This is a genomic window from Micromonospora sp. NPDC049171 (genome assembly GCF_040648275.1).
Taxonomy (GTDB): domain Bacteria; phylum Actinomycetota; class Actinomycetes; order Mycobacteriales; family Micromonosporaceae; genus Micromonospora.
In genome coordinates this window covers 1-57671 of record NZ_JBEZDJ010000006.1, presented here as the reverse complement: position 1 = coordinate 57671, position 57671 = coordinate 1, and the positions used below count along the sequence as shown (strand labels likewise).

Here is a 57671-nt window from a genome sequence, read left to right as displayed (position 1 = left end):
CACCGCGACGCGGTCGCCCGGGAACGCGCCGCGCGCGAGGCGGAGCTTCAGGAGGTACGCGGGGCGGCCAAGCGGCTCGGCGCGGAGCTGGAGCGGCTGACCAGCCAGGTGCACCGCGACGAGGTGGCCCGCGCGGAGCAGCGGCTGCGCATCGAGCAGTTGGAGGCGAAGGCCGCCGAGGACTTCGGGTTGGACGTGGAGACGCTTGTCGCCGAGTACGGCCCGGCGCAGCCCGTCCCGCCGACCCCCGTCGACGTCGCGGCGGCCGAGCGCGACGGGCTGCCGGTGCCCGAGCCGGTGCGCTACGAGCGGCCGGTGCAGGAGAAGCGGGCCGCCAAGGCGGAACGCGAGTTGGCGCTGCTCGGCAAGGTCAACCCGCTCGCGCTGGAGGAGTTCGCCGCGCTGGAGGAGCGCTTCAAGTTCCTCTCCGAGCAGTTGGAAGATCTCAAGGCCACCCGGCGGGACCTGCTCACCGTGGTCAAGGACGTGGACGAGCGGATCCTGGAGGTCTTCGCCAGCGCCTTCGCCGACACCGCCCGGGAGTTCGAGCAGGTGTTCACCGTGCTCTTCCCCGGCGGCGAGGGCCGGCTGATCCTCACCGAACCGGACGACCTGCTCACCACCGGCGTCGAGGTGGAGGCCCGCCCGCCGGGCAAGAAGATCAAGCGGCTGTCGCTGCTCTCCGGTGGCGAGCGGTCGCTGACCGCGGTGGCCATGCTGGTGGCGATCTTCCGCGCCCGACCCAGCCCGTTCTACATCATGGACGAGGTGGAGGCGGCCCTGGACGACGTGAACCTGGGCCGGCTGATCACCCTGCTGGCACAGTTGCGGGAGAAGAGTCAGCTGATCGTCATCACGCACCAGAAGCGGACGATGGAGATCGCCGACGCCCTCTACGGAGTGACCATGCGCAGCGGGGTCACCCAGGTGATCAGCCAACGGCTCAACCGGGCCGACGAGGACGACAGGCGGCACGGCCGCGGCGAGGAGAACGGGTAGTGGCTCGGGAACGCGCGACGGCGCTCCTGCTGGACTTCGACGGCGTACTGCGCCGGTGGGACCCGGCGGTGGCCGCCGTTGTCGAGCGGGAGTACGGCCTCTCCGAGGGGGTGCTCGGTGAGATCGCCATGCAGTGGGGGCGGCTCCAGCCGGTGCTCACCGGCCAGGTCAGCCACGCCGAGTGGATGAGCAGCGTGGCGGACGCCCTGACCGAATCGGTGGGCAGCCCGGAACGGGCCCGCGCCGCCGTCGAGCAGTGGCAGGGCTATCGGGGCGAGGTCGACCAGGAGGTGCTGGCGTTCGTCCGGGAGGTCCGCGCGGCGGGCGTCCGGGTCGGGCTGGGCACCAACGCCACCGACCTGCTCGACGCCGACCTGGCCGCGCTCGGCCTGGTCGACGAGCTGGACGTGGTGGTCAACTCGTCCGCGATCGGCGTGCACAAGCCCGCCCCGGAATACTTCCAGGCGGCCTGCGTCGCGCTGGCCACCCCGCCGGCCCGGGTCCTCTTCGTCGACGACGAGGACTGGGCCGTGCGGGGCGCCCGCTCCGCCGGGCTGTCGGCGCACCGGTGGGGCGGCCACGCCGACCTGCGCTACCTGCGGGCGGCCCTGGACTACTGAGCGCCTGTCACTCGCCGGTGACGCCGTCGATGCGTTCCCGGATCAGGTCGGCGTGGCCGTTGTGCCGGGCGTACTCCTCGATCATGTGTACGTACACCCAGCGCAGGTTGAAGGTGCGTTTCTTCGCGCCGACCTCGACGAACGTCTCATCGAGCGGGTGGCCGGCGGCGGCCTCGCGGGCCAGCGCCACCTCCCGGTGGAAGGTGGCGAAGTCGGTCTCGGCGTCGGCGTCGCTGACGTCGTGGTCGGCGTCCGGATTCTCCGCGGTGAAGTACGGGTAGTCGACCGGCTCGCCGGCGAAGTTCTCCCGGAACCACCAGGCCTCGACCTCGGCCAGGTGCCGGACCAGACCGAGCAGCGTCAGCCCGGACGGCTCCACGCTCGGCGTGCGCAACTGCTCCTCGGTCAGGCCGGCGCACTTGAGCAGGAGGGTCTGCCGGTGGTAGTCGAGCCAGCCGTCGAGCATGGTGCGCTCGTCGCCGACGTACGGTTCGGGGGTCCGGGTGATCTCCGGCGCGATCCAGGTCATGCCGCGCATCCTGCCCGGCGCCCCGGACAGATTGCGAAGGATTATTACGGCATCAGCGGGTCAGTCCCCGGTGACGCCGTCGATGCGTTCCCGGATGAGGTCGGCGTGGCCGTTGTGCCGGGCGTACTCCTCGATCATGTGCACGTACACCCAGCGCAGGTTGAAGGTGGGGGTGCCGTCCCTGCGGGTCAGCGTGAACGTCTCGTCCAGTGACCGGCCGGCGGTCGCCGCCCGGGCCGCGTCGACCTCGGCGCGGAATGCGGCGAAGGCGGCCTCCGGGTCGGCGTCGGCCGCGGCGTGGAAGTCGGCGTCGTTGTCGGTGTCGAAGTCGTAGAGGTCGGGCAGGTCCTGGCCGGCGAAACGCTGGCGGAACCAGGAACGCTCGACCTCGGTCATGTGCAGGACCAACCCGAGCAGGCTCAGGCCGGACGGCTCGACACTCGCCGTGCGCAGCTGCTCGGCGGTCAGGCCGGTGCACTTGTGCAGCAGGGTGTCGCGGTGGTAGTCGAGCCAGCCCTCCAGCATGGTGCGCTCGTCACCGACGAGGGGCTCGTGGGTGCGATCGATCTCCGGTGCGTTCCATGTCGTCATCGGGCCATCCTGGGGCTCGGGTACGACAGTCGCGACAGGGTTTCAGGGCACCACGACGACGGGCCAGCGGCCGGTGCGGACCAGCCGGGTGGCGACCGAGCCGACCAGCCGGTGGCCGGCCTGCTCGGACGCCCCGACCACCACCATGTCGGCCTGGAACTCGTCGGCCGCCGCGCACAACTCGCCGTACGCGTCGCCGCGCCGGGACAGGAACGTCACCGGAATGCCCCACTGCTCGGCGCCCCGCCGGCACTCGCGGCGCAGCTCGTCGGCCACCTCGTCCTGGGAACGCTGGACCGCGCTGGCGTCCATCCCGGGCACCAGGGAGGTGAACCCGCTCGCCGCGCTGACGAAGACCACCACCAGGGCGGCGCCCTGCCGGCGGGCCAGCCCGGCCGCGTAGGCACCGGCCCGCTCGGAGGTGCGGGTGCCGTCCACGCCCACCATGATCACCCGCGGGCCGTCGGTGCCGCGTTCGAAGGGCAGCGGGCGGCTCCGGGGGCCGTACTCCTCGCGATCCGGTGCTCCCACGCTCATCGTGCTACCTCACCTCTGCTCGCCGGTGCGGACCACGGCTGCGCCAGCGCTGGCGGCGACTGTCGATTCCCGCTCGACCTCGTCGGAAACCGGGTTGCCGTTGTGCTGCCGCAGCGGCACCTCCCTGATGAAGCTCACCGCGATCAGGGCGATCAGCGCGAAGGGGGCGGCGGCCAGGAAGATGTCGCCGGCGCCGTGGCCGTACGCGCTCTCCACCACCGCCCGCAGCGGGCCGGGCAGGGTGTGCACGTCGGGCAGGGTGCCGCCGCCGCCCGAGCTGGACGCGGGGATGCCGAGCTGGGCCAGCCCGTCGGCGGTGTAGTCCTTGACCTTGTGGGCGAGCACCGCGCCGAGCGCGGAGACGCCGATCGCGCCGCCCAGGCTGCGGAAGAACGCCACCACCGAGCTGGCCGCGCCGAGCTCGTGTGGGCCGACGGTGTTCTGCACGGCGAGGACGAGGTTCTGCATGGTCAGGCCCAGCCCGACACCGATCAGCGCCATGTACACGCTGAGCAGCGTGAAGCTGGTGTCCGCGCGGAGTGTGCCCATCAGCGCGAAGCCGACGGTGAGCAGCGCGGAGCCGATCACCAGGAACCGCTTCCACCGACCGATCCGGGTGATGATCCGCCCGCCCACGGTGGAGGCGACAAGCAGGCCGAGGATCATCGGCAGGGTCATCAGGCCGGACATGGTCGGGCTCTGCCCGCGGCTGATCTGGAAGTACTGGCCCAGGAAGATCGACGCGCCGAACATGCCCACGCCGACCGCGATGCTGGCGATGACGGCGAGGGTGATGGTGCGGTTGCGGAACAGCCGCGGTGGGATCATCGGCTCGGCGGCTCGGGTCTCCACCCGGATGGCGAGGGCGCCGAGGACCAGGGCGCCGAGCACCATGGCGGCGGTCTGCCAGGAGGCCCAGGCGAACTGGTCACCGGCGAGGGAGACCCAGATCAGCAGCACGGAGACGGCCGCGGTGATCAGGGTGGCGCCCCACCAGTCGATCTGCGCCTTCCGCTTGACCACCGGCAGGTGCAGGGTCTTCTGGAGCATGATCAGCGCCACGACGGCGAACGGCACGCCGACGTAGAAGCACCAGCGCCAGCCGAGCCAGGAGGTGTCGACGATCACGCCGCCGATCAGCGGGCCGCCGATGGTGCCGACGGCCATCACGGCGCCGAGGTAGCCGCTGTAGCGACCACGCTCACGAGGCGCGATCATCGTGGCCATGATCACCTGGGCCAGCGCGGTGAGGCCGCCGGCGCCGACGCCCTGGAGCACCCGGCAGGCGATCAGCTCTCCGGTGCCCTGCGCGAGACCGGCCAGCACCGAGCCCAGCACGTAGATCAGCAGGGCGATCTGGACCAGAGTCTTCTTACTGGTCAGGTCGGCCATCTTGCCCCAGATCGGGGTGGTCGCGGTGGTCGCGAGCAGGGCCGAGGTGACGACCCAGGTGTACGCGGACTGGCCGCCGTGCAGTTCGGTGATGATCCGCGGCAGCGCGTTCGAGATGACCGTGGAGGAGAGGATCGCGACGAACAGGCCCAGCAGCAGGCCGGAGAGCGCCTCCAGGATCTGCCGGTGGGTCATGGTCACGGCGGTCGCCTGGGGAGGCGCTGTCGCCTGGCTCATCGTTGGTGCCTCCGAGCGGAGTCGAGGTGGAACGGCGGCGGGCTGGTACGTACGGGCCGCCTGAGAGTTGCCTGAAGCAACCGTATGCCTTGGTTGCCTGAAGCAACAACATGTCGGACCGACGCCACATTCCCCGTCGCGGGCGGTCAGCTACTGCCAGGAGTCGTTGAACCGGCCGAGCAGCCGGGCGAACTCCTCGACGTCCCGGCTCGGCCAGCCGTCCAGGGCACGCAGGAACTCGCCCAACCGGGCCGCGCGGGCCACGTCGAACCGGCGCTGCCCCTCGTCGGTGAGGCTGATCTGCGCGGCCCGCCGGTCACTCGGGTCCGGGTCGCGGTGGACCAGGCCGAGCACCTCCAACGCGTTGATCTGCCGGCTCAGCGTGCCCTTGCCCACGCCCAGTCGCGCCGCCAACTCGGTCAACCGGATCGACCCGCTGCGCCGCAACCAGAGCAGCAACCCGTAGGTGTTCGGCTCCAGGTTCGGGTGCACCTCGCGGGCGATCTCCCACGAGACCGCCCGGCCACGACGCAGCAGAGCGGTCAACTCGTGCTCGACCGCCCGGATCGGCTCCGGCAGGTGCTCGTCCACGGCGTAGAGACTACGGCGCGGCCGACTCGCCGCCACCGGAGAGTCGACGCCGCATCACCGGGCGTAGGTGACCGTCCTTCGTGGTGCCCTCGATGACCACGTCGGCCCCGCGCCCCTGATGGGTCAGTGTGGCGACCGCGTTGCCGAAGTAGGGGCCGGCAAGCTTGCGCCAGCGCACCCCCGGCCGGCGTACGCCCGCCGAACGGGCCAGCGCCCGGGTGGCCCCGGCCGGACCGGGCGACCAGCCCAGCCGCATCAGCGGACGGATGCCCGCCGGCACCTGGTTGTGGATCGGCGAACAGGTGAGCTGGTGCACCGGAGTGACCACCGCCGGGTCGGCGAACCGGGCCCGTGCCACGTACGAGTGGTGCACGTCACCGGAGAGCACGCTTATCGACGCCGGTGGCGCGTACGCCGGGCCGGCGCCGACCCGCGCGCCGGACTGCCGCGGCGTGCCGGTGCCGATGCGGGCGAACGTCTCCGCGAGCGCCTCGAAGGAACGCCGGAACGCCGCCCAGTGCTCCAGGTCCAGAGCGCGGCGCACCTTCTCCGCCCCGCGTGCCACCCAGGGCCGGCGCGAGTCCGCCAGCTTCTCGTTCCACGCCTCGATGTGGTGGATGCCCTGCGGCATCAGCCAGGGCAGCGAGGCGCCGACCACCAGGTGGTCGTAGACCCCGTGCGCCTGGTCGAGGAACCAGGACCACTCGCCGGGCGGCAACATGGCCCGACTGCCCGACTCGAGCACCCGGCTGCACCGGTTGTCCAACATGACCAACCGGGTACGGCCCAGGTCCAGTGCGTAACTCCACTGGTACTGCACGGCGCGCCAGCGCTCGGTGTCGTGCGCCAGGTCGGACTCCTGGTCGACCCGGTGCCCGAACTCGCGCAGCACACCTGTGGCGTCCTCGGCGGCGGCGACCTTCGCGAAGACCGGGTCGGCGGCGATCTCGTCCGGGGACAGGTTGCCCAGGTGCTGGTAGACCCAGTACGAGGCGAGCCCGCTGCCGATCCGTTCCGGCCACCACGGCTGCTCGCGCACCTCGGCTCGCCACGCCGCCGAGGTGTTCCAGTCGTCGATGATCTCGTGGTCGTCGAAGATCATCACGCTCGGCACGGTGGAGAGCAGCCAACGGATCTCCGGGTCGCGCCAGGATTCCAGGTAGAGCTTGGTGTACTCGTCGAAGCTCACCACCTGGTCGGCCGGGGCCCCCTTCGGCCGTCGCCGCCGCCGACGCAGCAGCCGGCGCACCGTGGGCGAGGTGACGTCGGCGTACACCTGGTCACCGAGCAGCACCAGCAGGTCGGGCAGCGGGTGCGACTCCGGGTCGGCCATCAACCGCCGGGCGTACGCGTCCAGCGCGTCCGGCGGCAGCTTCCGGGTGGTGGCGTGCTGGGTGGTCTCCCGGCACGAGCCGAAGATCAGACTGACCGGCTGGTCCCGGTCGTCGGCGGCCCGGGTGCGGATCACGCTCGGCGGGAAGCCGCTGCTCGGCACCGGCCAGACGAGCTCGTCGTCGACGAGTACCTCGTAGGTGGTCTCGCTGTCCGGGTCGAGCCCCTCCACCACCACCAACGCGTAGTGATGGTCGTACGCCGAGAAGGTGGGGGCGGTGCCGGTCGCGCCGGCCGCGGTGCGGACGGTGACCACGGCGGGCGCCGCCGTCTCCACCCAGATGGTCGCCCGGGTGTCGACGACTCGCCGCAGGAGTGGGCCGATGAGGAGGTGGGCGGCGGACATGCGGCCGAGCCTACCGCCGGTTCCCGGCACCGACCGGGTGCGGTGGCTGCGGAGGCGAGCACCGCCCAACCGAGCGGTGGCGGAGACCGCGAACGCCGCTCTGGGTGCGGTGGCTGGGACGCCGTCGCCGCCATCTGACAGGATTCCGGCATGGCCGAATATCTCGTCCTCGCTCTGGTCCTGCTCGGTGTGCTGATCGCCGGCACAGTCGGGCTGGTCGTGCCGCGATTGCGGCGGCGGCCCGAGCCCCCGCTTCCGCGCACCGAGGTCGACACCCGCGCCGAGGAGGATCTCGCCGGCCCGCCGGTGGCGGCACCGGAGTCCGATCTGTCCGCCGGCGTCCTGGTCGAGCCGCCGCCGGTCATCGAGGCGCCCGCACCGGTGGAGGTGCCCGAGCCGACCGCCGGCCGACTGGTCCGGCTCCGCTCGCGGCTGTCCCGCTCGCAGAACGTCTTCGGCAAGGGCCTGCTCGGCCTGCTCGCCCGCGACCACCTCGACGAGGACGTCTGGGAGGAGATCGAGGACAGCCTGATCACCGCGGACGTCGGCGTCGACGCCACCCGCGACATCGTCGACCGGCTCCGCGAGCGCACCCGGGTGCTCGGCACCCGCTCGGCCTCCGAGCTGCGCGCGCTGCTCGCCGCCGAGTTGGTCAACGCGCTCGACCCGAGCCTGGACCGGTCGCTGCGGACCGCCCCGAAGGACGGCGTACCGGCCGTGGTCCTGGTCGTCGGCGTCAACGGCGCCGGCAAGACCACCACCTGCGGCAAGATCGCCCGGGTGCTGGTGGCCGACGGCCGTACCGTGCTGCTCGGCGCTGCGGACACCTTCCGGGCCGCCGCCGCCGACCAGCTGGAGACCTGGGGCTCGCGTGTCGGCGCGGAGACCGTCCGGGGGCCCGAGGCCGCCGACCCGGCGAGCGTCGCCTTCGACGCGGTCAAGCGCGGCATCGACACCGGCGTGGACACCGTGCTCATCGACACCGCCGGCCGCCTGCAGAACAAGGTCGGCCTGATGGACGAGCTGGGCAAGGTCAAGCGCGTGGTGGAGAAGCAGGGCCCGATCGACGAGACACTGCTCATCCTGGACGCCACGACCGGCCAGAACGGCCTGGAGCAGGCCCGGGTCTTCACCGACGTGGTCAACGTGACAGGTGTGGTGCTGACCAAGCTCGACGGGACCGCCAAGGGCGGCATCGTGATCGCGGTGCAGCGCAAGCTCGGCATCCCCGTGAAGCTCGTCGGCCTCGGCGAAGGCAAGGACGACCTGGCCCCGTTCGACCCGGCGCAGTTCGTGGACGCGTTGCTGGGGACCGAGGCCACCGGACGGGACGCGTAGTCTCGGGTGACCACCGACGATCGCGCGTACGCGGGCTGGCGCGAGCCCGGCCACCCCTCGCAGCGCCTCGGGAGACCGTACGTGACTTCGCAGGAGATCCCGCTGCACGGCGGCAACGTCAGCACCGTCGTCCGCGTCGGTGACACGGTCCGCCGCAACGCCGGGCCGTGGACACCGTCCGTGCACGCCCTGCTGCGGCATCTGGAGTACGTGGGCTTCACCGGCGCGCCCCGGGCGCTCGGAATGGACGAGCGCAACCGTGAGGTGTTGTCATACCTGGAGGGGGAGTGCGGGGAATATCCGCTCGCCCCGCACTGGGTGACCGACGAGGCGCTGGTCACCGTCGCCACGATGCTGCGGATGTTCCACGACGCGCAGTACGGGTTCACCCCGCCCCCGCAGGCGGTCTGGCGCTCGTTCGGGCCCCCACCACCGGACACCGAGGTGATCTGCCACCACGACGCCGCGCCGCACAACGTGATCTGGCGGCCGGACGGCACCCTCGGGCTGATCGACTTCGACCTCGCCTCGCCCGGCGCGCGGATCTACGACGTGGCGTACGCGGCCTGGACCTGGGTGCCGATCTTCGCGGACCGGGACTCGATCACGCTGGGCTGGAAGCACCCGGACCGGCCACGCCGGCTCCGGCTCTTCGCCGACGCGTACGGGCTGATCCCCCGGGACCGGCACCGGCTGATCCGGACCATCCGCAAACGGATCGTGGACCACGTCGAGGGGATCCGCCGGATGGCCGCCGCCGGTGAGCCGGCGTTCGTCCGGATCGTGCACAAGGGCCACCTGCGCCGGCCGATGCGCGATCTGCGGCTGCTCGACTACGAGCGGCACGCCCTGGAAAACGCCCTCCGCTGAGCGCGGACCGGTCGATGCTCGGTCGGTCCCGTCGATCGGACCGGTCGATGCGCCTGGCCGGTCAGCCATCGACGTACGCCGTCCGAACGATCCACCATTGTCCATGTCGATGACTGTGCGGACTTCGTGACACGTACGAAACAACCCGTCACGAATTGGAAACCCGCACGGGACCCTGGGTGAAACAGCCGGCCGCGAAGCTTCCGCGCAACCGGCCTACGGGCGACGCTGCCCCGGAAAGCCGCGAAGGAGGACTTCACCTTTAGGAGGCCAGCGTGCCTGAAGCACCGACGATCGACGGCGCCAATACCACGTGGCTGCTGGTTTCGACCGCGCTCGTGCTGCTCATGACCCCCGGACTGGCGCTGTTCTACGGCGGCCTCAACCGGGCCAAGGGCGTACTCAACATGATGATGATGAGCTTCTCCGCTATCGGGCTCATCTCTATTCTGTGGTGGTTCTACGGTTTCAGCGTCGCCTTCGGGACCGACGTGAACGGCTTCTGGGGTGACCCGGGCGCGTACCTCGGCACCAAGACCTTCCTCGCCGAGACCGACCTGTGGGGTGCCACGGCGGAGAACCCCAGCGGCATCGGGGTTCCGCTCTACGTGTTCATGGCCTTCCAGATGGTCTTCGCGGTGATCACCGTCGCGCTGATCAGTGGTGCCATCGCCGACCGGGCCAAGTTCGCCGGCTGGCTGCTGTTCGCCTTCGGTTGGGCCACGCTCGTCTACTTCCCGGTCGCGCACTGGGTGTGGGGCGGCGGCATCATCGGCGGTGACATCCACGCACTGGACTTCGCCGGTGGCACCGCGGTGCACATCAACGCCGGTGCGGCGGCCCTGGCCGTGGCACTGGTGCTCGGCAAGCGGCTCGGTTGGCCGCGCGAGGGCATGAAGCCGCACAACATCCCGCTTGTCGCGCTCGGTGCGGGTCTGCTGTGGTTCGGCTGGTTCGGCTTCAACGCCGGCTCGGAGCTGACCGTCGACTCGGTCGCCGGTCTCGCCTTCATCAACACCCAGCTCGCCACGGCGGCGGCGGTGCTCGGCTGGATCGCGGTCGAGTGGGTCAAGGACCGCAAGCCGACGATGGTCGGTGCCTCGTCCGGCGCCGTCGCCGGCCTGGTCGCCATCACCCCAGCCTGTGGCTTCATCGCACCGTGGGCGTCCGTCCTGCTCGGCATCGTCGCCGGTGTGGTGTGCGCGCTCGCCGTCAGCCTCAAGTACAAGCTGGGCTACGACGACTCGCTCGACGTGGTCGGCGTGCACTTCGTCGGTGGTTGGATCGGCTCGCTCTGGCTGGGCCTCTTCGCCACCAACTCGGTGAACGCCGCGATCACCGACGTGGTGGGTGGCTCCGACGGCCTCTTCTACGGCGGTGGCGCCACCCAGCTCGGGCGGCAGGCCCTCGCCGGCCTGATCGTGACCGCCTGGTCGTTCGGCATCGCCTGGGTGCTCGCCTTCGTTATCGAGAAGACGATCGGGTTCCGGGTGAAGGCCGAGGCCGAGGTCGAGGGCATCGACATCGGCGAGCACGCCGAGAGCAGCTACGACCTGTCCCCGGCCGGTGGCGGCACGGGCAGCGCGTTCGCGATGGCCGGCATCGGCACCCCCGGTGGCGGCACGACGAGTGGCGCCAAGCCGGAGGCGGAGCCCGCCGAGCCGGTAAGCGAAAAGGTCGCCGGTTAACGTTCCAGGGATGGAGGGGTTGGACATGAAACTGGTGACCGCGGTCATCAAGCCGTACCAGCTGGACGCGGTGAAGGAGGCCCTGCACGCCCTCGGCGTGGCCGGGCTGACCGTCAGCGAGGTTCAGGGGTACGGGCGGCAGAAGGGGCACACCGAGGTCTACCGGGGTGCCGAGTACACGGTCGAGTTCCTGCCCAAGATCCGGGTCGAGGTGCTCACCGACGAGATCGACGTGGACAAGGTGCTGGACGCCATCGTTGGGGCAGCCCGTACGGGCAAGATCGGTGACGGCAAGGTCTGGGTCACCGGTGTCGAAGAGGTCGTCCGGGTGCGTACCGGCGAACGCGGCCTCGACGCACTCTGATCTGGAGACCACGACTGACATGACCTCGTTGATCAAGAAGAACGCGTCAGGAAACACCGCTGGCGGTGACGCGAACCTCTTGGTCAACGAGGTCGTCGGCGTACCCGGGGGGATCGGGGAGGCGGCTCGGCTGGCCCGGGCCGCCGCGTACGACACCTTCCTGCGGGGGTTGCTGCCTCCGCGGGAGGGGGTCGCGCTGCTGGCCGTCGGGGGGCTGGGTCGGCGGCAGTGTGCTCCGTACAGCGATCTCGACCTGGTGCTGGTGCACGCCGGTGTGCCGGGCACCGACGAGTTGGCCGCCTCGATCTGGTATCCGATCTGGGACGCGGGGCTGCGGCTGGACCATTCGGTACGAACGGTCGCCGAGGCGCTCTCCGTCGCCCAGGACGACGTCAAGGTCGCCCTCGGGCTGCTCGACGCCCGGCTGGTCGTGGGTGACCAGGCTCTGGCCGACGCGCTGAGCCGCACCGCCGCCGATCACTGGCGGCGTACCGCCGTCCGTCACCTGACCGGCCTGCGGGAGATCACCACCGCGCGCTGGCAGGCCCACGGTGAGTTGGCGTTCCTGCTGGAGGGCGACCTCAAGGAGGCCGCCGGGGGACTGCGCGACGTGGGTCTGCTGCGGGCGATCTCCGCCGCCGGCATCACCGACGCGCTGCGTCCCGCCGTGCGCGCCGCCCACCTCCGCCTGCTGGACACCCGCGACGCTCTGCACCAGCAGGTCGGTCGCCGGGTCGACAGGTTGGTCGCCCAGGAACGCGCCGGGGTGGCCGCCCTGCTCGACCTGCGACAACTCCAGCCCGGCGCGTCTGACGCCGCGCGGCGGCCTGGAGCCGTCGTGGACGACGGCGACGCCCTGCTGCGCCGGGTCGCCGGTGACGCCCGCACGGTCAGCCACGCCCTGGACGACGCGTTCCGCGCCGCCGACCGGTTGCGCTCCGACCGGTCCCGAGGCGGCAACGGTCGCCCGACGCGTCGCCCGGTGGCCCGCGACGTGGTCGAGCACGACGGCGAGTTGGTGCTGGCCCGGACGGCGATCGGGGCACGCCCCGACCCGAGCCTGTCGCTGCGGATGGCGGCCGCGGCGGCCACGACCCGCCTCCCGATCGCCCGGGCCACCTGCGAGTGGCTGGCGGCCTACTGCCCGCCACTGCCCGCGCCCTGGCCGGCCGAGGCCCGGGCCGCGCTGATCACCCTGCTGGGCGCCGGGCCGGGTCTGGTGCCCGCCTGGGAGACCTGCGACAGGTACGGCCTGGTCGACGGCTGGCTGCCCGAGTGGACCCGGCTGCGCAGCCTGCCCCAGCACAATCCGGTGCACCGATACACCCTCGACCGGCATCTCGTGCAGGCCGCGCACGAGGCCAGCCGGCACGCCCGCGAGGTGGACCGCCCCGACCTGCTGCTCCTCGGTGCTCTCCTGCACGACATCGGCAAGGGCCTCCCCGGTGATCACAGCACCGTCGGTGTGCCACTGGCCCAGGCGGTGGCGACCCGGATCGGTCTGCCACCCAGCGAGGTCGAGTTGATCGGCACGCTTGTCCGTCTGCACCTGCTGCTGCCCGACGTGGCCACCCGCCGAGACCTGGCCGACCCGGTCACCATCGCCTCGGTGGCCGAAGCGGTCGGCGACACCGGCACCCTCGACCTGCTGCACGCGCTGGTCCGGGCCGACGCGGCGGCGACCGGGCCGGCTGCCTGGTCGGACTGGAAGGGCCGGCTCGTCGCCGAACTGGTCGCCCGGGTCCGTACCGCACTGGACACCGGCGTGCTGCCCGAGCCTCCGGCACCGGACCCGGAGCTGCTGGCCGGGCCGCTGCCGGTCGTCCACCTGACCGGGGACCGGGTGTCGGTCGCCGCGGCCGACCGGCGGGGCCTGCTCGCCACCGTCGCCGGCTGCCTGGCCCTGCACCGGCTGGAAGTGATCTCCGCGGACGCGTCGGTGGTCGACGGCCGTGCCCTGGTCGAGTGCCGGGTGCAACCCCGCTACGGCCTCCCGCCGGATCCGGTGCCACTCCGCGCCGACCTGCGCCGGGCGGTGGGCGGTGACGTGTCGGTCACCCAGCGACTGCGCGGCCGTGCGCTCGCCGCCCGGGGCAGCGGTGCCGCGCCCCGGGTGGTCTGGCACCGCGAGGCGGCCACCGACGCCGTGCTGCTGGAACTCCGCGCGGCCGACGCGGCCGGCCTGCTCTACCGGGTCACCTGCGCGCTCGACGAGGCGGGTGCCCTGGTCCGCGCGGCACGCATCTCCACTCTCGGCGCCGACGTGGTGGACGCCTTCTACCTGGTCGGCGGCTGGCCCGACGACGACACCCGAGCGCGCCTGGAGGCCGCGGTCCTCGCCGCCGTCTGATCCCACCGTCGCCGCGGCGCTGCGGTTGCGGTCCGCTGCGGCTCGTACCGCTTCGGTCCCGTCCGGTCGCTGTCCGTCGGAAGCTCCGACGGCGTGCTGCGCAGTCCGCTTGGCCGGAGCCTGCGCCAGCCCTCTCCAACTGAGCGTGATGACGGTGCGGCATCAAGATGCCGCACAGTCATCACGCTCGTGGCGGTATCCGCCTCCGACTGCGCGGTCTCGGAGCCTCGCAACCCCCCATCGCCAGGGTGAGCGCCGCGTGGTCCGGCGGTGAGGGCAAGCGGGTACGTCCGGGGGCGTAGGGACGGTGCCGCTCGTGGACGCACGTCGGGAGGGCTTGGCGCGGGCAGAATGACGGCCATGCGGTGGGACGGGCAGTGGGGGCGACAGGCGGCGGCGGATGCCGTGCTTGCCCTGGGGTTGCTCGGGTTCGGGCAACTCGCCACCGATCTGGCCGGGGACAACCAGCCGGGGTCGAGGCCGGTGGACGGGGTCTGCCGGGTGCTGATCGGGGTCGCCGCGCTCGCCCTGCTGGCCCGGCGGCGCGCCCCGGTCACCACCCTTGCCCTGGTCACCGCGGCCACCGCGACGTACCTGGTGCTCGGCTATCCGTACGGGCCTATCCTGCTCGCCTTCCTGGTCGCGGTGTACACGGTGGCGGTGCGGCTGCCGGTGCGTCCGGCGGCGCTCGCCGCGGGCGGCGCGTTCGTGGTGCTGCTGACGCATGTCTTCTGGTCCCGGGGTCCGGCCCCGGGCTGGACCGGAGTGCTCCCGGCGTCGGCCTGGGTGGCCGTACCGTTCGCGGTGGGGGTCGTGGTGCGGGTCAACCGCGAGGTGGCGGCGCGCAGCCGGGCCGAGGAGGCCCGCGCTCGTGCCGAGGAGACCCGGCGGCGGACCGACGAGGAGCGGTTGCGTATCGCGCAGGAGGTGCACGACGTGGTGGGGCACGGGTTGGCCGCGATCAGCATGCAGGCGGAGATCGCCCTGCATCTGCTGCCGAAACGGCCCGAGCAGGCGGAGACCGCGCTGACCGCGATCAGCCGGACCAGCCGTGAGGCGTTGGACGAACTCCGGGTCACCCTGGGCGCGGTCCGCAACGGTGCGGAGCGCGACCCGGTGCCCGGCCTGGCCCGGCTCCCGGCACTGCGCGACCGGCTCGCCGGCGCCGGGCTCGCCGTGCGGGTCCGGGTGGTCGGTGACCCCCGGGAGTTGCCCGCCGCGCTGGACCTGGCCGCCTACCGGGTGGTACAGGAGGCGCTGACGAACGTGCTGCGCCACGCGGGGGTGGCGAGTGCGGAGGTGACGGTGGACTACCGCGCCGACGAGGTGACCGTCGAGGTCGTTGATGAGGGGACCGGCGCCGGGGCGGCGCCGGCCGCCGACCAGGGCGGGCACGGTCTGGCCGGGATGCGGGAGCGGGTCGCCGCGCTGGGCGGGCGGTTGACCACCGGGCCGCACGCCGGTGGCGGCTTCCGGGTGTACGCCCGGCTGCCCGTGGAGCCGACCACGTGATCCGGGTGCTGATCGCCGACGACCAGGACCTGGTCCGCCTCGGTCTGTGCGCACTCGTGGAGAGCGAGGACGACCTGGCGTTGGCCGGCGAGGCCACCGACGGGCTGCGGGCGGTCGAGCTGGCGCGCCGGGAGCGACCGGACGTGGTGCTGATGGACATCCGGATGCCGGGCATCGACGGCATCGAGGCGACCCGGCGGATCGTCGCGGACCCCGACCTGACCGGTACGCGGGTGGTGGTGCTGACCACCTTCGAGTTGGACGAGTACGTCTTCGACGCGCTGCGGCACGGCGCGAGCGGGTTCCTCACCAAGGACACCCGGCCGACCGAGCTGCTGCGTGCGATCCGGTTGGTCGCCGAGGGGGAGGCGCTGTTGTCGCCGTCGGTGACCCGTCGGGTGGTGCGGGAGTTCGCCACCCGGCCGTCGCGGGTGCTTCGTCCGCACCCCCGACTGGACGCGCTGACCGACCGGGAGCGCCAGGTCGTGGGCCTGGTCGGTGACGGGCTGAACAACGAGGAGATCGCCACCCGGCTGGTGGTCAGCCCGGCAACCGCGCGGACCCACGTCAGCCGGGCGATGGGCAAGCTGGGAGCCCGGGACCGGGCCCAGCTCGTCGTCTTCGCGTACCAGTCGGGGTTGGTGTCGGAGTGACGGCCCGGCGGGCCGGGCCGGGCGACAGCGGCCCTGGGGCCGGGCGGTTACCCTTGCGGTGGCCGGACTCCGCAGTGCCGGCCGCGTTGTGCCCGCCGGAACACTGACAAACGGGATGTTCGCGTGTTTGACACCTTGAGTGACCGCCTGTCCGGGATCTTCACCAAGCTCCGCGGCAAGGGGCGGCTCACCGACGCCGACATCGACGCCACCGCGCGCGAGATCCGCCTCGCACTGCTGGAGGCGGACGTCGCGCTGCCGGTGGTCAAGGGCTTCATCGCGAACGTCAAGGAGCGGGCTCGCAGCTCCGAGGTCTCCGAGGCGCTCAACCCGGCCCAGCAGATCATCAAGATCGTCAACGAAGAGCTGATCACCGTGCTCGGCGGTGAGGGTCGGCGACTCCAGTTTGCCAAGCAGCCGCCGACGGTGATCATGCTGGCCGGCCTCCAGGGTTCCGGTAAGACCACCCTGGCCGGCAAGCTGGCCCGCTGGCTCAAGGCCCAGGGCCACCAGCCGCTGCTGGTCGCCGCCGACCTCCAGCGCCCCAACGCCGTCGGGCAGCTCCAGGTGCTCGGTGGCCGGGCCGGTGTCGAGGTGTACGCCCCGGAGCCCGGCAACGGCACCGGTGACCCGGTGCAGGTGGCCCGCGCCTCCATCGAGCACGCGAAGCGCGCTGCCCGCGACATCGTCATCGTCGACACCGCCGGCCGGCTCGGCATCGACGCCGAGATGATGCAGCAGGCCGCCGACATCCGTGATGCCGTCTCGCCGGACGAGGTCATCTTCGTCATCGACGCGATGGTCGGTCAGGATGCCGTGCGCACCGCCGAGGCGTTCCGCGACGGCGTCGGCATCACCGGTGTGGTGCTCTCCAAGCTCGACGGCGACGCCCGTGGTGGTGCCGCGCTCTCCGTGCGCGAGGTGACCGGGCAGCCGATCCTGTTCGCCTCCACCGGTGAGAAGTTGGAGGACTTCGACGTCTTCCACCCCGACCGGATGGCCAGCCGGATCCTCGGCATGGGCGACGTCCTCACTCTGATCGAGCAGGCCGAGCAGGCCTTCGACTCCGATCAGAAGGAGAAGATGACCGCCAAGCTGATGGGCGGCGAGCAGTTCACCCTCGACGACTTCCTCGACCAGCTCATCGCGGTGCGGCGGATGGGCCCGATCGCCAACGTGCTGGCCATGATGCCGGGCATGGGGCAGATGAAGGACCAGCTCGCCGAGCTGGACGACAGCCACTTCGACCGGGTCACCGCGATCATCCGGTCGATGACCCCGGGCGAGCGCACCAACCCGAAGATCATCAACGGCTCCCGCCGGGCGCGTATCGCCAACGGCTCCGGGGTCACCGTGATGGACGTCAACCAGTTGCTCAACCGCTTCGCCGACGCGCAGAAGATGATGAAGCAGATGGGCGGCATGATGGGCCTGCCCGGCGGTGGCCGGCGCAAGGCGACCAAGAGCCCGAAGAACAAGCGCAAGGGCACCAAGGGTGGCGGTCGTCCGCGTACCGGCGCCGGTGCCGGGATGCCCGCCGGCTTCCCGGGCGGCATGCCGCAGCTCCCGCCGGGAATGGACCCGAACGACCTCGCCGGTGGCCAGGGCCTGCCGCCCGGCTTCAAGCTCCCGAAGATCGACTTCAACAAGCTCGGCAAGGGCGGCGACAAGGGCCCGCGCTGAGGCGTGTCGGTGACGGCGGGCGACGTCGTCCTTGCTTAGGGTGATGTCGCCCCCTGGAAGGAGATGTCATGACCGCGGCCCCGATCCTGCCCGAACGGCACGAGTGGACGGTCGACGACCTCGGTGAGCTGCCGAAGGACCTTCCGTACGAACTGATCAACGGAAGGTTGATCGTGCCGTCCCCCACCCCGCTGCACCAGTTCGTCTGCGGTCGGGTCATGTTCGCTCTGGAACTGGCCTGCCCGGACGACTTCTTCGTCAGCATGGACCAGTCGCTGTCGATCGACCGCCGTAACGAGCCACGGCCGGACGTGGTGGTCATCCGGGTCGAGCAGGCTAACCGATCACCCGTGCCGGTGCAGGACGCGCTGCTCGCGGTCGAGGTGATCTCGCCCGACTCCACGATTCGTGATCGGCACGAGAAGGTCCGTGTCTACGCCAACGCGGGCGTCGCCGCGTACTGGGTAATCGACCCGTTACGGGAGAAGATCACCTTTACCGAGCTGCTGCTCAGCCCCAAGGGCGGCTACGAACCCAGCGTGGAGACCGACGGTCTCGTCACGATCGACCGCCCGTGGAAGGTCACACTCGACCTGCCGGCGTGGACGCGTCGTCGGCAGGAGGTCCTCGCCCGGACGAAAAGGTGATCGGGTAGGACTGTGCGCATGGCTCTTCACGTGCGCGGTGTCCTGCTCCCCGACGACGAGGTCCGGGATCTCTGGCTGGTCGGCGACCGGGTGACGTTCACCCCGGTGCCCGGTGCGGAGACGGTCGTGGACGACGGTTTCGTGCTGCCGGGGCTCGTCGACGCGCACTGCCACATCGGCATCGCCCGAGGTGGCGCCCCGATCACCTCACTCGACCAGGCCCGCGAGCTGGCCCACCTCGACCGGGACGCCGGGGTGCTGGCGATCCGCGACGCCGGCTCGCCCTACCCGTACCCCGAACTGGACGACGAGCCGGGCCTGCCGCGACTGGCCCGCGCGGGCCGGCATGTCGCCCCACCGAAGCGCTACCTGCGTGACATCGGCGTGGAGGTCGACGCGACCGAGGTGGCCGCGACTGTCGCCGCGCAGGCACGGGCCGGCAACGGCTGGGTCAAGCTGGTCGGCGACTGGATCGACCGGGGCGTGGGCGACCTGGCCCCGGCCTGGGACGCGGACACCCTCACCGCCGCCGTGGCAGCGGCGCACCACGCCGGCGTACGCGCCGCGGTGCACACCTTCTCCGAGTCGGCCGTCGAGATCATGGTGCGGGCCGGCGTCGACTCGGTGGAGCACGGCACCGGCCTGAGCCTCGACCTGATCGACGAGATGGCCCGCCAGGGCACCGCCCTGGTCCCCACAATGATCAACATTGCCACCTTCGGGGGCATCGCGGAGCAGGCGCGGGCCAAGTTCCCCGGGTACGCCGAGCACATGCTCGCGCTGCGCGACGGCTTCCCCGAGGTGGTGCGTGCCGCGCACGAGGCGGGTGTGCCGATCTACGTGGGCACCGACGCCGGCGGCGGCATCGACCACGGGCTGGCCGCCGAGGAGATGCTGCTGCTGCACGAACGGGCCGGCATGGCACCGATCGACGTACTCGCCGCCGCCTCCTGGGGCGCCCGCGAATGGCTCGGCTTCCCCGGCCTGGTCGAGGGCGGCCTCGCCGACCTCACCGTCTACCCCGAGGACCCCCGCGGCGACCTGCGTGTGGTCCGCGCCCCGTCCCGCACGATCCTGCGCGGCCACGTGGTCCGCTGACCCCCGCAATCGCCCCGGCCGGGGGCCTCGGGCTCGCGGGTGGTGGCCGCTCCGGTGTGCGGGTTGAGGAAGGTCGGGACGGCAGATGTCGACGATGCCGCGCCCGAGCGCACCGCCCCGGCGAGCGGCGCATAGGATATGCGGTCATGGCTCGCGTGCTCACTCCCCGTGCGGAGGATTTTCCCCGCTGGTACCAGGACCTGATCGCCAAGGCGAAGCTGGCCGACAACGGCCCGGTCCGCGGCACCATGGTCATCCGCCCGGCCGGCTACGCCATCTGGGAGCGGATGCAGGCCGAGATGGACGCCCGGATCAAGGCGGCGGGTGCGGAGAACGCGTACTTCCCGCTCTTCATCCCGGAGAGCTACCTGAAGCGCGAGGCCCAGCACGTCGAGGGCTTCTCGCCGGAGCTGGCGGTCGTCACCCACGGGGGCGGCAAGCCCCTCGCCGAGCCGGTGGTGGTGCGTCCCACCAGCGAGACGGTGATCGGCGAGTTCATGGCCAAGTGGATCGACTCGTACCGGGACCTGCCGCTGCTGCTCAACCAGTGGGCGAACGTGGTCCGGTGGGAGCTGCGTCCGCGGATCTTCCTGCGGACCAGTGAGTTCCTCTGGCAGGAGGGGCACACCGCGCACGCCACCCGCGAGGACGCCCGGGCGTACGCGCGGCGGATCCTGCACGAGGCGTACGAGGACCTGATGGTCAACGTGATCGGCATTCCGGTCGTGGTGGGCCTGAAGACGACCCGTGAGCGGTTCGCCGGGGCGACGGCCACGTACACCTGTGAAGGCATGATGGGCGACGGCAAGGCGCTTCAGCTGGGCACCAGCCACGAGCTGGGGCAGAACTTCGCCAAGGCGTTCGACATCAGCTACTCCTCCAAGGAGGGCGGCCGGGAGCACGCCTGGACCACCTCCTGGGGCACGTCCACCCGGATGCTCGGTGGCCTGATCATGGCGCACGGCGACGACAATGGCCTGCGCGTGCCGCCGAGGCTGGCCCCGATCCAGGCGTACGTCATGATCGTCAAGGACGGCGAGGGCGTCGCGGAGGCGGCGGCCAAGCTGCACGACGGCCTGCGCGACGCCGGTGTCCGGGTCGCGCTCGACGACCGGACCGACACCCCGTTCGGCCGCCGGGCCGTCGACGCCGAGCTGCGTGGTTATCCGGTACGCGTCGAGGTCGGCCCCCGTGACCTGGCCGTCGGCAACGCGACTGTGGTGCGCCGCACCGACGGGTCGAAGACCCCGACTCCGGTGGCCGACGTGGTCGCCGCGGTGCTGGCCGCCCTGGAGACCGATCAGCAGGTGCTGCACGACCAGGCGCTGGCCAATCGCGAGTCGCGCACGGTGGAGGTGGCCTCCCTGGCCGAGGCGATCGAGGCCGCCGCGACCGGTTGGGCCCGGGTGCCGTGGTCGGCGGTCGGCGTGGCCGGCGAGGCCGAGGCGAACGGCCAGGGCGTCACCGTACGCTGCCTGCTGCGCGCCGACGGTTCGGTGCCGGACTCCGAGGACGAGCCCGACCTGGTCGCCATCCTCGCCCGCGCCTACTGAGGTGCTCGTCGACCGGTTCCAGCCGGGTCGGCTGATCATGCACCGCAACGTGCGGCACGGTCGGATCGGTTGGGTCCGGCCGGGCCGCGTGGTCAGCGACGACGAGCGGGGTCTGCTGGTGTGGATCGCCCGGGACTCGCCGGTGGCCCACGAGGTGACCGAGGCGGGGCTGGGGATGCGGGCGATGCCGTTCGCCAGGTGGATCTCGTCGTCGTACCGGCTGGCGCACGGGCGTTGGGACGGCCCGCCGCTGTTGAAGTTCCTGCCCACCGGGGCGGCGCACTCCGTCTGGTGGTTCCGCGACGCGCGGGGGCGGTTCGCCAACTGGTACGTCAACCTGGAGGAGCCCGGTGTCCGCTGGGACGACGGCCCGGTGGCCGGTGTCGACGTGGTGGACCAGGACCTGGACGTGGTGGTGCGTCCGGACCTCAGTTGGGACTGGAAGGACGAGGACGAGTTCGTCGAGCGGCTCGCCTTCGGTGCCGACTACTGGGTGACCGACGAGAAGGCGGTCCGCGCGGAGGGGGAGCGGGTGATCGCGCTGGCCGAGGCCGGCGAGTTCCCGTTCGACGGCACCTGGTGCGACTTCACCCCACCGGCAGATTGGGACGTACCGGACGAATTGCCGCCGGGGTGGGACCGTCCGCCGGTGCGCTGAGAGGTGTTCCGGGTCACCGCCGGCGCGGTGTCCGGGTCCGATGCGGGAGATCGGCGTCGGGTCTGGCAGAATAGGTCGCTGGTATCCGGCGCGCGTCCGGCGCCCTCTAACCCGGGCACGTCGCTAGTCCACCGAGTAGTCTCCGGCCCAACCCCACGGGTCCGGTCGGCGCTCACCCATGCACACCGCCCATACGGGCCGGTGAGATCGCAACAGGAGCGAAACAACTGTGGCCGTAAAGATCCGGCTCCTGCGGATGGGCAAGATCCGCAACCCGCAGTACCGCATCGTCATCGCCGACTCGCGCACCAAGCGCGACGGCCGGGCGATCGAGTTCGTCGGGATTTACCAGCCCAAGGAAGACCCTTCGATCATCGAGGTCAAGTCGGAGCGGGTCCAGTACTGGCTGTCCGTCGGCGCTCAGCCGAGCGAGGCGGTGCAGCGGCTGCTGGAGCTGACCGGTGACTGGCAGAAGTACAAGGGCCTGCCGGCCCCGCCGCCGCTCCTGGTCGCCCCCGAGCGGGCCGACCGCAAGGCGGCGTACGAGGCTGAGGCGAAGGCCGCCGCCGGGCTCGCCCCGGAGACCCCGGCCAAGCCGGCCAAGAAGGCCGCCAAGGCCGCCGAGGCTCCGAAGACCGAGGCCGCGGCCGAGGCGCCGAAGACCGAGGCTCCGGCCGAGGCCCCGGCCGCTGCCGACGCTGGTGAGCAGGCCTGACATGCCTCTGCGTCCGGCGTTGGAGCACCTGGTCAAGGGCATCGTCGACCACCCGGACGACGTCCGGGTGCGGATGGTCGATTCCCGTCGGGGTAAGCGGCTCGAAGTCCGCGTGCACCCCGAGGACCTCGGCACTGTGATCGGTCGGTCCGGTCGGACCGCCAAGGCGCTGCGCCAGGTGATCGGCTCCATCGGCGGGCGCGGAGTACGCGTCGACATCGTCGACTCGTACTGATGCAGCTCGTCGTCGGAAGGATCGGCAAGCCGCACGGTGTCCGCGGTGAGGTCACCGTGGAGGTGCGGACCGACGAGCCCGAAGCACGGTTCGCCCCGGGGACGGTGCTGCGCACCGAACCCGGGGCGACACCCCCGGCTCCCGCCACGGCGGACGAGCCCGGGGTGCCGTTCCGGCTTCCCGCGGAGCTGACCATCGAGGAGGCCCGCTTCCACCAGGGTCGGGTGCTCATCGCGTTCGAGGGAATCCTGGACCGCAACACCGCCGAGGCGCTGCGCGGCACCCTGCTCGTGGTCGACAGCGCCGACGTGACCCCGCCGGACGATCCGGAGGAGTTCCACGACCACCAGTTGGTCGGCCTGGCCGTGGTGACCCCGGCGGGCGAACGACTGGGTGAGGTCGCCCGGATCGACCACGCGCCCTCCTCGGACCTGCTGGTGTTGCGGCGCCCCGAGGGGCGTACCGCGCTGATCCCGTTCGTCCGGGCGATCGTTCCGGAGGTCGACATCGCCGGCGGCCGTGTGATCGTCGACCCGCCGGCCGGCCTGCTCGACCTTTAGGACCGCCCCCATGCGCGTCGACGTCGTGTCGATCTTTCCGGAGTACTTCGCCCCACTGGACCTGTCGCTGATCGGGCGGGCGCGGGCCAACGGCGTACTCCAGCTTGCCGTGCACGACCTGCGGGCCTGGACCCACGACGTGCACCGCACGGTCGACGACACCCCCTACGGCGGCGGGCCGGGCATGGTGATGCGCCCGGAGCCGTGGGGTGAGGCGCTGGACGCGCTCGCGCCGGCCGAGGCCCCGCCGCCCCGGCTGCTGGTGCCGTCGCCGGCCGGCGCCCCGTTCACGCAGGCCATGGCATACGAGCTGGCGGCCGAGTCGCACCTGCTCTTCGCCTGCGGCCGGTACGAGGGCATCGACCAGCGGGTGCTGGCGCACGCCACCACCCGGATGCCGGTCACCGAGGTCTCGCTCGGTGACTACGTGCTCTTCGGCGGGGAGGTCGCGGTCCTGGTGATGCTGGAGGCGGTCACCCGGCTGCTGCCGGGGGTGCTGGGCAACGCGGGCTCGCTGGACGAGGAGTCGCACGCGCACGGGCTGCTGGAGGCGCCGATCTACACCAAGCCGCCGAGCTGGCGTGGGCACGACGTGCCGGAGGTGCTCCGCTCCGGTGACCACGGCAAGATCGCCCGCTGGCGGCGCGAGGAGGGTCTGCTGCGGACCGCCGCCCGCCGTCCGGACCTGCTCGCCGCGCTGCCCGCGGATCGGCTCGACAAACGGGACATCGCGGCCCTGGACCGGGCCGGGTTTCAGTCGTCACCGGGGGATGTGGCAAAGTAGAGGGGTTGCCGCATCCGCCCGCGCCCGCGGGCGGCTGCGAGGATCACCGACCGGGGTCGGCCCGCCGACCACCACCCGGGGATCAGAATCACCCACCCGCGCACCGAGTGACGGTGCGCCGTGAGCCTTACGAGGACGCAGCGATGAACATCCTGGACGCCCTTGACGCCCAGTCGAAGCGGACCGACCTTCCCGACTTCCGGGCCGGTGACACCGTCAAGGTGCACGCCCGCGTCGTCGAGGGCAACCGGTCCCGTGTCCAGATCTTCCAGGGCGTCGTGATCCGTCGCCAGGGTGACGGTCTGCGCGAGACCTTCTCGGTCCGCAAGGTCAGCTTCGGTGTCGGTGTCGAGCGGACCTACCCGCTCAACGGCCCGGGCATCGACCGGATCGAGATCGTGACCCGCGGTGACGTGCGTCGCGCCAAGCTCTACTACCTGCGCGAGCTGCGCGGCAAGAAGGCCAAGATCAAGGAGAAGCGGGAGAAGCAGCCCAGCTGACTTCCCGCTCGCCACGCCGCCCGAGCTGCGCGTATGCCGTAACGACCAGACCGCACTACCCTGGTTGTTACGGGCGCAGCACGGCGGCGGGCCCGCCCATGTGGGCGGGGAGCCGTCCACTACCGCCCGTGGAGCCTCGACGAGGTTCCCGGGCGGTGGTGTTTCTGTGGACCGGGGAGTGGCGTGGTGCAGACGCTTGACGATGACGACACCGTCGATCCGTGGCGGCGCCGCGCCCGCCGCACCCGTCGGCAGATGCCGCTCTGGCAGGAGCTTCCGCTGCTGCTGGTCGTGGCGTTCTGCCTCGCGGTGCTGATCCGCACCTTCCTGCTCCAGGCGTTCTACATCCCGTCCGGCTCGATGGAGGACACGCTCCTCGTCGATGACCGGGTGCTGGTCAACAAGGTCGTCTACGACGTCCGTGACCCGATCCGCGGCGAGGTGGTGGTCTTCCGGGGCACCGACCGGTGGGCGCCACAGGTCGACGAGCAGCCGGAGCCGGGCTTCGTCGGCAAGCTGACCCGGACCGTCGGCGACCTGGTCGGGGTGAGTCGACCCGGTGAGAAGGACTTCATCAAGCGGGTGATCGGCGTTCCCGGCGACCGGGTCAAGTGCTGCGACAGCCAGGGCCGGGTCACCGTCAACGGCACGCCGCTCAACGAGCCGTACGTCCTGCGGGACTCTCCCCTGGACCTGCCGCCCAACGCGTCGGAATGCCGGTCCCGGCGCTTCGACGAGGTCGTCGTACCGCCCGGTCAGATCTTCGTGATGGGCGACCACCGTGAGGTCTCGCAGGACGCGCGCTGCCAGGGCCCGGTGCCGATCGACAACGTCATCGGTCGGGCCTTCATGGTGGTCTGGCCCTCGTCGCGGTGGCACTCGCTGCCGGTGCCGTCGACGTTCGACGACGTGTCCGCGCCGAGCGTGGCATCCGGGGGCCAGCCCCCGGCGCGACCGACCCCGCAGGGCGGTGTGGTGCTGATTCTCCCGCTGGCGGCCGCACTACGTGGTTCCCGCGCGTTCCGGTCGATGACGTCCAGTTCGGCAACGTAGGCTCCTTGGCGTGATTGACGAGCAGACCGACAAGCCGCGCAGCTCCTTCTGGAAGGAGCTGCCGATCCTGCTGGGTGTGGCGATCCTGGTCGCGGTGCTGGTCCGCGCCTTCGTGCTGCAGACCTTCTTCATCCCCTCCCCGTCCATGGAGAACACTCTCAAGATCGATGATCGGGTGCTGGTCAACAAACTGGTCTACGACTTCCGCTCGCCGCATCGCGGTGAAGTGATCGTTTTCAAGGCTCCGATCGAGTGGAGCGGCAACCCCGACGGCGAAGACTTCATCAAGCGGGTCATCGGAATTCCCGGCGACCACGTGGTCTGCTGCGACCCGCAGGAACGGCTGATGATCAACGGCAAGTCGCTCGACGAGCCGTACATCTTCTCCCTGGACGGGGTCCGCGACAAGCCGGCCGACCAGGAGTTCGACATCACCGTGCCGAAGGGCCGGCTGTGGGTGATGGGTGACCACCGCTCCGCCTCCGGTGACTCGCTGGAGCACTGGCAGCAGTCCGGGCAGAACATCACCGAGGCCACGATCCCCGAGGACGACGTGGTCGGGCGGGCGTTCACCGTCTTCTGGCCGGTCAACCGGGCCACCTGGCTGACGGTGCCGGATCAGTTCGACGGCATTCCCAAGCCGTAGCCCGACGGGGCGTGGGCGATCCGCCGTCGGTCTGGCAGGCTAAGGCGGTGACCGTGAGCGCGAGGAGTGAGCTTGCGAGCCCCGCAGGCGCGAACAGTGCCAACCGTGTCTACACCCCTCGACGAGCGGCCCGCGTGCTGCTCGTCGACGCGGCCGGCCAGGTCCTGCTGTTCCAGGGCTTCGACCCGGCACGACCAGAGCACCGCTACTGGTTCACCCCGGGCGGTGGGCTCAATCCGGGGGAGGCACCGGCGGTCGGCGCGGCCCGAGAGCTGGCCGAGGAGACCGGGTTGCGGCTCGACCCGGCCGAGTTGGGCGAGCCGGTCTGGTCCGACACGACCGAGTTCCCGTTCGACGGTGTGTGGTATCGGCAGGTGCAGGATTTCTTCCTCCTCCGGGTGGGGTCCTGGCAGGTGGACACGGCAGGCTTCGACGACATCGAGCAACGCAGCATCACCGGCCACCGCTGGTGGCTGCCCGACGACCTGGCGGCCAGCGGGGAACGGTTCTACCCCGCCGAGCTGCCCGCCCTGCTGAACCGACTGGGGCACTCGACCGCCACCGACCGGGACGAGGCGTCGTGCTGACCCCACCGCGCACCGTCGTCCGCCGCGAGGCCGGCCTGTACGCCTTGGAGCGGGCGCTGCAACGGCGCGGTTTCCGGCACGTCGCCGGTGCCGACGAGGCGGGCCGGGGCGCCTGCGCCGGTCCGCTCGTCGCCGCCGCCGCGATCTTGCCCGAGGGTCGGCGCGGCGAGATCGAGGGGCTGGCCGACTCGAAGCTGCTCACCCCGGCCAGCCGGGAACGCGTGTACGCCGAGGTGGTGGACCGCGCCCTGGCGTACTCGGTGGTGGTCATCCCCGCCGAGGAGGTCGACGCCCGGGGGCTGCACGTGTGCAACCTGGCCGCGATGCGCCGGGCGCTCGCCTCGCTCACCACCCGCCCGGAGTACGTGCTGACCGACGGCTTCGGCGTGGACGGCCTGGGCGTGCCGGGGCTGGCGGTGTGGAAGGGCGACCGGGTGGCGGCGTGCGTGGCGGCGGCCAGCGTGCTGGCCAAGGTCACCCGGGACCGGCTGATGGTGGAGCTGGACGGGGTGTTCCCGGCGTACGGCTTCGCCGAGCACAAGGGCTACATCACCCCGGAGCACTCGGCGGCGCTGCGCGAGCACGGGCCGTGCCGGGAGCACCGGTTCTCGTATGTCAATGTCGCCGCGGTCTCCGGCCGCGACGGACGGCCGCCGCGCGCCCGACGCCCCGGCGGCCACGCCCTGGAAGAGCCGATGGAGCGCTCCGGGGCGTCAGGGGGTACCGTCGGCGTGGCGTTGGGCGAGCAGCCTCGGCCTCCGGCGCCGGTGGGGGAAGATGTGGCCATGGAAGGCGGAGTGCGATGAGCGCGGAAGATCTCGAGAAGTACGAGACCGAGATGGAGCTGCAGCTCTACCGGGAGTACCGCGACATTGTCCGCCAATTCTCGTACGTGGTGGAGACGGAGCGTCGGTTCTACCTGGCCAACCAGGTCGACCTGCACGTGCGCAACTCCGACGGCGAGGTCTACTTCGAGGTCGAGATGCACGACGCCTGGGTGTGGGACATGTATCGTCCGGCCCGCTTCGTGAAGAACGTCCGGGTGATGACCTTCAAGGACGTCAACGTCGAGGAGCTGGAGAAGCCCGACATCTCGCTGCCCGCCGACTCCGGCTTCGGCGGCTGACCGCCCCCGCCACTCGGCCGCACCGCGGGCCCCCACCCGTGGCGTGACACCTGCCGGTCACTCGGCCGGCACCACGACCTCGACCCGTTGCACCAGGTTGTTGGCGAAGCCGCCGCGGTTCCACGGCTGCTCGACCGGCTGGGTCCGCCCGGACGCGTCGGTCGCCCGCGCGCCGAGCACGTACCGGCCCTGGGTCGCCGTCCACTCGTACCGCCAGCGCCGCCAGGCGAAGTCGCCAGACCCCGCCGGGTCCAGCTCGGCCTGCGCCCAGCTCCGCCCACCGTCGGTGGTCACCTCCACGGAGACCACCGGCGCGTGCCCCGACCAGGCCCGGCCGTCCACCGTGCAGGGCCCGGGCCGCAGCACCCGGCGGCGGGACATGAAATCGGGGAAGCCGGGCGGACGGACCAGCGCACGGGGCTCGATCCGGGTGACCGGCACACCCGGGTCGTCGGCGTCGGTGCGCACCCGGTACGCGACCGCGTTCTGGTAGCCCTCGAACGGCTCGGTGCGGATCTCGACCGAGTGGAGCCACTTCACGTGCGCCATGCCGTACCAGCCCGGCACGATCAGCCGCAGCGGCGCACCGTGCTGCGGCAGCAGCGGAGCACCGTTCATCTCGTACGCCAGCAGCACCTCCTCGCGCAGCGCGTCGGCGACCGGCAGCGCCCGCTGGTAGTCCTGCTCGACCCCGCGCTCGACGCCGTGGTCGGCGCCGGTGAAGACCACGTCCACCGCGTCCGGCCCGAGGCCCGCCTCCCGCAACAGCGGTGCCAGTGGGGTGCCGGTCCACTCGGCGTTGCCGACCGCCTCGACCAGCCACGGCTGGCTCACCGGCCGGGGGTGCAGCAGGGCTCGCCCGTTGCCGGCGCACTCCAGGGTCACCTGCCGGGTGACCCGCGGCCGCTCCCGCAACTCGGCGAGCGTGACCGTCAGCGGCCGGTCCGCCGCCCCGGCGATGGTCAGCGTGTGCGTCGCCGGGTCGAGCTCCGGAATGTCGTAGTGGATCAACAGGTAGTGCAGCCCGGCCGGGGTGACGTCGTAGCGCAGCGCCTCCAACGGGATGCCGTGGTTGCGGGCGGCGAGCTGCAACTCCTCGGCGCTGATCGCCTCGTCCGGCTCCGCGAGCCGCGACGGACCGCTCACGTCGGCCACCGTCGGCGTCCGGTCATCGACAGTGGTCATGCCTGGGCCTCCCCGGTCCACACGGCGGCACCCGCCGTACGCGACCCAGCCTAGGCCCTGCGCGGCGGCCCGAAAACGGCTCGGTGGCTCGGCGGCGTCCGGCGGTCCGGTGGCTCGGACTTGCGGTGCGGCTACCCGGCGGTGCGGCGGCTCGGCTGGTCGGCGGTGCGGCGGCGCGGCTGCTCGGCCTTGCGGCGCGGCTGCCCGGCGGGCGGCCGGCGGGGATGGTCGAGGCATAGCAGATCATCCGCGTCGATGGTGGTTGTCCACAGAGCTTCCGGTTGTCCACAGCTCGGTCGGTCGGGCTGGCAAACGACCCGGCGGCGGTCGGAAGCTGCTGTCATGCGACCACCGTCCGCCCCGCGCGTCGGCTCGATCCGTCATACCGTGCTGCTCTGCGCCGCGTTTCCCCTCGTGCTGACCATCCCGCTCTGCGGGTTGGCCATGCTGGTCGCGGCGCTGCCCGGCGGCCCACCGTCCGGTGCCGCGCGGGTGCCCGTCTCGTTGCCCGCCTCGGCGGACGCCGGCACCGAGCGGTTCCGCTGGCCGGTCGACGGGCCACCTCGCCCGGTGCGCCGGTTCGACCCGCCGCCCCGGCCGTGGCTGCCCGGCCACCGGGGTGTCGACCTGGCCGCCCCGGCCGGCGCCGTGGTCCACAGCGCCGGGGCCGGCACCGTGCTCTTCGCCGGCCCGGTGGCCGGCCGACCGGTGATCACCGTGGGGCACGCCGGCGGGCTGCGGACCACCCACGAGCCGGTTCAACCGGCGGTACGCCCCGGTCAACCGGTCGCCGCCGGCACACCACTGGGGGAGTTGCTGCTCGGGCATCCGGGTTGCCCGGCCGACGCCTGCCTGCACTGGGGTCTGCGCCGGGGCACGGAATATCTGGACCCGCTGGCACTGCTCGGCCTCGGCCCGGTGCGACTGCTCCCGGTCCGTCCGGTCAGCGTTGAGCGAGCAGCGCCGGCAGCCGTGCGGCCAACCTCTCGTACTCGTCGGCGGTGTTGTAGACCTGCCCGGCGAGCCGCAGCCAACCCCGGCCGTTCCAGCTCATCACCGCCACCTCGGCGGCGAGCCGCGCACCGATCCGCGTCTGCAACGCCCGCGCCGCGTCGATGCTGAGGGCCGTGCCGGCCGGCAACGGAATGAGGCGCAGAGCCACCCCCGGCCCGCCGGGGGCAGGCAGTTGAGCGGGGGGCACCCCCAGCGCGTCCCCCACCACCCGCTGGCCGTACGCGGCGAGTGCGGCGTTGTGCTCGCGTACCCGGTCGACACCGAGGCTGCGCAACGTGAACAGGCCCGCCGGCGCGGCCAGCCAGGAGGTGTAGTCGAGAGTCGCCTGCCATTCGATCCGGGCCGGGAAACCCGACTCCTGCTCCCAGGAGACCACTAGTGGTTCGATCCGGTCCCGCCACTGCGGGGCCACCACCAGCAGGGCGGTGCCGCGTGGGGCGTACGCCCACTTGTGCAGGTTGCCCGCCCAGAAGTCGGCCCCGATGCTGCTCACCGTCGTGGCCAGCATTCCGGGGGCGTGTGCGGCGTCCACCAGGACCGGCACGCCCTGCTCGTGGCACACCCCGACGATGGCGGCGGTCGGAAAGAGCTTGGCGGTGGCCGAGGTGAGCTGGTCGACGACCATCAGGCGGGTCCGTCCGGGGCGCAGGCCGGCGCGGACGATCTGCACGATCTGCTCGTCGGTGGCGTCCAGCGGGATCGGCAGGACCCGGCTGACCGCCCCGGTGCGACGGCACTCCCGCTGAATGGCCAGGCTCACCGCCCCGTACCCGTGGTCGGTGCTGAGCACCTCGTCGCCCGGTCGCAGCCCCAGCGACTGGAGCACCACGGCGACGCCGGTGGTGGTGTTGCCCACCAGGGCGCTGCCGTCGGGGTCGGCGCCGAGGAACCCGGCGAGGTGTCGGCGGGTGTGCCCGATCCGGTCGACCAGCCCCTGCGTGAAGAAGCGCAGGGGGTTTGCCTCCATCTCGTCGCGCAGCCGCTGCTGGGCTCGCTGCACGCCGATCGGGACCGCGCCGAACGAGCCGTGGTTGAGATGGCTGACCGCTGGGTCCAGGGAGAAGAGCAGACGGGCGCCCGGGATCGGCTCAGGGGGTTGCGGGACGCTCACCTGATGATCGTAACCGTCGGGCGTGCTCGCCCCCGGCGCTTGACCGGGCGAGGGGGCGGGCCTGCCGGTGCACAGCGCGTTGCCACTCGGCGTCAGGCGCGTGGGTGTGCCTGGCGGTACGCGGCGCGTAGGCGCTCGACCGAGACGTGCGTGTAGATCTGGGTGCTGGCCAGCGACGAATGGCCCAGCAGTTCCTGTACGGCGCGCAGATCCGCACCACCTTCGAGGAGGTGGGTTGCCGCGGAGTGGCGCAGACCGTGCGGGCTGGTCCAGGGTAGGCCGGTCGCCTCGGCGTGGCCACCGACGATCTGACGCGCGGTCGTCGGGTTGAGCCGCCCGCCCCGGGCACCGAGCAACAGCGCGTCGCCGGAGCGGCTGCCTACCAACGCCGGACGGCCCTGGCGCAGCCACTCGTCCAGCGCCCGTTGCGCGGGCACTCCGTACGGCACCGAGCGCTCCCGTCCGCCCTTGCCGAACACCCGGATCACCCGCCGGCCATGGTCGACGTCGCCGACGTCCAACCCGCACGCCTCGCTGACCCGTACCCCGGTCGCGTAGAGCAGTTCCAGCAGCACCCGGTCGCGCAGCGACACCGCCTCGGCGGCCGCATCTCCCGTGCCGGCGTCCACCGTGGCGGCCGACGTCGGCCCGATTGCGGGGTCCGTGCGTGCGGGGTCCGCGTGTGCTGGCCCTGTGCGCGCTGGGTCCGTTTGTGTCGGGTCTGTGTGTGCTGGTCCTGCCCCCGTCGGGTCCAGGCGCGCCGGGTCCGCCGGGCCTGGGTCCGGGTGTGCTGGGTTGGTGTGTGCTGGGTGTGCGCGTGGTAGGTCCGTGGGCGGCGGGTTGCTGGACGGTGTCCGCCGCGCCGGTGCCTCGACCAGAGCGGCGGCCTGGTCGGCGCGCAGGACGGTGGGTAGCTCCCGGTGCGCGCGGGGGCTGGCCAGCGCGGCGCCCACGTCGGCGGGGAGCAGCCCGGCGCGGTGCGCCCAGGCGCTGAACGCCCGCGCCGACGCGGCCCGGCGGGCCAACGACGTGCGGGCAGCGCCCGTGGTGCGCTGACGCGCCAACCAACTCCGCAGCACCGACAGGTCCAGGTCGGCGAGGTCGACGCAGCCCATCCGCACGGCGTGGTCGAGCAGCGAGACGAGATCCGTGACGTACGCGCGGACGGTGTGCGCCGACCGGTTACGCACCCGGGACAGGTGCTCGGCGAAGTCGTCGACCGCGTCGCGCAACGCTGGCGGCAGTGCCTGGTGCAGGGCCCGGGTGCCCCGGTCGGACCGGCTCATCGTTCTCGCGCCCGCGTACTGGCCGGCTCATCGGCCCCGGCACCCTCACTGACAGCTGGCACGGCACCAGCCTACGGCCGATCGTCGCCTGTCACCTGCCACCCGATATCGGTGTTCGTCGCCCCTGGCTACCGGCGGTTGCCCCTCTTGACCAGGAGCGCCACCAAGCCGCCAATGAGTGCCACCGACGTGACGAGACAGCACAGGACAGCGATATGCCACGGCTTGATAGCACCCATGAGCGCGCACAGTACCGGCACGAGCGCTTGGCCGAGGCCCCGAGCAACCTCCGCGTGCCGACCGTCTTCGCGTGCCGACCGTCTTCGCGTGCCGCTTGCCTCCGCCTGCGATCGTTCCCGTGCGCGACCGCTTCCGCGTGCCGACCGCCTCCGCGCGTCCGGACGCGGACCCCGACCCGATCTGCCGTGGTGCACCCACCTGCGGCGCTAGGTCGGCACTGACGTCTCCGCCGCTGTTGCCGCCGTCGCACGCTTCGGTTTGGCGGGCGGGGCGAGGGCGTAGCCGTCGTCGCGACGGACCACCATGGACAGCTCCTCCAGCAGGGACAGCTTGCGCAACGCCGTCCGGACGTCGACGCCGGCGCGGGCAGCGAGTCGGTCCACACCCATCGCACCTCGGCGGGGCAACGCCTCGATCACTGACCGCGCGTCGTCGTCGAGCGCGTCGGCAGGTCGCTGGGGCCCGCGCGCCAGCGGGGCCAGGTCCGCGCCGATCCGACCCACCTCCTCCAGCACGTGCGCCACCCCGGTGACCAGCCGAACCTTGTCGGGGTGCTCGCGGAGCAACTCGTGCGCGCCGACGGACATCGCCGATGTCACCGGCCCCGGCACCACCATGGCCACTCGACCGGTGTAGATCGCCCGCCGAGCGGTCTGCGTCGCACCGCTGCGCGCTGACGCCTCCACCACAACGGTGCCCACGGTGCCTCCGGCGATCACTCGGTTGCGGATCAGGAACCGGGGTCGCAGTGGTTCGGCGCCCGGCACCCACTCACTGACCAACAGCCCGGTGTCGGCGATCCGGTCGAAGAGCGCGGTGTTGCCCATCGGATACGGCCGGTCCACCCCACAAGCGAGCACCGCCACGGTCAGCCCGCCAGCGTTGAGGGCACCCCGGTGCGCGGCGGCGTCGATGCCGAACGCGCCGCCGGAGACGACAGTCCAGTCCCGTTCGGCCAGCCCGTATCCCAGTTGGGTTGCGACGTGCTGGCCGTAGCCGGTGGCAGCCCGCGCACCCACCACGGCCACCGAGCGATCCAGGGCTTCGCCGAGCGGCCAACTCCCGCGTACCCAGAAGCAGAGCGGTGGGGCGGTCTCACCGTCCACCCGGCGGCTGACGTCCGGCAGACGCAGCGTGGCCAAGCCGTCGACCCGGGCCGGCCACTCCTCGTCGTCCGGCGTGACCAGTCGGGCACCCAGTCGGGTTGCCCGCTCCAGGGCCTCCGCCGCCACCGCCCGCGCGTCGCCGGCCGCCGAGCGTGCGGCAACCGTGGTGTGCAGCCAACCGTCCGGGCTGCCGCCGTCGAGCAGCAGATCCAGCGTCGCCACCGGGCCGTGCCGTTCGACCAGTCGGTGCACCACGCGGGTGCCCGGCTCGGCCAGCCAGGTCAGGGCGACCCGAGCCAGCCTGTGCTCGTCATCGGCGCTCACGTCGCCTCTCCCGTCCGTAGTTGAAGCGACTCCCGGACGTCGTCCAGATCTGGTCGGTCCCGACCGTCCAGGTCAGCGATGGTCCAGGCCATCCGGATCACCCGGTCGAAGCCGCGCGCCGACAGCGAGCCGGAGTCGAGCCGGCCACGCAACTCGGCCGTGACGCGGGCGGGCAGCCGCCACGGCGGTCGGCGCAGATGTGGGCCTTCCACCTCGGCGTTGAGCCGCCGGCCGAGGCCGGCCCAGCGGGCGGCCGCCGCCTGCCGGGCCGCCGACACCCGGGCGGCAACCGTCGCCGAGGACTCGACGCCGTCGGCGGGTGCCAGCAACTCCGCCGCCGTCACCGGCATCAACCGCACCTGTACGTCGATCCGGTCGAGCAGTGGCCCGGAGAGCCGGCCGAGGTAGCGGCGGCGGGCCAGCGGGCTGCACTCACAGTGCGCGTCACCTGACGGTTTCGCACACGGGCAAGGGTTGGCGGCCAGCACCAACTGGGTCCGGGCCGGGTAGACCGTGCCGCCCCCGCTGCGGGTCAGTTGGATGCGGCCGTGTTCCAACGGTTGGCGCAGCGCCTCCAACGCACCCTTGCTGAACTCGGGGGCCTCGTCGAGGAAGAGCACGCCGCGATGCGCCAACGACACCGCGCCGGGACGGGCCAACCCCGAGCCGCCACCGACCAGCGAGGGCACGGTCGCGGTGTGGTGCGGCGCCTGGAATGGCGGACGGCGCAGCAACCGACCGCCCGGTGGCAGCAGCCCGGCGACCGAGTGCAGGGCGGTGACCTCCAACGCCGCCTCGTCGTCCAACTCGGGCAGGACCGACGGTAGTCGTTCGGCGAGCATCGTCTTGCCGGCGCCCGGCGGCCCGAGCAGCGCCACGTGGTGCCCGCCGGCCGCGGCGACCTCCAACGCGCGCCGGCCCATCTGTTGCCCGGCGACCTCGGCGAGATCCGGCCCGTCGACGACCGGTGTCGGGGTGGCCTCCGGCGGTTCGATCAGCGGGGTACCGTCCCGAACGAAGGCGACCAGCCGGTGCAGGGTGTCCACCGCTCGCACGCGTACCCCCGGGATGACCGCGGCCTCGGCGGCGTTGCCGACCGGGACGATGACCCGCCCGACGCCGGCCTGGGCTGCGGCGGCGACCATCGGGAGTACGCCGCGCACCGGCCGCACCGTGCCGTCCAGCCCCAACTCGCCGAGGACCACCACCCCCTCCAGGGGGAGCAGCGGCAACTCACCCGAGCCCCCCAGGAGAGCCGCGGCGATGGCCAGATCGAACGCCGAGCCGAATTTCGGCAGCGTGGCGGGCAACAGATTGAGGGTGATCCGCCGGTTGGGCCAGCGCTGGCCGGAGTTGACCACGGCCGCGCGGACGCGGTCGCGGGCCTCGTGCAGGGCGGTGTCCGGCAGACCGGAGATCAACACTGCCGGTAGGCCGGCGGCCAGGTCAGCCTCGACCTCGACCAGGTGGCCGGTGACCCCGACCAGCCCGACGCAGAGCACCTTCGCGTAGCTCACGGCCGCGTCACCGATCCTTCCCCGCGCATGTCAGAACGCACCCTTGAGGTGATCCACCTGCGCCGGGCCGGCGTCGGGCAGCCGCACCGAAAGCACGTCGAAACGCACCTCGTCGGCGGTCGTGCCGGTCTCGGTCAGCCAGCGCGCGGCGAGCCCACGCAGCCGGCGGGCCTTTGCCGGCACGACCGCCTCGGCCGGGGTGCCGAAGTCGTCGCTCCGCCGGGTCTTCACCTCGCAGAAGGCGAGCACCGGCCCGTCCCACGCGATGATGTCGATCTCGCCGGCCGGGCAGCGCCAGTTTCGGGCGATCGGGCGCAGACCCGCCTCGGTCAGGTGCCGGGCGGCGCACCGCTCGCCGTACGCGCCGACCGCCTGGTTCCGCTTCGTCATGGCCGGCACGGTGCCCGCCCGGGTGCCCGCGCGGCTAGCCCGACGACGGCCCAGCTGTGGACAACGGGTGCTCTGTGGACAACCGGACGATCATGCCCGCGCTGTGCTACGGCGTCCCTCGCGGGCGACCGGCGCCGACCGAGCCGGGGCGAAATGGCGCGGGCGAAGCCGGTCGCATACGGTGCCTGACGTGGACGGACGACGGAGCTTTCCGGAAGATCAGGAGTCGCGCTGGTACCCCGACGAGCGGGGTCGCGACTACGGCGAGTCGGAGTGGCGCGGCACGGGCGAATCGCGGTACCGGGACGGTGAGGTCCCCGAGCAGCGTGGCACCGACGAGGGCCGTTCCCTCGAGGACACCGGCGTCGGCCGACGCCGGGAGCCGGACTCCGGCCGCTTCGGCGCGGTCGACGCAGGTCGTTTCGGCGGTACACCGGAGTCCGAGTCGGGTCGGCTGAGCGCGGTGGACGCTGGTCGTTTCGGCGGCATGCCGGAATCGGACTCGGGTCGTTTCGGCACGTCGGAGCCGGACTCGGGTCGCTTTGGGGCGGTGGGCGCCCCACCCGTGCGATTCGGCACGCCCGAACCAGAGTCTGGGCGGTTTGGTGCGATCGACCCGTTGGGGGACGGGCGGCCGGAGACCGAGGGCTACCGGGCGACCCGCGCCCGGAGGGCGGACCGGGACCCCTCGGAGATCTCCGGCGAGTTGCCCGGTCGCCGGGCCGCTCGGGAGTCGGCCGCTGCCCCGCCGATCACCCCCGCGCCGGAGGCCGCCCGCGACACCACGTCCGCGGTCGTCCCGCCGGGCGGTGTGCCCGCCGAGCAGGCTCGTCCCGCTCCGCTCGGTGGGTACCCGATCGTCGAGCCGACCCGGGCCGGCGACACGCCGCACCCGCTGGAGATGCCGACCGGCCCGATGCCGGGGATCGGCCCGCGCCCCGACCTGTCCGCTGCGGAGCAGCCGGCGTACGCCCCGGTGACTGACGGCGTCTACCGGACCCGCCGGCCGGTGTTGGCCGTACTCTTCGCCCTACTGGTGTTGATCTTCGAGATTCCTGCGCTGCGGGTGCTGCTGGCGGGCGTGACCGGCGACCCGGTGGACGCCGGCAACGTCGTGGTGGGTATCGCCCTGGTTGCCGGGCTGCCGATCTTCGCGACCGGGCTGTACGGGCTACGAACCGGAGGTCTGGCGCTCGCCGACGGTGGTCGAGGCTGGCTGCGTCCGCCCACGGCATACCTGACCGTCGGTCTGGTGCTCTTCCTCGCCGCCGCGCTCGCCGCCGGCTGACCTGGCACCGCGGACCACCCCGTCTCCGCCAGCACCGTCGCCCGGCGGGCCAGGCCTTCCGGCGCGTCTCACGCCTGGCGCGTCTCACGCCTGGCGCGTCTCGCGCCTGGCGTGCCTCGCCTCGCGTGTCCCGCCCTGCGTCCGATGTGTGATGCGCAGCGCCCGGTGTCTCGCCCTGCGCCCGGTGTCTCGCCCTGCGCCCGGTGTCCCGCCGCCACGCCCGGGGCGCGATGTCCCGTGCCCACGCCTTGATCGACTCGGTTTTCATGAAGTCGCGGTGTCCTGGTCGGTTTGAGGCACCGGTTTTCAGGAAACCGAGTCGATCATCGCGGGGTGCCGCGCCGATCAGCGCCGCGCGTGCGCGCTGGATGCCGTGCCGCGCGCTGGATGCCGCGCCGGACGGCGGACGCCGTGCCGTGCCGCGCCGGACGCCGTGCCGCGCCGGACGCCGTGCCGCGCGACGCCGGACGCCGGACGCCGCGCGACGCCGCCGCGTCGGTGGACCGCCGCGTCCACCCGACAGACCTGCGCACACCGGCGCACCCCGGGGCGGGTGGGCGGGTGAGGGGCGTACACTGGCCAACTGGCGACCGCCTTGTGCGGTCGACCTCGCGCGCCCTCTTCACGAATCGTCGTGGAGCGACGGCCTCCCTGGTCCCGATCTTGATCGGGTCCACCATGGGTCGGCGACCAGGCGCCAGGACGCCCGGCCACCGGCCGGGCGTGACAACCAGGGATCTTGAGGAGTACCCCAACCATGGCCGTCGTGACCATGCGCCAGCTGCTGGAGAGCGGTGTCCACTTCGGGCACCAGACCCGGCGCTGGAACCCGAAGATGAAGCGCTTCATCATGACCGAGCGCAACGGCATCTACATCATCGACCTGCGCCAGACCCTCGAGTACATCGAGAAGGCGTACGAGTTCGTGCGTGGGACCGTCGCCGAGGGTGGCAGCATCCTGTTCGTCGGCACCAAGAAGCAGGCCCAGGAAGCGATCGCCGAGCAGGCGACCCGGGTCGGCCAGCCGTACGTCAACCACCGCTGGCTCGGTGGCATGCTGACCAACTTCCAGACGGTGTACAAGCGGCTCCAGCGGATGAAGGAGCTGGAGGGCCTGGGTGACCTCAGCGGCACCGCCGCCGGTTACACCAAGAAGGAGACCCTGCAGCTCTCCCGCGAGAAGATCAAGCTGACCCGCACCCTGGGTGGTCTGCGGGACATGCAGAAGCTTCCCGCCGCGGTCTGGATCGTCGACACCAAGAAGGAGCACATCGCCGTCGACGAGGCCCGCAAGCTGGGCATCCCGGTGATCGCGGTGCTCGACACCAACTGTGACCCGGACGAGGTCGACTTCCCGATCCCGGGTAACGACGACGCGATCCGGTCGGCCGAGCTGCTGACCAAGGTCGTCGCCGCTGCCGTGGCGGATGGTCTGATCGCGCGTTCCGGCCGTCGCCGGGGCAACGACGAGAAGCCCGAGGGTGTCGCGACCGACGAGCCGCTGACCGAGTGGGAGCGCGAGCTGCTCGAGCCGAAGAAGGCCGACGAGTCGGCCGCCCCGGCCGAGCAGCCGGCCGCTGCCGCCGCCGAGCAGCCCGCCACCCCGGAGCAGCCGGCGCAGGCCACCACCGAGCAGCCGGCGGCCGCCACCGCGGAGTGATCGCACCGTCGCTGCCCCGCCGTCCGTTTTCGCGAACGGCGGGCAGCGACGGTACGCCGGGCACGATCCGCCCGGATCCGGGTAACCGGCACCTCTGACCATCCACACGCCGTCTCAACACCGAAGAGAGAGCCATGTCCCAAATCACCGCCGCGGACGTCAAGAAGCTCCGCGACCTCACCGGCGCCGGCATGATGGACAGCAAGAAGGCGCTGACCGAGGCCGAGGGCGACTTCGACAAGGCCATCGAGATCCTGCGCGTCAAGGGCGCCAAGGACGTCGGCAAGCGGGCCGGCCGTACGGCCGCCAACGGCCTGGTCGCCCACTCCGGCAAGGCGCTGCTCGAGCTCAACTGCGAGACCGACTTCGTCGCGAAGACCGAGTCGTTCATCGCGCTGGCTCAGCAGCTGGTCGAGCACGGCGAGCGCGCCGGCGTGAACTCCGCCGAGGAGCTGCTCGCCACCGAGCTCGACGGCAAGGTCGTCGCGGACCTGATCCAGGAGCAGTCCGCCAAGATCGGCGAGAAGTTGGTGCTCAACCGGTTCGCCAAGGTCGAGGGCACCACCGCCGTCTACCTGCACCGCAAGGCCCAGGACCTGCCGCCGGCCGTTGGTGTGCTGGTGTCGTACACCGGCAAGACCGACGAGGCGGGCGACGCCGACGCCCGTGGTGTGGCCATGCAGATCGCCGCGATGCGGCCGAAGTACCTCACCCGGGACGAGGTTCCGGCCGAGGTCGTCGAGTCCGAGCGGCGCATCGCCGAGCAGACCGCCCGCGAGGAGAACAAGCCCGAGGCGGCCCTGCCGAAGATCATCGAGGGTCGGGTGAACTCCTTCTTCAAGGACTACGTCCTGATCGAGCAGGCGTCCGTGGCCGACAACAAGAAGTCGGTGAAGCAGCTGCTGGCCGAGGCCGGCATCGAGGTCACCCGCTTCGTGCGGTTCGAGGTCGGCCAGGCCTGAGCCGTCACCGGGCGCCGCGTGCGCCCGTGGGCAGGAGACGTCAACGAGGAGGCCGCCGGTGTACGTGACAGGCACCGCGGCCTCCTCGTCACATAGGGTCGGCAGCGGCAGGTTCGCGGTACGCGCCGCACGGGGCGTGCGCGTGGGGAAGGGCGGGGCGGATGACGCAGGTTGTGAGTGACCGGACGCTGGCGATGGACGATCCGACGGCACCACCGCCGGGGCGCGCCCGCCGGGTGGTGCTGAAGCTCTCCGGTGAGGTGTTCGGCGGCGGCGCGATCGGCGTCGACCCGGACGTTGTCCAGGCCATCGCCCGGCAGATCGCCACCGTGGTCCGCCGCGGCGTGCAGGTCTCCGTGGTGGTCGGGGGCGGCAACTTCTTCCGCGGCGCGGAGCTGCAGAAGCGGGGCATGGACCGGGCCCGCGCCGACTACATGGGCATGCTCGGCACCGTGATGAACTGCCTCGCGTTGCAGGACTTCCTGGAGAAGGAAGGCATCGAGACCCGGGTGCAGAGCGCCATCACCATGGCCCAGGTCGCCGAACCGTACATCCCACTGCGGGCGATCCGGCACCTGGAGAAGGGCCGTGTGGTCATCTTCGGTGCGGGCGCGGGCATGCCGTACTTCTCCACCGACACGGTGGCCGCCCAGCGGGCTCTGGAGATCCGGGCCGACGTGGTGCTGATGAGCAAGAACGGCGTGGACGGCGTCTACACCGCCGACCCGCGGATCGACCCCACCGCCAGCAAGCTCGACTCGATCACCTTCTCCGAGGCGCTGCGCCGCAACCTGCGGGTGGCCGACGCGGCGGCGTTCAGCCTCTGCATGGAGAACGGCCTGCCGATGCTGGTCTTCGGCGCGCAGGGTGACGACACCATCATCCGCGCGGTGGGTGGCGACAAGATCGGCACCCTGATCACCGCCTGAGCCCCGCCGACGGCGACGGCAGCAGCGGGTCTGACGACTTTCAGCAGAGCCCACCACGAGCACAGAAGGAGGCGAGGAGACCGGTGATCGACGACACCCTCCTCGAGGCCGAGGAAAAGATGGAGCGTGCGGTTGAGCACGCCAAGGAGGAGTTCGGCGCCATCCGTACCGGTCGCGCCAACGCCGCCATGTTCTCCAAGGTCATCATCGACTACTACGGCACGCCCACGCCGCTGACCCAGATGGCGTCGATCGCGGTCCCCGAGCCGCGGATGGCGATCATCAAGCCGTACGACAACTCGCAGATCAATGCGATGGAGAAGGCGATCCGCGACTCGGACCTCGGGGTGAACCCAAACAACGAGGGCAACCAGCTGCGCATCCTGCTCCCGCAGATGACCGAGGAGCGCCGCCGCGACATGATCAAGGTGGCCCGGCACAAGGGCGAGGAGGCCAAGGTGGCCATCCGCAACGTCCGCCGCCGTGGCAAGGAGGAGCTGGACCGGATCGTCAAGGACGGCGAGGCCGGCGAGGACGACGGTCGCCGCGCCGAGAAGGAACTCGACGACCTGACCCAGCGCTACGTGGCCAACATCGACGACCTGGTGAAGCACAAGGAAACCGAACTGCTCGAGGTCTGAACCATGCTTCGAGGCCCGTTCCCGACACCGGGAACGGGCCTCGTGTCGTATCTCAGCAGGGAATCCAGACGGTCCTGGTGCTCGCGGCGAACTCCTCGTTGGTGGTCGCGTCGCGCAGCGAGAAGTGGGCGGTGGCGCGACCGGGGTGGACTGCCGGCGTGATCCGGGCGAAGGCCATCGCGAGCTCGACCGTGCCGCCGTCGCAGAGGATCTCACCGGCGCCGTGGCCCGCGGTGGCCCAGAGGGTCGGCAGGCCGTCCTGCACCAGCGAGGCCGACATGAGCACGATGCCGGCCGGGCAGTGCCGGCCGGTCGCGGTGACGGTGGTCGCCGGGTACGTCACACCCGGCTCACCGACGGGCGGCTCGAACGGGAACAGTTCGCTGGCGTGCCGATCGATGGTGATCCTGGTCGGCGCGGTGGTCGCGGCGGCTGGTGCCCCTGCTCCGAGGACGATGGCCGCGGCCGCCAGCACCGCCAGACTGATCTTGTACATGTGCGTGCCCTTTCCCCGTGGTCGCGTCGGCGGAGACCGGCGCGGCCCCAGCGGACCACGACGGGCGGGCCCGGCTCTGTACCTGATCGGGCAGCGAGCGAGTCGGATCGATGGCTGCGGATCCGCGTACCGGATGGGTCTGTTTCGGTCCGCGACGGCCCGCCGGCCAGGGGCGACGCCCGTCGCCGTGCCTCGTCCGCCGTGCCGGTCCGGCGGGTGCAGTAGGCTCGGCAGGATTCCCGGCCACCGGGCGGTGAACACCGGGAATCGACCGACCGTCGGGGCGGTCAATCGGAGGAACATCGCGCGTGTAGGGGATGCTTGTGGTCTTGCGTCATGTGGTGGTTCTCGTGCCGCGTCGCGGTGCGTGATGTCCCACCCCGACCCCTACGGCAGCGAGCCTCGCGGCTGGGACCGTCCCGAGCGCCCCGTGGCGCTGCCCTGGCCGGACCAGGACCTGGAGGCCGGCCAACGGCCCCGCCGTCCGGCCGTCGGCCCTGAGCTGTACGCCGACCCACACACCCGGCCGCACGCCGACCCGCACCCGACGCACCCGTACGACGAGCGTGGCCGCGCGGTCCGCCCGGACGACCGGGACCGCTTCGACGACCGCGACCGGCACGATCGTTTTGACGACCGCGACCGGTTCGAGGACGACCGGAACCAGCCCGACCGGTTCGAGGACCGGACCCAACCCGACCGGTTCGACGACCGGAGCCAACCCGACAGGTACGACGACCGGGGCCGCGCCGGCCGGTACGGCGATCGTGCGCCCGCCGGTCCGGACAGCGCCCCGACCCACCGCGGTGGCCCGGAGCGGCAGGACGGGCCCGGCTGGCACGACGGGACCGGGCGGCTCGACGAGCCCGGCTGGCACGACGATTCCGGCCGGCCCGACGGTCCGCAAGCGTTCGACGGTCCGGCCAGCTACGACGACGACGCCGGCTACCCGACCGCGCAGCTCGCGCCCATCGGGGCCGAGGTGGCACCGGACCCGGAGCCGCCGACCGAGCCGGAGCCGCCGTCCGGTCGACGGTCGAAGGGCCGGCGTCGGGCCAGCGCCGACCGGCCGGCCACCCAGCAGTTGGGCAACGGGCGGGCCGGCCGCAACCTCCCGGCGGCGATCGGGGTCGGGCTCGGCCTCGGTGCGCTGATCGTGGTGCCGCTGATCTTCTACCCGTTGGCGTTCCTGCCGGTGATCGCCGCCGCCGTCGCCGTCGGCAGTTGGGAGATGGCTCGGGCGGTCCGGCGCAGCGGCGCGCACCCGCCGCTGGTGCCGTTGCTCGCCGGTGGTGTGCTGACCGTGGGCCTGGCCTGGTTCGCCGGCCCGGACGCGCTCAGTCTGGGGCTGCTGGTCACCGTGCTGGGCACCATGATCTGGCGGCTGGGTGACGGTCCGGCCGGCTTCCAGCGGGATGTCACCGCGGCCACCCTGATCGCCGTCTACGTGCCGTTCCTCGCGGGTTTCGCGGCGCTGCTCGCGGCGGCCCCCGACGACGGTTGGATGCGGATCCTGGCCACCCTGATCGCGGTGGTCCTCTCCGACACCGGCGGGTACGCGGCAGGCGTCTCCTTCGGTCGACACCCGATGGCGCCGTCGATCAGCCCGAAGAAGTCCTGGGAGGGTTTCGCCGGCTCGGTCACCGCCGCGGCCCTGGGCAGCGCACTGCTGCTGTGGCTGATGTTCGAGGTGGCCCCCTGGTGGGGTGCCCTGTTCGGGGTGGCCGTCTCCTGCGCGGCGGTCCTCGGCGACCTGGCCGAGTCGATGATCAAGCGGGATCTCGGTGTCAAGGACATGAGCAACCTGCTGCCCGGTCACGGCGGCCTGATGGACCGACTGGACTCGATCCTGTTCGCGGTGCCGACCGCATACCTGTTGCTGGCCATCTTCGTGCCGGTGGTGAGCTGAGGTATGAATCACGGCGTCCTGGTCATCCGACCCCGACGGCCGCAGCCCGTTCGGCACCTCCGGACCGGCAGTTGCCGCCGGGGGCGTGACACACTGGACCAGCCATGACGAGCCTGCCGTTGATCCCCGCCCTCTCGGACGCCCCCGCCGCGCGCCGGGCCTCCATGCCGCCACAACACCTCGCCGACCTGGACCTGGCCGGCCGCCAGGCGCTTGTCACCGAGTTGGGTGAGCCGGCTTTCCGCGCCAAGCAGGTCTCGAACCACTACTTCGGGCGGCTGGTCCGCGACCCGCAGGCCATGACCGACCTGCCCGCGGCGACCCGGCAACGGTTGGCCGAGCGGCTGCTGCCCACGCTGCTCAACCCGGTGCGCGAGTTGGCCTGCGACGACGGCGCGACCCGCAAGGCGCTCTGGAAGCTGCACGATGGTGCGCTCGTGGAGAGCGTGCTGATGGGCTATCCGGACCGGGTGACGGTCTGCATCTCCAGCCAGGCGGGCTGTGGCATGGCCTGTCCGTTCTGCGCGACCGGCCAGGCCGGGCTGACGCGCAATCTGTCCACCGCCGAGATCGTCGACCAGGCGGTCTATCTGGCCGGCGTGGCGGCCTCCGGTGCCGTCGCCGGCTCACCGCCGCGGCTGTCGCACGTCGTGTTCATGGGCATGGGTGAGCCGCTGGCCAACTACTCCCGGGTCATCGCGGCCATCCGTCGCCTGGTCAGCCCCGCTCCGGAAGGGCTCGGCCTGTCCCAGCGGCACATCACCGTTTCCACGGTCGGCCTGGTTCCGGCCATCCGCCGACTGGCCAGCGAAGACCTCTCTGTGACCCTTGCGCTGTCGTTGCACGCCCCCGATGATGATCTGCGCGACGAACTCGTGCCGGTAAACCAGCGCTGGAAGGTAGCTGAGGTGCTGGACGCAGCGTGGGACTACGCCGCCCGGACGGGCCGTCGCGTGTCGATCGAGTACGCGATGATCAAGGACGTGAACGACCAGCCGTGGCGAGCCGACCTGCTCGGGCGGCTGCTGGCCGGCAAGTTGGCCCACGTGAACCTCATCCCGCTCAATCCGACGCCGGGCAGCCGCTGGGACGCGAGCCCGAAGCCGGTTGAGCGGGAGTTCGTCCGGCGGTTGCGCGACGCCGGGGTGTCCACCACCGTACGGGACACCCGAGGTCGCGAGATCGACGGTGCGTGTGGCCAGCTCGCCGCCGCCGAGGACAACGACACCTTCACCGACCGCGCCGGAGAGGCACCGGCGTGACCGGGCGTGGCGAACGAGACCAGGAGACATAGTGGCGAGTCAGGGTCAGCGTTTCCGGCGCAAGGCGCTCCGCCGGGGATACAAGGTCGACGAGGTGGATGCCTTCCTCGACCGGGTCGAGGCGACGCTCGACGGCCGACAGGTCGGCGCGCCGGTGGCTTCCCAGGAGGTCCACGACGTCGTCTTCCGGGTCCGTTTCAACGGCTACGACGAGTGGCAGGTCGACCTGCACCTGGACCGGGTCGAGCGGCAGCTGGCCGAGCTTGAGGAGCGCACCAGCGCCGGGCGCGGTGCCGACCCCCGGATGGGTGACCGGATGGGCCCACCGGACCGCATGGGCCCGCCGATGCGCGATGACCGGGGCATGATGCCGCAGCCGATGCCGCCGCGGCCGATGCCCGCGCAGGCTGGCCCGCCCGCCGACCGCTACGGCCGTTACGACGAGCCGACCGGTGCCTTCACCGGTGGATACGACGCCCCCCGCGGCGGTTACGAGGCGCCGCGAGGCCCGGCCGGTCCCGGCCCGATGGGCCCGGGCGGCCCGATGGGTCCCGGCTCGATGGGGCCCGGCCAGCTGGGTCCCGGCCAGCTGGGTGGCCATGGTGTGCCGCCGCGCAGCCTGCCGGCCGGCCCCAGCGGCTACGGCCCGGACGACCAGCGCGGGCCCGGCGGTTACGGTCCGGACGACCAGCGTGGGCCGGGCGGTTACGGTCCGGACGACCAGCGTGGGCCGGGCGGTTACGGTCCGGACGACCAGCGTGGGCCGGGCGGCTATCCGCCGGAGGAGCCGCGCTTCGACGGCTTCGAGGCGGGGCGGCACGGCCGCACCGACATGACCGCCGAGATCCGGATGCCGGAGCGGGACCTGCGCGACCTGCGCCGCGGCCCCGCCGGTCCGCCTCCGATGCAGCAGCAGGGCATCGGTGGCCCGCCGATGGCCGGTCCGCCCGCCGTTGCCGGCCCGCCGATGGGTGGCCCGCCGATGGCCGGCCCGCCCGGCAGCGACCTCTACCGGGTCGACCAGATCCGCCGTAGTTTCCAGGTGCGCCGGTTCGGCAGCGGGTACGACCCCGACCAGGTGGACCGGTTCTTCGACACCCTGCTCGGCGGCATGCAGCGCCGCAACCCGATGCCTGTCGACCCGAAGGACCTGGACACGCTCCGGTTCGGCCTGGTGCCCGGTGGCTACTTCGAGGCTGAGGTCGACGCCGCGCTCAAGGACGTGCAGGACATCCTCTTCGGGCGCTGACGTCCGACGCGTACGGACGAGGGCCCGTCCCCGGGTGGGGGCGGGCCCTCGGCGTATGGTGGCCGGTCGTCCGGCGGTGGGTCGGGTCAGGAACGCAGACCGTTGCGCCGCAGCACGACGTCGCCGATCACGATGATCAGCAGCAGCGCGGCCAGGCCGACCAGCCAGATGTCCTCGACCTTGCCCTCGTGGTTGCCGCAGATCATCGCCAGCAGCGCCAGCGCGGACACCACCGCGCCAATGCGCCCGAGCTTCCGGTGCCCGGGCTTGTGCTGGTCTGGCGACGTTACCGGCTCGCTTCCTGCCACTGTCGGTCCTTCCCTCGCGATCGGATCTTTGGTTAGTCTGGCACGCCTCGTGCCGGCCCCGGCGCAGGGTCCGACCAGTTGAGGGGACGGCATGACACGCGAGGAGGATCGCGAGCTGCTGAAGGCGGCCTACGAGGCGTGGGAGTCGGAGAACTGGTCGCTGGCGGGAGAGCTGCTGGAGCGGTTGGCGCGGCGGCATCCCGATCACCGCAGTGCCGGGGTGTGGTGGTACGACGCGGCACTGGCGTACAAGTTCCTGCGCAACTGGGCGAAGGCGTACGAGCTGGGCCGTGAGGCGGCCGCCCGAGCGGACCGGGACGCGCAGGAGCCGGCCTTCTGGAACCTCGGCATCGCCGCAACGATCATGGAGGACTGGTCGACCGCCCGGGACGCCTGGCGCGGCTTCGGACTGCCCGTACCGGACGGCGACGGCGAGATCGTGGCCGACTTCGGAGTCACCCCGATCCGGCTGGACCCGGCCAGCAACGGCGAGGTGGTCTGGGCGCAGCGGCTCTGCCCGGCCCGAGCCCGGGTGCTGAACGTGCCGACCCCGGAGTCGGGGCGCCGGTTCGGTGAGGTGGTGGTGCACGACGGCGCGCCGAACGGCGAGCGCGAGGTGGACGGGCGGACGTACAGCGTTTTCGACGAGTTGCTGCTGTTCCGTGCGTCCGAGCTGCCGACCACCACCGTCCACGTCACGGCCGAGACGCCGGAGGACGTCCGCGCGCTGGCGGCGCTGTTCGACGAGCACGGGTACGCGGCGGAGCCGGCCAGCGGCGTACGGATTCTCTGCTCCTGCTGTAGCGAGGGCAGCGTGTCGCAGGAGACCGACCATCAGGTCGGTGGCGGGCAGCAGGTGAACGTCGCGGCTCCGCCCGCCGAGATCTCCGGGCTCATGGAAGCGTGGTGTTCGGCCGCGCCGGCACGGCGGAGCTGGACGCCTCCGACCGCCTCCTGACCGGCGGTCGAGCAGGTCGCCCCGCCCGCAGGGGGCGGGTGGAACGGCACTACCGGCGTCGCGGGGCAACGGTCAGACCCGCTCCGGTAGCGTTTGGCGTACACCTGATTGTCTGTTTGAGGGGGACTGTGCGGTGCGAGTGACCGGAACCGGGCACGCCAGCATGCGGATCGACACGGCCGCGGGCAGCATCCTGTGCGACCCGTGGGTCAATCCGGCCTACTTCGCCTCGTGGTTCCCGTTCCCGGACAATTCTCTGCTGGACTGGGAGAGCCTGGGTCAGGTCGACTACCTGTACGTGTCCCACCTGCACCGGGACCACTTCGACGCGAAGCACCTGCGCGACTTCGTCTCGAAGGACGCCACGGTCCTGCTCCCCGAGTTCCCGACCTCGGAGATGGAGGACGAGTTCCGGGCGCTGGGCTTCACGAAGTTCCTGAAGACCCCCAACGAGCAGGTGGTGGAGCTGCCCGGCGGCCTGAAGATCATGATTCAGGCGTTGACCAGCCCGACCGACGGGCCGATCGGTGACTCGTCGCTCTGGGTCGAGTACGACGGGGTGCGGCTGCTCAACCAGAACGACGCCCGCCCCACCGACCTGAGCGTGTTCGCCGAGTTGGGGCACGTGCACGCGCACCTGCTCCAGTTCTCCGGCGCGATCTGGTACCCGATGGTCTACGAGCTGCCGCAGGCGGCGAAGACCGCGTTCGGCAAGCAGAAGCGTGACCGGCAGTTCGACCGGACGTGGCGCTACATCGACGACCTGAAGGCCGACCACGTCTTCCCGATCGCCGGCCCGCCGTGCTTCCTCGACGACACGCTGTGGCAGTTCAACGACATCCACGGCGACGAGGGCAACATCTTCCCCGACCAGTCCGTCTTCCTGTCCGAGTACGCGAAGGTCGGCGGCACCAACGGCATCGTGCTGCTGCCGGGCAGTGTCACCGAGGTCACCACCGAGGGCGCGAGCACCACGCATCCGGTGCCGGTGGACGAGTTCTTCGCGAACAAGGTCGCCCACCTGGAGGAGATGCGGGAGCGCAAGCGCCCGATCATCGAGGCGGAGAAGGCGTCCTGGCGGCACCCCGAGGTGGACGTCCTCGGCGAGATGAAGCGCCGCATCGAGCCGCTGCTCGACGAGTCGATCTACCTGGCCAAGGGCGTGGGCGGTCCGGTCCGCTTCGACCTGGTGGGGTACGACGGCGAGAGCGTCGAGTCGATCGTGGTGGACTTCCCGGGTAAGGAGGTCCGGCCGTACGCCGACGAGAAGGTGCGCTACCGGTTCCGGACCGAGCGGTCGCTGATCGAGCATCTGCTCTTCATCGACGAGGTCGACTGGGTCAACTCGCTCTTCCTGTCCTGCCGGTTCTCGGCGGCGCGGATCGGCCAGTACAACGAGTTCGTCTACGCGTTCTTCAAGTGCCTCTCCGAGGAGCGACTCCAGTACGCCGAGGGCTGGTACGACGAGCACGAGCGCAGCACCGACGCTGAGGACATCACGTTGGGCGACTGGGTGGTGCAGCGGCGCTGCCCGCACCTGAAGGCGGACCTGACCCGCTTCGGCATCGTCGACGGCGACCAGCTCACCTGCCAGCTACACGGCTGGAAGTTCGACCTGCCGTCCGGCCGCTGCCTAACGAGCGTGGGCCACAAGGTGCGAGCCCACCGAGTCGACGCAGAAACCCCAGCCCCAGCCGGCGGTGCCGCAATCTAACCCGCCCACCCACGCGTCCCCCACCCCACCCCACCCCACCCCACCCCACCCCGCCCCACCCCGCCCCGCCCCGTTGATCATGGAGTTATAGTCGACCGTCGCGGCGTGTCGTGACAATAACCCCATGATCAACCGCCTCGGGCGGGGGTGGGGGTGGGAGGGCGGGGTGGGGGTTAGGCCGGCGCTAGGTCTGACAGGATTCGGCGGGCTGCGTTGTGGCCGGCTGCTCCGATGACGCTGCCGGCTGGGTGGCAGCCGGCGCTGCCGGCGTAGACGCCGTCGATGCCGGTGGCGTGGGGCATCCGGTCGGTGAACGAGACGGTGTTGTCGACGTGGTGGATGTGTCCGCCGGTGATGCCGAAGTGCTCCTCGATGCCGGGCGGGGGCAGCGGCACCGCGTCGGCGATCAGGTCACCGGTGCCGGGCGCGTACCGTTCGACGATCTCGATCAGCCGGTCGACGTAGCCGGGCAGTGCCGCGTCCCAGGTGGTGCCGGCCAGCTCGTAGGGGACCGACTGGACGAAGAGCGCCGACGAGTGGTGCCCGGCGGCGTCGGAGAGCGACGGGTCGACAGTGGTGTGCAGGTACCACTCGATGGTCGGCTCCGCCGGCAACCGTCCGGCCCGCACGTCCGCCCACATGCCGCGCAGGGCGGTCATCGGCGAGGTGGCGTCCCCGCCGACAAGCGACGCGGACCCGGGCAGCAGGTGGATGGTCGAGCCGAACGGGCTCGGCGTGCCAGGTGGCAGGCAGGAGAACCGCGGCAGCCCGCTGAGCGCCAGGTTGAGTTTCAGGGTGGTGCCGGTGCGGCGGACCGCCGCCATCCGTTCGCCGAGTCGCGCCGGGAGCGCGCCGTCGGGCAACAGGTCCATCAGCCGGTACGGATCACACGCGCCGAGGACCACCCGCGCGGCGACCTGTCGACCGTCGGCCAGCACCACGCCGCTGGCCGCGCCGCCGTCCAGGGTCACCGCGCTGACCGGCGTACCCGTCCGGATTGTCGCCCCGGCGGCCCGCGCGGCTTCGGCGAACGTCCGCGAGACGGTGCCCATCCCGCCCTCGGCGATCATCCAGGTGCCGCCGGAGCCGGGCAGCCGGCACATGTTGTGGACCAGGAAGTTGTGGCCGGTGCCGGGGTCGTCCGGGCCGGCGTTGAGCCCGGACAGCCCGTCGGTGACCGCGTACATGCTGACCAGCAGCTCGGAGCGGAACTCGAACCGGGCCAGGTAGTCCGCGACCGAGCCCTGGACGAGGTCGACGAAGACCTGCCGCAGCGCGGGGCGGACGTGCCGCTCGGCGGTCTCCCGCACGCTCAGCGGCTCGGCCAGCCAGGCCGGGGCGAGGTCTTCCCGTAGCGCGGCCAACTCGGCCTGCATGGCGTCGTCGGCGGCCACGTCGGCGGGGGAGAAGAACTCGGTGAGCTGGGCCCGGGTGGCGGCGGTGTCGCTGCCGAAGAGCAGGTACGGCGAGCCGAGGCCGCCCGGCGTGGGCAGGAAGTAGTGCGGGTCGCGGCGCAGCACCGGAATCCGGACGTCGAGCGTGGCGAGCAACTCCGGGGGCATCAGCCCGAGCAGGTACGAACCGGTGGAGTGCCGCAGCCCCGGCACCTTCGAAAACGGGGTCTCGGTGCGGGCCGCACCGCCGATCACGTCGGCGGCCTCCAGCACCAGGACGTCCAGGCCGGCGCGGGCCAGCAGGACGGCGGAGACCAGACCGTTGTGCCCGGCACCGACGATCACGACGTCGACGCGGGCCGGAATCTCACTGCTCATGCCGCGGCAGCCTAGCCCGCCCCGCCACACCGGTCACCCCTTCCGCGCGCGTCCTCGGTGATCAGGAGGCCGGGCAGAGGGTACGGGTAGGTGGAGGGTGAAGGTGGAGCCCTGGGCGGGGGTGCTGGTGGCGCTGACCGTGCCGCCGTGGGCCTCGGTGAACTTGCGCACGATGGCGAGGCCCAGGCCGCTGCCGCCGGTCTGTCGACTCCGGGACTTCTCGGCCCGCCAGAAGCGGTCGAAGACCCGGGGTAGGTCCTCGGCGCTGATCCCGCTGCCGGTGTCGGCCACGGAGACGATGACCCCGGTGTCGGTCGCGCTGGCGCTGATCGTCACGCGCCCGCCCGACGGGGTGTGCCGTACCGCGTTGGCGACCAGGTTGCCGACGGCCTGGCGCAGCCGCACCGGGTCGGCGTCCACCTGCGGGTCGGCCTGCGTGCGTACCGTGATGGTGACGCCGACCCGGTCGGCCTGGGCCCGGTGCGCCGCCGCGACCTGGGCGAGCAGGTCGGTGAGGTAGACCTGTTCGCGGTGCAGCCGCAGCGCGCCCGCGTCGGCCTCGGCCAGGTCCTGCAGGTCGGTGATCACGTGCTGGAGCAGGGTCGCCTCCTCCAGCAGTGAGGAGAGCAGCCTGCGGTCGGGGGCCGCGACGCCGTCCTCTACCGCTTCGAGCCAGCCCCGGATGTTGCTCACCGGTGTCCGCATCTCGTGGGCGATGTCGCTCACCATCGCGCGGCGTAGCTGCTCCAGCCGTTCCCGCCGTTCGGCCATGTCGTTGAAGACCTCGGCCAGCCGGGCGATCTCGTCGCGGCCGGTCACCCGGACCCGGGCTGCGCCGTCGCCGTCGCGCATCCGCTGGGCCGCCCCGGTCAGGGCGTGCAGCGGGCGGGTCAGCCGGATGCCGGCGAGGACGGTGAAGCAGATCGTCACCAGCAGGACGAGACCGGCGACCGCGACGATGCGGGTCTGGTTGGCCCGGGAGAGGTCGAAGGTGGTGGAGGGGCGACCGCCCGGGTCGGTGACGAAGAGGGTCGCGGCCGGGGCGACGTACGGGAGGAGCTGCTCGCGTCGACTGGTGCCGACGCAGGCGCTGATCGCACGGTTGTGCTCCTGGTCGACGCTTGCCGTGGGCCGGGAGTCGGGTGCGCTGGGCGCCGACTGCCTCGTCCAGGTCCAGTTCAGGTCCACCTGCACGGCGGGCAGGCGCCGCCGTGCCAGGCAGGTGTTCACCAGGGCGTTGAGCTGGGCGAGCGCCTTGCCCTCGGTGGGCGTGCGCGTCGCGAGGTCCGCTCTCGACTGGAGGCACAGGCCGGTGTCGGCGAGGTCGGTGCCGGGGGTCTCGATGCGTGGTCGGCCGGTGGGGCCGTCCACGGCCGCGGCCTCGATCTGCCCCCGAGCCCGCAGGCACTGCACCGCCTGGGCCGCCCGGGACCGCAGCGCCGCGCGTTCCTCCGGCGGGAGCAGGTACGGCCCGGTGGTGCGCGGGTCGATGCGGCTGGTGCCGCCGTCACCGCCGCCCGGCGGGGTGGTCCCGGGCATCAGGGCGGTGTCGACGGCGAGCGCGTCGACTGTCGCGGACGACGTCGTCGGCAACGGGCCCGCGGCGGGTGCGGAGTCCGCGATCGGCACACCGGTGTCGGTGGTCAACGCGATCCGCCGGCCGACGTCCCGCGCGAGCGGTCGAACGGCCGCGTCGACCCCGTCCCAGGTCGGGTGGGTCGCCGCGTACGCGAGCAGGGTGTCGTAGATGCGCGCGTCGTCGGCGAGCGCCTGGCCCTGCTCCTGCCGGATCGCTCCGGTGGTGGTGCGCACGGCCAGCCACGCGGTCGCCGCGATCGAGCCGACGGCGATGAGGACGGCCAGCGCCAGCAGCCGGAGCAGCAGGCTGCGGCGCAGCGGCACCTCACGCGACACGGGGCGGCTCTTCGACCAACTTGTATCCGACGCCGTACACGGTCACCAGCCGGGCCGGCTTGCGCGGGTTCGGCTCGATCTTCCGGCGGAGGTTCATGACGTGCATGTCGACGGTCCGGCTGGTGATGTACCTGTCGAACCCGTGCAGGTAACCCAGGAGCTGATCCCGGGTGAACGCCCGGGCGGGCTGGGCGGCCATCGCCTGGAGCAGTTGGAACTCGCCAGGTGTGCAGTCGACGAGGCGTCCGTCGCTGCGTACCTCGTGGCGCACCGGGTCGACGTGCACGCCGCCGACCCGCAGCACCGGGTCCGCCTGCCGCTGCGTCCGTTGGCCTCGGCGTAACAGGCTGCGGGCCCGGGCGACCAGCTCACGCGGGCTGTACGGCTTGGTCATGTAGTCGTCGGCGCCCAGGTCGAGGCCGAGCAGCAGGTCGTCCTCGGTCGACCGGGCGGTCAGCATGAGCACCGGCAGGTCGGACTCCTGGCGCAGGATGCGACAGACGTCCAGGCCGTCGACCTTCGGCATCATCACGTCGAGGACCAGCAGGGCCGGCGGCCGTTGCCGGATCTGCTCCAGCGCGGCCCGCCCGTCGGCCACCACGAGCACCTCGTGTCCCTCGCGTTCCAGATACCGGCGCGCCAACTCGGCCTGCTTCTGGTCGTCCTCGGCTACCAGCACGTACGCACACACGGCAGCGACTGTACGTGGCCCCGGCCGGGTCCGGCGGTGCCGCTGAGCTGGGACTACCGGATGACGACCGGTTCCTGACAGGTCTCTGACAGATCGGCGTGAAGCTCCACGCCATGACCAACCCAACTCATCGGATCGCGGCCGGGCTCGCCGCCGTCACAGTCCTCGCCATCGCCCTCACCGGCTGCGGCGGCGGAGCGTCAAGCGCCGACAGGGGCACCGCCGGCGGTGACGTCGCCTCGCTCACCACCCCGTCGGCCTCGGCGAGCGCCACCCCCGCCGGTGGTGCCGCCAACGGTCGGCCGCAGCTGCGCCTGGACATGACCGACGAGGAGGAGGAGCGGCTCTGGGGGACGTACAACATCTGCCTGCACGACAACGGCGTGAAGCTGAACGAGGGCCGGTCACAACCCGGCCCGGTGGGGGACGGCACGGGCCTGTCCCTCGACCAGAGCGGGGAGCCGAAGGCGGCGTACGTGGCGTGCGCCAACAAGCTGCCGCTCCAGCCGCCGGAGCTGGACCCGGAGAAGAACCCGAACTACGTGAGCCAGTGGAACGACTACGTCCAGTGCCTGCGCGGGCGCGGTCTGAAGATCCACTCACTGCCGGACGGCTCCGGCTGGACCTACGACGACGGGGTCGCCGACCCGACCGGCGGTCTTGAGGGTCCCGCGATGGACAAGGCCGAGCGGGAATGCACGATGGAGATCTTCGGTGCCAAGAAGTAACCCGAGCGACGATCCCGGTCGGCGCCCCACCCGGCGTACCGCGATCGTGGTGGCGACGGTGACCCTGGTGATCGCCGTCGGCGCCGGCGTCGGGGTGCTGGCGCTGCGGCGGCACGCCGACGATGACGTGGCGAGCGCCCCGCCGTCGGTGACCACGACGACGGTGACCCGGGCCGACCTGTCGGACACCCGTTCGCTCAACGGCACGCTCGGCTACGGCCCGGAGCGGCTGGTGAAGGGTGCCGGGGAGGGCGTCGTCACCCGGCTGCCGAAGGTGGGCGACACGGTGGCCCGGGGCAAGCCGCTCTACTGGGTCAACGACCGACCGGTGCCGGTGCTGTTCGGCGGAACTCCGCTCTTTCGCACCCTCGACAAGCCCGGACTGATGGGCAGCGACGTACGGATCGTTTCGGACAACCTCAAGGCGCTGGGCTACCAGACCGGCGCCCAGCCGTCCCGGGGCACCGACGGCACGAGGATCGGCACGGGTCAGGCCCTGCTCACCGCGAGCCTCGTCGCCGCGATCAAGAAATGGCAGCAGGCCCTCGGCCTGGAGCCCACCGGCACGATCGGGGTCGGGCAGGTCGCGGTGCTGACCGGGCCGGCCCGGGTCAGCGCGGTGAAGGCGCTGCCCGGTGACCCGGTCGCCGGTGAGCTGCTGGCCGTCACCGAGAAGGTCAAGCTGGTCACCGTACCGGTCGGGGCCACCGAGGTCGCCGCCATCACGGTCGGCGCCGCCGTGGTCGTCGCCCTGCCGGACAGCTCCGAGATCCCGGCCACTGTCGCCTCGATCTCGCAGACGGTGCGTGGCGGTGGGCAGGACGCCGGCACCGGGCAGGGCAGCCCGCCGACGGTGGACGTCCTCGTCGCACCGACCCGGGCGGCGGACGTGGCCAAGCTGGACGCCGCCGCGGTCCAGGTCCGGTTCACCACCGCCGTCCACAAGGGGGTGCTCGCGGTGCCGGTCGGCGCGCTGGTGGCACTCCGCGAGGGCGGGCATGCGCTGCAACTGCCCGACGGTGGGCTGGTGGCCGTGGAGACCGGGATGTTCGCCCGAGGTCTGGTCGAGATCAGCGGCACCGGTGTGACCGAGGGCCTCGACGTGGTGACGGCATCGTGACCGCCATCGCCGAGCCGGTGCTGAGCGTCGAGGGAGTCAGCCGGACGTACCCCGGCGGGGTGACCGCGCTGGACGACGTGTCCCTGACCGTGCGCGCTGGCGAGATGCTCGCCATCGTCGGGCCGTCCGGGTCCGGCAAGTCCACGTTGCTGAACATCATGGGCACCCTCGACCTGCCGACACGTGGCCGCGTACGCGTGGCCGGGCAGGAGGTCACCGCCCTGTCCGACCGTCGGCTCTCCGCGCTGCGGGGTCGCTGGCTCGGCTTCGTCTTCCAGCAGTTCCATCTCACCGACGGGTTGGACGCCGCCGAGAACGTCGCCACCGGCCTGCTCTACGCCGGGGTGCCCCGCCGTCACCGCCGCCGCACCGCGATCGAGGCGCTGGCCCGGGTCGGCCTGGCGCACCGGGTCGACCACCTGCCGCAGCAACTCTCCGGCGGGGAGCGGCAGCGGGTGGCGATCGCTCGGGCACTCGTCAACGAGCCCGCGCTGGTGCTGGCCGACGAGCCGACCGGCGCCCTCGACACGGTCAACGGGGAGGCGGTGCTGACCCTGCTCACGAACCTCAACGCGGAGGGCACCACCATCGCCGTGATCACCCACGACCGCGATCTCGCCGCCCGTACGCCTCGACAGGTGGAGATCCGCGACGGTCGGATCGTCGCCGACACCGTCAGCGGGAGCGGGACGTGAGCGCGCCCCGGCTCGCCCCGACCGACGTACTCCGGCTCGGTCTGCTCGGGATCACCACCCGCCGGATGCGGGCGGTCCTCTCCGCCCTGGGCATCTCCATCGGTATCGCGACGCTCGTCGTCGTGGTGGGCATCCCGGCGTCCAGCCAGCGCGACCTGATGAACCAGCTCGACGCGCTCGGCACCAACCTGCTGCGGGCCGAGCCCGTGCCGGATCAGGATCCGCCGGTCCTCCTGCCCGAGGACGCCGCCGCCATGGTGGCGCGGATCGGGCCGGTCGAGACGGCGAGCGCGGTCGCGAACACCCACACCGCCGTGCGCCGCAACGAGCTGCTGGACAGGTACGACACGTCCGGGCTCAGCGTGCTCGCGTCCCGGCCGGACCTGATGGGAACTGTCAACGGCCGGATCCGCAGCGGTCGGGCCCTCGACGCCGGGACGGCCCGGCTCCCGACCGCCGTCCTCGGCTACGTCGCGGCGAGCCGGCTCGGCTACGCCACCGTGGACCCCCGGCAACCACCCCAGGTGTTCATCGGCGAACGCTGGTTCACCGTGATCGGCATCCTGGACCCGTTGCCGCTATCCCCGGATCTCGACCGTTCGGTGCTTGTCGGGTGGGACGCCGCCAAGGCCATGCTCGGCTTCGACGGTCACCCCACGGTCGTCTACCTGCGGGCCAGGGAGGACGCGTTGGAGGATGTCCGGGCCGTGCTGCCGGCCACCCTCAACCCGCAGTTGCCGGGGCTGGTCCAGGTCAGCCGCCCCTCCGACGCGCTCGCCGCGAAACGGGCCACGGAGAACAGCTTCTCCGCGCTGTTCCTCGGGTTGGCGGCGGTCGCCCTGCTGGTCGGCGGGATCGGCGTGGCCAACACCATGGTCATCTCGGTGCTGGAGCGCCGTCGGGAGATCGGCCTGCGCCGGGCGCTCGGCGCGAACCGGGGCCAGATCCGGGTGCAGTTCCTCACCGAGTCGGTGCTGCTCAGCGTGCTCGGCGGTGCCACCGGGGCAGCTCTCGGGGTGCTCGCCACCGTCGGCTACGCCAGCTACCAGGGCTGGCCCCCCACGATCCCACCGACGGCGGTGCTCGGCGGAATCACCGGCGCCCTCCTGGTAGGCGTGATCGCCGGCGTCTACCCGTCCATCCAAGCCGCCCGCCAAACCCCCACCAAAGCCCTCTCCACCCCCTAACCACCCCCACCCCCCACCCCCCCCCCACCCCCCCCCCCCCCCCCCCCCCCCCCCCCCCCCCCCCCACCCCCCCCCCCCCCCCCCCCCCCCCCCCCCCCCCCCCCCCCCCCCCCCCCCCCCCCCCCCCCCCCCCCCCCCCCCCCCCCCCCCCCCCCCCCCCC

54 protein-coding genes and 2 pseudogenes (1 of these 56 running past the window's edge) are annotated in these 57671 nt (G+C 72.1%); 39 read left to right on the top strand and 17 right to left on the bottom strand.

Annotated features, from left to right (window positions below; translation table 11 throughout):
- Both smc and AB0B14_RS09610 read left to right on the top strand, forming a co-directional pair.
- Positions 1-999, top strand: partial view of a chromosome segregation protein SMC gene (smc, locus tag AB0B14_RS09615; RefSeq protein WP_357077794.1) — the 3' portion only. Its footprint begins 2616 nt before the window's first position; the window shows 999 of its 3615 coding nt (coding positions 2617-3615); its start codon lies off the left edge, out of view; the stop codon is at positions 997-999.
- Positions 999-1619, top strand: a complete 621-nt coding sequence (locus AB0B14_RS09610) for an HAD-IA family hydrolase (RefSeq protein ID WP_357077797.1) — start codon at positions 999-1001, stop codon at positions 1617-1619. Before smc ends, AB0B14_RS09610 begins: the two co-directional genes overlap by 1 nt.
- A gap of 7 nt (positions 1620-1626) precedes the next feature.
- Here AB0B14_RS09610 and AB0B14_RS09605 read toward each other — a convergent pair whose 3' ends face one another.
- From AB0B14_RS09605 to AB0B14_RS09580, 6 genes are all read right to left on the bottom strand, one after another.
- Entirely contained in the window at positions 1627-2148 is a 522-nt protein-coding gene (locus AB0B14_RS09605; protein ID WP_357077800.1) for a DinB family protein, read from the bottom strand.
- Between the two features lie 60 nt (positions 2149-2208).
- A complete protein-coding gene (locus AB0B14_RS09600) occupies positions 2209-2739 on the bottom strand; it encodes a DinB family protein (RefSeq protein WP_357077803.1) in 531 nt (176 codons plus the stop codon).
- 42 nt (positions 2740-2781) lie between these two features.
- Positions 2782-3276 (bottom strand): universal stress protein, encoded by a 495-nt coding sequence (locus AB0B14_RS09595; protein WP_357077805.1) that lies wholly within the window; start codon positions 3274-3276, stop codon positions 2782-2784.
- A gap of 9 nt (positions 3277-3285) precedes the next feature.
- Positions 3286-4905: an MDR family MFS transporter gene (locus AB0B14_RS09590; protein ID WP_357522155.1), complete on the bottom strand. Its 1620-nt coding sequence runs from the start codon at positions 4903-4905 to the stop codon at positions 3286-3288.
- A gap of 150 nt (positions 4906-5055) precedes the next feature.
- On the bottom strand, positions 5056-5496 hold the full coding sequence (locus AB0B14_RS09585; protein WP_357077811.1) for a MarR family transcriptional regulator: 441 nt from the start codon (positions 5494-5496) through the stop codon (positions 5056-5058).
- A 10-nt stretch (positions 5497-5506) separates the two neighbouring features.
- On the bottom strand, positions 5507-7234 hold the full coding sequence (locus tag AB0B14_RS09580) for an alkaline phosphatase D family protein (protein ID WP_357522153.1): 1728 nt from the start codon (positions 7232-7234) through the stop codon (positions 5507-5509).
- Positions 7235-7384: 150 nt separating this feature from the next.
- On the opposite strand from AB0B14_RS09580, the gene ftsY reads away from it, so the two are divergent.
- The 22 genes from ftsY to AB0B14_RS09470 all read left to right on the top strand — a co-directional run bounded on the left by ftsY (position 7385) and on the right by AB0B14_RS09470 (position 27854).
- Positions 7385-8572 carry a signal recognition particle-docking protein FtsY gene (gene ftsY, locus AB0B14_RS09575; protein WP_357077817.1) on the top strand — a complete coding sequence of 396 codons (1188 nt, stop codon included), beginning with the start codon at positions 7385-7387 and terminating at the stop codon, positions 8570-8572.
- A gap of 6 nt (positions 8573-8578) precedes the next feature.
- Positions 8579-9442, top strand: coding sequence for an aminoglycoside phosphotransferase family protein (locus AB0B14_RS09570; protein WP_357077819.1), 864 nt, complete (start codon positions 8579-8581; stop codon positions 9440-9442).
- Positions 9443-9717: 275 nt separating this feature from the next.
- Positions 9718-11130 (top strand): ammonium transporter, encoded by a 1413-nt coding sequence (locus tag AB0B14_RS09565; RefSeq protein WP_357077822.1) that lies wholly within the window; start codon positions 9718-9720, stop codon positions 11128-11130.
- Positions 11131-11155: 25 nt separating this feature from the next.
- Positions 11156-11494, top strand: coding sequence for a P-II family nitrogen regulator (locus AB0B14_RS09560; RefSeq protein ID WP_357077825.1), 339 nt, complete (start codon positions 11156-11158; stop codon positions 11492-11494).
- Between the two features lie 19 nt (positions 11495-11513).
- Positions 11514-13844, top strand: a complete 2331-nt coding sequence (locus AB0B14_RS09555) for a [protein-PII] uridylyltransferase (protein ID WP_357077828.1) — start codon at positions 11514-11516, stop codon at positions 13842-13844.
- Between the two features lie 360 nt (positions 13845-14204).
- Positions 14205-15356 carry a sensor histidine kinase gene (locus tag AB0B14_RS09550; protein WP_357522151.1) on the top strand — a complete coding sequence of 384 codons (1152 nt, stop codon included), beginning with the start codon at positions 14205-14207 and terminating at the stop codon, positions 15354-15356.
- Complete coding sequence (locus AB0B14_RS09545) at positions 15353-16009, top strand: response regulator transcription factor (RefSeq protein WP_357077833.1); 657 nt, start codon at positions 15353-15355, stop codon at positions 16007-16009. Before AB0B14_RS09550 ends, AB0B14_RS09545 begins: the two co-directional genes overlap by 4 nt.
- 123 nt (positions 16010-16132) lie before the next feature.
- Positions 16133-17692, top strand: coding sequence for a signal recognition particle protein (gene ffh, locus AB0B14_RS09540; RefSeq protein WP_357077836.1), 1560 nt, complete (start codon positions 16133-16135; stop codon positions 17690-17692).
- A gap of 68 nt (positions 17693-17760) precedes the next feature.
- Positions 17761-18339 (top strand): Uma2 family endonuclease, encoded by a 579-nt coding sequence (locus AB0B14_RS09535; protein ID WP_357077839.1) that lies wholly within the window; start codon positions 17761-17763, stop codon positions 18337-18339.
- Between the two features lie 18 nt (positions 18340-18357).
- Complete coding sequence (locus AB0B14_RS09530; RefSeq protein WP_357522149.1) at positions 18358-19437, top strand: amidohydrolase family protein; 1080 nt, start codon at positions 18358-18360, stop codon at positions 19435-19437.
- 146 nt (positions 19438-19583) lie between these two features.
- Positions 19584-20990 (top strand): proline--tRNA ligase, encoded by a 1407-nt coding sequence (proS, locus tag AB0B14_RS09525; protein WP_357077845.1) that lies wholly within the window; start codon positions 19584-19586, stop codon positions 20988-20990.
- Between the two features lie 37 nt (positions 20991-21027).
- Complete coding sequence (locus tag AB0B14_RS09520; protein ID WP_357522286.1) at positions 21028-21648, top strand: DUF402 domain-containing protein; 621 nt, start codon at positions 21028-21030, stop codon at positions 21646-21648.
- Between the two features lie 229 nt (positions 21649-21877).
- Entirely contained in the window at positions 21878-22363 is a 486-nt protein-coding gene (gene rpsP / locus AB0B14_RS09515) for a 30S ribosomal protein S16 (protein ID WP_357522147.1), read from the top strand.
- Between the two features lies 1 nt (position 22364).
- Entirely contained in the window at positions 22365-22598 is a 234-nt protein-coding gene (locus AB0B14_RS09510; RefSeq protein WP_013284588.1) for an RNA-binding protein, read from the top strand.
- Positions 22598-23158 (top strand): ribosome maturation factor RimM, encoded by a 561-nt coding sequence (gene rimM / locus AB0B14_RS09505; protein WP_357077851.1) that lies wholly within the window; start codon positions 22598-22600, stop codon positions 23156-23158. Before AB0B14_RS09510 ends, rimM begins: the two co-directional genes overlap by 1 nt.
- Positions 23159-23168: 10 nt before the next feature.
- A complete protein-coding gene (trmD, locus tag AB0B14_RS09500; protein WP_357522145.1) occupies positions 23169-23942 on the top strand; it encodes a tRNA (guanosine(37)-N1)-methyltransferase TrmD in 774 nt (257 codons plus the stop codon).
- A 143-nt stretch (positions 23943-24085) separates the two neighbouring features.
- Entirely contained in the window at positions 24086-24442 is a 357-nt protein-coding gene (gene rplS / locus AB0B14_RS09495; RefSeq protein ID WP_007456548.1) for a 50S ribosomal protein L19, read from the top strand.
- A 183-nt stretch (positions 24443-24625) separates the two neighbouring features.
- Positions 24626-25495: a signal peptidase I gene (gene lepB / locus AB0B14_RS09490; RefSeq protein ID WP_357077858.1), complete on the top strand. Its 870-nt coding sequence runs from the start codon at positions 24626-24628 to the stop codon at positions 25493-25495.
- 10 nt (positions 25496-25505) lie between these two features.
- Positions 25506-26141, top strand: coding sequence for a signal peptidase I (lepB, locus tag AB0B14_RS09485; RefSeq protein WP_357077861.1), 636 nt, complete (start codon positions 25506-25508; stop codon positions 26139-26141).
- Positions 26142-26194: 53 nt separating this feature from the next.
- Entirely contained in the window at positions 26195-26728 is a 534-nt protein-coding gene (locus AB0B14_RS09480; RefSeq protein WP_357522143.1) for an NUDIX domain-containing protein, read from the top strand.
- Positions 26722-27534: a ribonuclease HII gene (locus AB0B14_RS09475; RefSeq protein WP_357077864.1), complete on the top strand. Its 813-nt coding sequence runs from the start codon at positions 26722-26724 to the stop codon at positions 27532-27534. Before AB0B14_RS09480 ends, AB0B14_RS09475 begins: the two co-directional genes overlap by 7 nt.
- Positions 27531-27854, top strand: a complete 324-nt coding sequence (locus AB0B14_RS09470; protein ID WP_007075222.1) for a DUF2469 domain-containing protein — start codon at positions 27531-27533, stop codon at positions 27852-27854. Before AB0B14_RS09475 ends, AB0B14_RS09470 begins: the two co-directional genes overlap by 4 nt.
- Before the next feature lie 57 nt (positions 27855-27911).
- Here AB0B14_RS09470 and AB0B14_RS09465 read toward each other — a convergent pair whose 3' ends face one another.
- Positions 27912-29039, bottom strand: coding sequence for a sulfite oxidase (locus tag AB0B14_RS09465; RefSeq protein ID WP_357522141.1), 1128 nt, complete (start codon positions 29037-29039; stop codon positions 27912-27914).
- A gap of 342 nt (positions 29040-29381) precedes the next feature.
- Between AB0B14_RS09465 and AB0B14_RS09460 the strand changes: the two are divergent.
- Positions 29382-29975 (top strand): annotated as a pseudogene (locus tag AB0B14_RS09460) (M23 family metallopeptidase); the annotation flags it as partial.
- 7 nt (positions 29976-29982) lie between these two features.
- Here AB0B14_RS09460 and AB0B14_RS09455 read toward each other — a convergent pair.
- The 5 genes from AB0B14_RS09455 to AB0B14_RS09435 all read right to left on the bottom strand — a co-directional run bounded on the left by AB0B14_RS09455 (position 29983) and on the right by AB0B14_RS09435 (position 36027).
- The gene (locus AB0B14_RS09455) at positions 29983-31164 is read right to left on the bottom strand and encodes an aminotransferase class V-fold PLP-dependent enzyme (protein ID WP_357522139.1); all 1182 of its coding nucleotides are present in this window, start codon (positions 31162-31164) and stop codon (positions 29983-29985) included.
- Between the two features lie 92 nt (positions 31165-31256).
- The gene (locus tag AB0B14_RS09450) at positions 31257-32450 is read right to left on the bottom strand and encodes a tyrosine-type recombinase/integrase (RefSeq protein ID WP_357522137.1); all 1194 of its coding nucleotides are present in this window, start codon (positions 32448-32450) and stop codon (positions 31257-31259) included.
- Between the two features lie 446 nt (positions 32451-32896).
- Positions 32897-34120 (bottom strand): DNA-processing protein DprA, encoded by a 1224-nt coding sequence (locus AB0B14_RS09445; RefSeq protein WP_357522134.1) that lies wholly within the window; start codon positions 34118-34120, stop codon positions 32897-32899.
- Positions 34117-35637, bottom strand: coding sequence for a YifB family Mg chelatase-like AAA ATPase (locus AB0B14_RS09440; RefSeq protein WP_357522132.1), 1521 nt, complete (start codon positions 35635-35637; stop codon positions 34117-34119). Before AB0B14_RS09440 ends, AB0B14_RS09445 begins: the two co-directional genes overlap by 4 nt.
- A 30-nt stretch (positions 35638-35667) precedes the next feature.
- Positions 35668-36027: a YraN family protein gene (locus AB0B14_RS09435; RefSeq protein WP_357522130.1), complete on the bottom strand. Its 360-nt coding sequence runs from the start codon at positions 36025-36027 to the stop codon at positions 35668-35670.
- Positions 36028-36180: 153 nt separating this feature from the next.
- Between AB0B14_RS09435 and AB0B14_RS09430 the strand changes: the two are divergent.
- The 5 genes and pseudogenes from AB0B14_RS09430 to frr all read left to right on the top strand — a co-directional run bounded on the left by AB0B14_RS09430 (position 36181) and on the right by frr (position 41507).
- A pseudogene (locus tag AB0B14_RS09430) lies at positions 36181-37315 on the top strand (hypothetical protein).
- A gap of 757 nt (positions 37316-38072) precedes the next feature.
- The gene (gene rpsB, locus AB0B14_RS09425; protein WP_357077885.1) at positions 38073-38975 is read left to right on the top strand and encodes a 30S ribosomal protein S2; all 903 of its coding nucleotides are present in this window, start codon (positions 38073-38075) and stop codon (positions 38973-38975) included.
- 134 nt (positions 38976-39109) lie between these two features.
- Positions 39110-39937 carry a translation elongation factor Ts gene (tsf, locus tag AB0B14_RS09420; RefSeq protein ID WP_357077889.1) on the top strand — a complete coding sequence of 276 codons (828 nt, stop codon included), beginning with the start codon at positions 39110-39112 and terminating at the stop codon, positions 39935-39937.
- Between the two features lie 161 nt (positions 39938-40098).
- A complete protein-coding gene (gene pyrH / locus AB0B14_RS09415; RefSeq protein ID WP_238433181.1) occupies positions 40099-40866 on the top strand; it encodes a UMP kinase in 768 nt (255 codons plus the stop codon).
- Positions 40867-40949: 83 nt separating this feature from the next.
- Positions 40950-41507, top strand: coding sequence for a ribosome recycling factor (gene frr / locus AB0B14_RS09410; RefSeq protein WP_204943784.1), 558 nt, complete (start codon positions 40950-40952; stop codon positions 41505-41507).
- A 52-nt stretch (positions 41508-41559) separates the two neighbouring features.
- Here frr and AB0B14_RS09405 read toward each other — a convergent pair whose 3' ends face one another.
- Positions 41560-42003, bottom strand: coding sequence for a hypothetical protein (locus AB0B14_RS09405; RefSeq protein WP_357522128.1), 444 nt, complete (start codon positions 42001-42003; stop codon positions 41560-41562).
- 370 nt (positions 42004-42373) lie between these two features.
- On the opposite strand from AB0B14_RS09405, the gene AB0B14_RS09400 reads away from it, so the two are divergent.
- The 3 genes from AB0B14_RS09400 to AB0B14_RS09390 all read left to right on the top strand — a co-directional run bounded on the left by AB0B14_RS09400 (position 42374) and on the right by AB0B14_RS09390 (position 46423).
- Positions 42374-43912 carry a phosphatidate cytidylyltransferase gene (locus AB0B14_RS09400; RefSeq protein ID WP_357077896.1) on the top strand — a complete coding sequence of 513 codons (1539 nt, stop codon included), beginning with the start codon at positions 42374-42376 and terminating at the stop codon, positions 43910-43912.
- A gap of 104 nt (positions 43913-44016) precedes the next feature.
- Positions 44017-45174, top strand: coding sequence for a 23S rRNA (adenine(2503)-C(2))-methyltransferase RlmN (gene rlmN, locus AB0B14_RS09395; protein WP_357077899.1), 1158 nt, complete (start codon positions 44017-44019; stop codon positions 45172-45174).
- Between the two features lie 31 nt (positions 45175-45205).
- A complete protein-coding gene (locus AB0B14_RS09390; protein WP_357522126.1) occupies positions 45206-46423 on the top strand; it encodes a DivIVA domain-containing protein in 1218 nt (405 codons plus the stop codon).
- A gap of 86 nt (positions 46424-46509) precedes the next feature.
- Here the strand turns inward: AB0B14_RS09390 and AB0B14_RS09385 are convergent, their stop codons facing one another.
- A complete protein-coding gene (locus AB0B14_RS09385; RefSeq protein ID WP_357077904.1) occupies positions 46510-46731 on the bottom strand; it encodes a DUF2631 domain-containing protein in 222 nt (73 codons plus the stop codon).
- Between the two features lie 91 nt (positions 46732-46822).
- Between AB0B14_RS09385 and AB0B14_RS09380 the strand changes: the two genes are divergently transcribed.
- Together AB0B14_RS09380 and AB0B14_RS09375 are read left to right on the top strand one after the other, a co-directional pair.
- Positions 46823-47689, top strand: a complete 867-nt coding sequence (locus AB0B14_RS09380) for a hypothetical protein (RefSeq protein WP_357522124.1) — start codon at positions 46823-46825, stop codon at positions 47687-47689.
- A gap of 133 nt (positions 47690-47822) precedes the next feature.
- Complete coding sequence (locus tag AB0B14_RS09375; protein WP_357077912.1) at positions 47823-49403, top strand: Rieske 2Fe-2S domain-containing protein; 1581 nt, start codon at positions 47823-47825, stop codon at positions 49401-49403.
- Positions 49404-49576: 173 nt separating this feature from the next.
- On the opposite strand, the gene AB0B14_RS09370 is transcribed toward AB0B14_RS09375, so the two are convergent.
- Genes AB0B14_RS09370 through AB0B14_RS09360 form a run of 3 tightly spaced genes read right to left on the bottom strand, consistent with a single transcriptional unit; the run spans position 49577 to position 53780 of the window.
- Entirely contained in the window at positions 49577-51175 is a 1599-nt protein-coding gene (locus AB0B14_RS09370; RefSeq protein ID WP_357522122.1) for an NAD(P)/FAD-dependent oxidoreductase, read from the bottom strand.
- A 33-nt stretch (positions 51176-51208) separates the two neighbouring features.
- A complete protein-coding gene (locus tag AB0B14_RS09365; protein WP_357522120.1) occupies positions 51209-53089 on the bottom strand; it encodes a HAMP domain-containing sensor histidine kinase in 1881 nt (626 codons plus the stop codon).
- The gene (locus AB0B14_RS09360; RefSeq protein WP_357077920.1) at positions 53079-53780 is read right to left on the bottom strand and encodes a response regulator transcription factor; all 702 of its coding nucleotides are present in this window, start codon (positions 53778-53780) and stop codon (positions 53079-53081) included. The genes AB0B14_RS09365 and AB0B14_RS09360 overlap by 11 nt, the downstream gene beginning before the upstream one ends.
- Before the next feature lie 113 nt (positions 53781-53893).
- Here AB0B14_RS09360 and AB0B14_RS09355 point away from each other — a divergent pair, with 113 nt between their 5' ends.
- The 4 genes from AB0B14_RS09355 to AB0B14_RS09340 all read left to right on the top strand — a co-directional run bounded on the left by AB0B14_RS09355 (position 53894) and on the right by AB0B14_RS09340 (position 57510).
- A complete protein-coding gene (locus AB0B14_RS09355) occupies positions 53894-54508 on the top strand; it encodes a hypothetical protein (RefSeq protein WP_357077923.1) in 615 nt (204 codons plus the stop codon).
- Positions 54495-55628, top strand: coding sequence for a peptidoglycan-binding domain-containing protein (locus tag AB0B14_RS09350; protein WP_357522118.1), 1134 nt, complete (start codon positions 54495-54497; stop codon positions 55626-55628). The genes AB0B14_RS09355 and AB0B14_RS09350 overlap by 14 nt, the downstream gene beginning before the upstream one ends.
- Positions 55629-55633: 5 nt before the next feature.
- On the top strand, positions 55634-56323 hold the full coding sequence (locus tag AB0B14_RS09345; RefSeq protein WP_357522285.1) for an ABC transporter ATP-binding protein: 690 nt from the start codon (positions 55634-55636) through the stop codon (positions 56321-56323).
- A gap of 65 nt (positions 56324-56388) precedes the next feature.
- A complete protein-coding gene (locus tag AB0B14_RS09340; protein ID WP_357522284.1) occupies positions 56389-57510 on the top strand; it encodes an ABC transporter permease in 1122 nt (373 codons plus the stop codon).
- Positions 57511-57671: the final 161 nt, after the last annotated feature.

Coding starts and splice junctions, on each gene's coding strand:
- AB0B14_RS09555 (WP_357077828.1), top strand. CDS start 11,514: ATGACCTCGTTGATCAAGAAGAACGCGTCAGGAAACACCGCTGGCGGT.
- AB0B14_RS09340 (WP_357522284.1), top strand. CDS start 56,389: ATGCGGGCGGTCCTCTCCGCCCTGGGCATCTCCATCGGTATCGCGACG.
- AB0B14_RS09435 (WP_357522130.1), bottom strand. CDS start 36,027: ATGACGAAGCGGAACCAGGCGGTCGGCGCGTACGGCGAGCGGTGCGCC.
- AB0B14_RS09530 (WP_357522149.1), top strand. CDS start 18,358: ATGGCTCTTCACGTGCGCGGTGTCCTGCTCCCCGACGACGAGGTCCGG.
- AB0B14_RS09400 (WP_357077896.1), top strand. CDS start 42,374: ATGTCCCACCCCGACCCCTACGGCAGCGAGCCTCGCGGCTGGGACCGT.
- rpsB (WP_357077885.1), top strand. CDS start 38,073: ATGGCCGTCGTGACCATGCGCCAGCTGCTGGAGAGCGGTGTCCACTTC.
- rimM (WP_357077851.1), top strand. CDS start 22,598: ATGCAGCTCGTCGTCGGAAGGATCGGCAAGCCGCACGGTGTCCGCGGT.
- tsf (WP_357077889.1), top strand. CDS start 39,110: ATGTCCCAAATCACCGCCGCGGACGTCAAGAAGCTCCGCGACCTCACC.
- AB0B14_RS09605 (WP_357077800.1), bottom strand. CDS start 2,148: ATGACCTGGATCGCGCCGGAGATCACCCGGACCCCCGAACCGTACGTC.
- trmD (WP_357522145.1), top strand. CDS start 23,169: ATGCGCGTCGACGTCGTGTCGATCTTTCCGGAGTACTTCGCCCCACTG.
- AB0B14_RS09370 (WP_357522122.1), bottom strand. CDS start 51,175: ATGAGCAGTGAGATTCCGGCCCGCGTCGACGTCGTGATCGTCGGTGCC.
- AB0B14_RS09590 (WP_357522155.1), bottom strand. CDS start 4,905: ATGAGCCAGGCGACAGCGCCTCCCCAGGCGACCGCCGTGACCATGACC.
- AB0B14_RS09470 (WP_007075222.1), top strand. CDS start 27,531: ATGAGCGCGGAAGATCTCGAGAAGTACGAGACCGAGATGGAGCTGCAG.
- AB0B14_RS09450 (WP_357522137.1), bottom strand. CDS start 32,450: ATGAGCCGGTCCGACCGGGGCACCCGGGCCCTGCACCAGGCACTGCCG.
- pyrH (WP_238433181.1), top strand. CDS start 40,099: ATGACGCAGGTTGTGAGTGACCGGACGCTGGCGATGGACGATCCGACG.
- AB0B14_RS09595 (WP_357077805.1), bottom strand. CDS start 3,276: ATGAGCGTGGGAGCACCGGATCGCGAGGAGTACGGCCCCCGGAGCCGC.
- AB0B14_RS09405 (WP_357522128.1), bottom strand. CDS start 42,003: ATGTACAAGATCAGTCTGGCGGTGCTGGCGGCCGCGGCCATCGTCCTC.
- AB0B14_RS09550 (WP_357522151.1), top strand. CDS start 14,205: ATGCGGTGGGACGGGCAGTGGGGGCGACAGGCGGCGGCGGATGCCGTG.
- AB0B14_RS09580 (WP_357522153.1), bottom strand. CDS start 7,234: ATGTCCGCCGCCCACCTCCTCATCGGCCCACTCCTGCGGCGAGTCGTC.
- ftsY (WP_357077817.1), top strand. CDS start 7,385: ATGGCCGAATATCTCGTCCTCGCTCTGGTCCTGCTCGGTGTGCTGATC.
- AB0B14_RS09355 (WP_357077923.1), top strand. CDS start 53,894: ATGACCAACCCAACTCATCGGATCGCGGCCGGGCTCGCCGCCGTCACA.
- proS (WP_357077845.1), top strand. CDS start 19,584: ATGGCTCGCGTGCTCACTCCCCGTGCGGAGGATTTTCCCCGCTGGTAC.
- AB0B14_RS09560 (WP_357077825.1), top strand. CDS start 11,156: ATGAAACTGGTGACCGCGGTCATCAAGCCGTACCAGCTGGACGCGGTG.
- AB0B14_RS09465 (WP_357522141.1), bottom strand. CDS start 29,039: ATGACCACTGTCGATGACCGGACGCCGACGGTGGCCGACGTGAGCGGT.
- AB0B14_RS09520 (WP_357522286.1), top strand. CDS start 21,028: ATGCACCGCAACGTGCGGCACGGTCGGATCGGTTGGGTCCGGCCGGGC.
- AB0B14_RS09600 (WP_357077803.1), bottom strand. CDS start 2,739: ATGACGACATGGAACGCACCGGAGATCGATCGCACCCACGAGCCCCTC.
- rplS (WP_007456548.1), top strand. CDS start 24,086: ATGAACATCCTGGACGCCCTTGACGCCCAGTCGAAGCGGACCGACCTT.
- AB0B14_RS09380 (WP_357522124.1), top strand. CDS start 46,823: ATGACACGCGAGGAGGATCGCGAGCTGCTGAAGGCGGCCTACGAGGCG.
- AB0B14_RS09535 (WP_357077839.1), top strand. CDS start 17,761: ATGACCGCGGCCCCGATCCTGCCCGAACGGCACGAGTGGACGGTCGAC.
- rlmN (WP_357077899.1), top strand. CDS start 44,017: ATGACGAGCCTGCCGTTGATCCCCGCCCTCTCGGACGCCCCCGCCGCG.
- AB0B14_RS09510 (WP_013284588.1), top strand. CDS start 22,365: ATGCCTCTGCGTCCGGCGTTGGAGCACCTGGTCAAGGGCATCGTCGAC.